This is a genomic window from Streptomyces javensis (assembly GCF_039525925.1).
Taxonomy (GTDB): domain Bacteria; phylum Actinomycetota; class Actinomycetes; order Streptomycetales; family Streptomycetaceae; genus Streptomyces; species Streptomyces asiaticus.
The window spans coordinates 55,832-113,502 of sequence record NZ_BAAAIF010000029.1 but is presented as its reverse complement, the minus strand read 5'-3'; the positions used below and the strand labels follow the sequence as shown (position 1 = coordinate 113,502).

Sequence of the window (57,671 nt, the reverse complement as noted above, 5' to 3'; positions counted from 1 at the left end):
CCGGTGGAGTCCACCGCCGCGGCCGGCGGGCCGGTCCGCTCGGCCTTGCGGGCGTCCTTCGGATGCGGGGTGCCCAGCGAGTGCCATGCCGTCAGCGGGCGGCCGGACTGGAACTGGGTGGCGTGGACGAGGTCCACGCGCGCCGGTTCCCCGGCGCCGCCCGGGCGGTGCCGAAGCCCCACCAGATGGGCATAGCCCTCGGAACTCTGAACGACGGTCAGCCCGGCCAGACGGCCGGACACCTCGATCAACCACGGCCCCGACCACTCCGCCCCGCCGGGGCGGTCCTCGGTCCAGCGGGCGACACCGCCCGTCACCGGTGCGTAGGCCGTGAGCCTGCCGTCCTTGCCGCGGAGCAACCGCAACGCCATGGCCCGCTGCCAACCCTTCCCCGAGCCCTTCCACCTGATCGAACGACGTCCATAGTAATTTGCCTTGACTATGGATGGGGTTGTGGTCGTGGACGCTGCCAATGTGGTCGGCTCGGTTCCGGATGGGTGGTGGCGCGACCGGCGCGGCGCCGCCGAGCGACTCCGCGACCGGCTGGCCGTCCTCGCCGGTGCCGGGCTCCCCGCCCGCCCGGGCGTGCCCGACTGGGCCACCGACCCTCCGGTGGACATCGTGATGGTGGTCGAGGGCGCGGCACGGGGCGTCGAGCCGGTGGCAGGCGTACGGGTGGAGTCCGCGCCGGGCAGCGGCGACGACCACATCGTGGCCGTGGTGGCGGCCCGCGAGGAGGGCCGCCCCTGCCTGGTGGTGACGGCGGACCAGGAGCTGCGGGCCCGGGTCACGGCACTGGGCGCGCAGACGACGGGCCCCCGCTCGGTCCGCCCGAACGGCTCGTCCTAGGGCCGGTCAGGGCCCAGGAGGTGTCCGACGGACGGTGCCTCCTGCGGCGAGCTGTTCCCCTCCCCGCCCCTTCCCACAACCGGGTCTCCACCCAGGCCCCCGGCCGCACCCCAGGTGGCCCGGTCGGGACGCCGACGCGGCGAGAGCCGCTCCGCGCCCCTCAAGGTCCAGGGGCGGAGCGAAACGGACCCTCCACCCCCGCCCCCAGCCGGACGCCGCCGTTGTACGCGGCCGCCCACCCAGACATCCACCGCGTCGGCACGCCAACCGCAACCAGCCGCCGGTGCACGCGTTACCGCACCCCACGTGGCCCGGCCGGTGGGCCGAGTGCGGCGACCATCGGCTCGGCGCCGCCTCCCAGGGGCCAGGGGTGGAGCGAACCCGGAGCCCCGCCACACAGTCCCGCCGGGCGACTCGGATGTGCGCGGGCGTCCCCCGGTCATCCGCCGCGCCGACGCTGACCGCAGGGGCGGCGGTCGGCCCGTCAATCCCCTCCAGGGGCGGAGCCCCTGGTAGCGGGGAGGGGCGGGGCGGGGAAAGCGTCGATACGCGGCTCCACCGCGTGGTCCGCGGGCCCCCTACTCCGTACGCGTCCCCGCCGCGCTCACCCGGCTGTGGCGGCGCCCGTAGAGGACGTAGACGAGGAGGCCGATGACCATCCACACCCCGAACCGCACCCAGGTCTCGGCGGGCAGATTGAGCATCAGCCACAGCGACGCGGCCACCGACAGGATCGGCAGCACCGGCACCCAGGGGGTGCGGAAGGCGCGGGGCAGGTCGGGGCGGGTGCGGCGGAGGATGATGACGCCCAGCGCGACCACGACGAAGGCGAAGAGCGTGCCGATGTTCACCAGGGCCGCCAGCTCGGAGATCGAGGTGAAGCCGGCCACCACGGCGATGACCACGCCCAGCACGATCGTCGAGCGGTACGGCGTGCCGTAGCGCGGGTGCACCCGGGAGAAGACCCTGGGCAGCAGCCCGTCGCGGCTCATCGCGAAGAACACCCGGCTCTGGCCGAGCAGCAGGATCATGGACACGGTGGTCAGCCCGACCGCGGCGCCGAAGCTGATGAGGCCCGCGTAGAACGGATGGCCGGTCGCCTTGAAGGCGTCGGCGAGCGGGGCGTCCACCGACAGCTTGGTGTACTTCTGCATGCCGGTGACCACGATGGACACCGCGACGTACAGCACCGTGCAGATGAGCAGCGAGCCCAGGATGCCGCGGGGCATGTCCCGCTGTGGATTCCGGGTCTCCTCCGCCGCGGTCGCCACGATGTCGAAGCCGATGAAGGCGAAGAAGACCACGGCGGCGCCGGTGAAAATGCCCTGGAGGCCGAAGGTCGTCGGTTCGTAGCCGAACATCAGCTGGATCAGTGGCGCCTTCAGCCCCGAGCCGGAGACCGAGCCCTGGGCCTCGGGGACGAAGGGGTGGTAGTTCTCCGGGTGGATGAAGAAGGCGCCCGCGATGATGACGAGCAGCACCACGATCACCTTGATCGCGACCACCGCGGAGGTGACCCGCGCGGACAGCTTCATGCCGAAGACCAGGATCGCGGTGATCACCAGGACCAGCAGGAAGGCCAGCAGGTCGAAGGAGAAGCCGTGCGCGGCCTCGGGCCCGGACAGGGCGTCGGGCAGCTGCCATCCGGCGTTGTCCAGCAGTGAGCGGATGTACCCCGCCCAGCCCACCGAGACCACGGCACAGGCCAGCGCGAACTCCAGCACCAGGTCCCAGCCGATGATCCAGGCGGGCAGCTCGCCGAGCGAGGCGTACGAGAAGGTGTACGCGGAGCCCGCGACCGGAACCGTCGAGGCGAACTCGGCGTAGCACAGCGCGGCCAGGGCGCAGGCGATACCGGCGGCCACGAAGGACAGCGCGGTGGCCGGCCCCGCCTGCTCCTTGGCGACCGAGCCGGTGAGCACGAAGATGCCGGTGCCGATGATGACGCCGACGCCGAAGACCGTGAGGTCCAGGACGGACAGGGACCGGGTGAGGGTGTGCTCGGGCTCCTCGGTGTCCTGGATGGACTGCTCGATGCTCTTCGTCCGCAGGTAGCGCGGCCGGACTCTGTCTCCGGTGCCTCCGCCTGGTTCCGATACGTTCACCGGTGCCACCTCCACGCCTGCCGTGCGGCTCATGCTTCTGGTTACCGATCGGCGGCGAGGTATGCACGCTCAGGGCCGTCCCCGATTCACCCGATGGGGGCGGGCGGCGCGACGCACGCTGGGCCGGTCGGAGCAGGAAGCGCTCCGACCGGCCCAGGCGGAAGGGGGCGGTGGCTCAGTCGCGCACCGGTTCGGCCGTCGTCGGCCGGGTCACCTCGGCGCCCTGGGAGCCCGCGTCCGCTGGCTCGTGTCCGTAGCGGCCGCCGATCCTGGCGACCAGCCCGGTGACCTGCCGGGCGATGTCCGGCGCGGTCAGTCCGATCTCCGCCATGACCTCCTTACGGGAGGCATGGTCGAGGAAGCGCGGCGGGATGCCGAAGTTGCGCACCGGCATGTCGAAGCCGCCGTCGCTCAGCGCCTGGGCGACGGCCGCGCCGACACCGCCGATCCGGATGTTGTCCTCGACGACGACCACGACCCGGTGGAGGTCGGCGAGCACGGGCAGCTCCTCGTCCACCGGCTTGACCCACCGGGGGTCGACCACAGTGGTCGAAATGCCCTGCTTGTCCAGGAGGTCGGCGATCTCCAGGCACATCGGGGCGAGCGCGCCGACCGAGACCAGCAGTACGTCGGGGCTGTCCCCGGCGGACTCGGACGGCTCCCGCAGTACGTCCATGCCGCCGATCCTGCCGACGGCCGCGACCGCCGGGCCCACCGCGCCCTTGGAGTAGCGCACCACGGTCGGGGCGTCCTCCACCGCCACGGCCTCGCGCAGCTGGGCGCGGACCTGGTCGGCGTCGCGCGGGGCGGCGATCCGCAGACCGGGGACGACCTGGAGCAGCGACATGTCCCACATGCCGTTGTGCGAGGCCCCGTCGGTTCCGGTGATACCGGCGCGATCCAGGACGAAGGTGACGCCGCACTTGTGCAGCGCCACATCCATCAGGACCTGGTCGAAGGCGCGGTTGAGGAACGTGGCGTAGACCGCGAAGACCGGGTGCAGCCCACCGGTGGCCAGGCCCGCCGCCGAGACGGCCGCGTGCTGCTCGGCGATGCCCACGTCGTAGACCCGGTCCGGGAAGCGCTTGGCGAACTCGGTGAGCCCCACCGGGTGCAGCATGGCCGCGGTGATCGCGACGATGTCCTCGCGCTCCTCGCCGAGCTTGACCATCTCCTCGCCGAAGACCGAGGTCCAGTCGGCGCCGGAGGCCGAGATCGGCAGCCCGGTGTCCGGGTGGATCTTGCCGACGGCGTGGAAGCGGTCCGCCTCGTCCTGGAGGGCGGGCTGGTAGCCGCGGCCCTTCTCGGTGAGGCAGTGCACGATGACCGGGCCGCCGAAACGCTTCGCCCGCTGTAGCGCCGACTCCAGCGCCTCGATGTCATGGCCGTCGATCGGGCCGACGTACTTCAGCCCCAGGTCCTCGAACATGCCCTGCGGGGTGATGAAGTCCTTCAGCCCCTTCTTGGCCCCGTGCAGCGTCTCGTACAGCGGCCGGCCGACGACCGGGGTGCGCTCCAGCAGGTCCTTGCCGCGGGCAAGGAAGCGCTCGTAGCCGTCGGTGGTGCGCAGGGTGGCGAGGTGGTTGGCCAGGCCGCCGATGGTCGGGCCGTAGGAGCGCTCGTTGTCGTTGACGACGATGACCAGCGGGCGGTTCTTGGCGGCGGCGATGTTGTTGAGCGCCTCCCAGGCCATACCGCCGGTGAGCGCGCCGTCGCCGATCACGGCGACCACATGGTCCGGCTTGCGCAGCAGCTCATTGGCCTTGGCGAGGCCCTCGGCCCAGCCGAGGACGGTGGAGGCGTGGCTGTTCTCGATGACGTCGTGCTCGGACTCGGCGCGCGAGGGATAACCGGACAAACCACCCTTGCTCTTGAGCTTGGAGAAGTCCTGGCGGCCGGTGAGCAGCTTGTGCACATAGGACTGGTGGCCGGTGTCCAGCAGCACCTTGTCCCGGGGCGAGTCGAAGACCCGGTGCAGGGCGATGGTCAGCTCCACCACGCCGAGATTGGGGCCGAGATGGCCACCGGTCTTGGAGACGGCGTCGACGAGGAAGGAGCGGATCTCCGCGGCCAGCTGGTCCAGCTCCTCCGGAGTGAGCCGGTCCAGATCGCGCGGTCCCGTGATGCGGGTCAGCAGCACCCGTGCCTCCTTGCTTCGAGCGTCTCCATGGAGCTTGCCGTCCGCCCGAGTCTAATGTTCCGCCCTCCGGCGCAGACCTCCCCCCATGCGATCTCCGTCACGCGTGTTCTTTTCAGACAGCTGCCCGGTGCCTTCCATGAAGGCACCGGGCAGCCGGGTGAGCGGACGAGGCGTCCGGGGTCAGCCGCGACCCGCGGACCGCTGAGTCCTGCGCGACACCGAGTCGATGACGACGGCGGCCAGCAGCACCCCACCGGTGATCATGTACTGGACGGAGTTCGCGACGCCCAGCAGGTTCATCCCGGACGAGATCGAGCCGATGACCAGCATGCCGAGCAGCGCCGACCAGACCGAGCCCCGGCCACCGAAGAGGCTGGTGCCGCCGATGACCGCGGCAGCGATGGCCTCCATCAGCAGGTTGCCGGTGCCGGCCTGCTGGCTGGCGGAGCCGATCCGGGAGGCGATCATGATGCCGCCGCACGCGGCCATCAGCCCGGCCAGCGAGTAGACCGAGATCCGGATGGCGACGACGTTGATGCCCGCGCGGCGGGCGGCCTCGACGCTGCCGCCCAGGGCGATCACCTTGCGCCCGTAGGAGGTGCGGCGGACCACGAAGTCCAGGATCACCAGGACCGCCACGAAGATCACCAGGGCGAGCGGCAGACCCTTGTACTCGTTGAGCCGCCAGGCCGCCGCGTAGACGATCACCGCGAGCACGCCCGTACGGACCAGGATCTCGCTCAACGGCCGCGAGGGTATGCCGACCGCCTTGCGGCGCCTGGCGTCCAGGAACTGGGCGAGGAAGAAGCCCGCCGTCGCCACCGTGGCCGCCCCGTACGCGGCGATCAGCTGGCTGAAGTAGTGCGCGGTGAGATCGCGCACGAAGCTGTCGTCCGCGATGCTGATGGTGCCCGTGGTGCCGAGCACCTGGAGCATCAGACCGTTCCAGGCCAGCAGACCGGCCAGGGTCACCACGAAGGCCGGTACACCGATCTTGGCGAAGAAGAAGCCGTGCACCGCGCCGAGGACCGCGCCGCTGGCGAGCGCCGCGAGCACCGCGATCCCCTCGGGCACCCCGTGGTTGACGTTGAGCACCGCCAGGGTCGCCGCGGCCAGACCGCTGAGCGAGCCGACGGACAGATCGATCTCACCGAGCAGCAGCACGAAGACGATCCCGACCGAGATCATGCCGGTGCCACCGAGCAGGATGGAGAGGTCGGAGAGGTTCTTGGGCGAGAGGAAGGCACTGTCCTTCGCCTGGAAGACCGCCCAGATGATGGCGATGCCGACGATGACCGGGACCGCGCCCAGATCACCGCTGCGCATCTTGCGGCCGAACTCCGTCAGATAGCCCCTGAAGCCCTCCTGACGGACCAGCAGCCGGGGGTCGACGACGGTGACCGCGTCCTTGGCGACGGGGTTGGCGTCGGCCGGGCCGCTCGCCTTGTTGGCGCCGTTCGACGGACCGCCGTTGGTCTTGTCCACGTTCGTGGTCACTTCGCGACCTCCCCGCTACGCGCCTTGCGGCGGGTCACGGCGTTGTCCGTGGCGCCGGTGATGGCGGAAATGATCTCTTCCTGAGAGGTGGTCTTCACATCGAAGATGCCGTTGTTGCGGCCCAGCCGCAGCACCGCGACCCGGTCCGCGACGGCCTTGACGTCGGCCATGTTGTGGCTGATGAGGATGACGGCGAGGCCGCGGTCGCGCAGCCGCTCGACCAGGTCCAGGACCTGTGCGGTCTGCTCGACGCCGAGGGCGGCGGTCGGCTCGTCCAGGATCACCAGCTTGGGCTCGCCGAGCATCGAACGGGCGATGGCGACGGTCTGCCGCTGGCCACCCGAGAGCGAGGCGATCGGGATCCGCACACTGGGGATGCGGATCGACAGGGTCTGGAGCAACTCACGGGAGCGCCGCTCCATTTCGACCTCGTCGAGCACCCCGGCGCGCAGGATCTCGCGGCCGAGGAAGAGGTTGCCGACGACGTCGATGTTGTCGCAGAGGGCGAGGTCCTGGTAAACGGTCGCGATGCCCAGCTCCTGGGCGTCGTGCGGCCGGCTGACCTGGACGGGCTTGCCCTGCCACTCGACGACGCCTTCATCGGCGGGGCCGACTCCGGCAATGCTCTTGACGAGGGTCGACTTGCCGGCGCCGTTGTCGCCCACCAGGGCGACGACTTCACCGGCGTGGACCTCCAGATGGATGTCGGTGAGCGCCTGGACGGCGCCGAACCGCTTGGAGATCCCGCGCAACGCCAACACGGGTCCGTTCGGCACGATGGCCATCTCCGTTCCGGGCAGGGGGGTCCCTGCTGTGTGACGGAGGGGAGAGGGTGCTCTCCCCTCGATTGGGGGGTGGGGTCAGGGAGGCGGGCCGTCCGCGGTTACGGACGGCCCTGCTCCGAGATGTGCCGGAGACCGGCCGTTACTTCAGACCGGCCGCTGCGCACGCCGCCTTGAACTTGGCGGTGCAGATCTGGGCGACCGTGTAGTTCCCGTCCTTGACGACGGTGTCCTTGATGTTCTTCTTGGTCAGCGAGATCGGGGTGATCAGCGTCGCCGGGATGTCCTTGGTGGTCGGGCTGTCGACCGTGTTGGACTCGTTGACCTTCTCGCCGCGGCCGAGCGCGATGGCCATCTCGGCGGCGGCGGCGGCCTCGTCAAGGTAGGACTTGTAGACGCTCATGTACTGCTCACCGGTGACGACCCGGCGGACGCCCTCGAGTTCGGCGTCCTGGCCGGTGACCGGGGGCAGCGGGTTGAGGCCGCCGCTCTTGAGCGCGGTGATCGCGCCGCCGGCCATGCTGTCGTTGGCCGAGTAGACGCCGACGATGTTGTCCTTGCCGAGCGAGGAGATGGCGCCCGTCATGGCCTCGTTGGCCTTGTCCGCCAGCCAGCGGTCGATGTCGTAGGACTTGCCGATGTTCACCTTGCCCTTGAGGACGGACAGCGCGCCCTTCTTGAACATGGCGGCGTTGGGGTCGGCCTCCCAGCCGTTGAGCATGACGATCTTGCCGCTCTTGGCCTTGTCGCCCAGCGCCTCGAGCAGCGCCTTGCCCTGGACCTTGCCGACCGTCTCGTTGTCGAACGAGGTGTACGCGGAGACCGGGCCCTCGGCCAGCCGGTCGTAGGCGACGACCGGGATACCGTCCTCGTCGGCCTTCTTGACCGAGCTGGCGATGGACTTGGAATCCACCGAGTCAAGGATGATCGCGTCGACCTTTTTGGTGATCATCGAGTCGACCTGCTGCTGCTGGACCGAGGGGTCCGACTTGGCGTTGACGTAGAGGATCTTGCAGTCCGCGCAGAGTGCCTTGATCTTCTTGGTGATGTACGGCCGGTCGAAGTTCTCGTATCTGGCCGTCTGGTCCTCGGGCAGCAGTAGCCCGATCGTGAGCGGACCAGTCTTCTTCTTGTCGTCCTTCTTGTCGTTGTCGGCTTCCTTCGCCGAGCCACAGGCGGCGAGGGCTACCGTCATCGACATGACAGAAGCGGCAAGAGCGACGCGACGCATCGTTGCGTTCATTTAGGGGTGACCTCCCTGACGAGGCCGCGTCATTGCGGCCGAGGTGGCTGGAAGTCAACTCGGCCGCCCGCATGGCGTCAAGAAGTAAATCCTTAACGAGATGGCAACGGTGCCATTCGTTATCTGAGTGAACGCAGCCGGACAGGCCGGATAGACGGAGCGTGACCGGACAAAGCCGCTCAAGGCAAGCCCCACGGCCCAACAGCCCCCGCCCGGCCGGGGATATGACACAGGCTCTCAGGTGAGGGCCGGAGCCCCCGCCGAGAGCGCCCCGTCCAGCAGCGTCGAGTCGCCCATCTCGCTGAGCACCAGCGCGAGCGCGCCCAGCACCTCGGCCCGGCCGCCGAGCGCCCCCGGCATCACCGACAGCTGATGGGCCGCGCTCGGGATCGCGTACCGCGCGACCGACTCCCGGATCGGCCCCAGCACCAGCTCCCCCGCCTCGGCGAGCTGGCCGCCCAGCACCATCCGGCTCGGGTTGATCAGATTGCAGAGGTTGGCCACCCCGCTGCCGATGTGCCGGCCGACGTCCCCGATCACCCGCCGGCAGCCCGGGTCGCCCTCGCGGGCGAGCTGCACCATGCGCTCCACGGTGAGGTCCGCCCCGTGGCTGGAACGCAGCAGCGGCAGCACATAGCGGGCCGCGGTGAAGGTCTCCAGACACCCGCGGTTGCCGCAGCGGCACACCGGGCCCGACTCGTCCAGGGTGATGTGGCCGATTTCGCCCGCCGTACCGCCGGGGCCGCGGTAGATCTTCCCGCTGATCACCAGCCCCGCGCCGACACCGTCGGCGACCTTGATGTACGCGAGGTCGCCGACCCCGCGGCCGGAGCCCCAGACCAGCTCGCCGAGCGCGCCCAGGTTGGCGTCGTTGTCCACGTGCACCGGCACCCCGAGCCGCTGGGCCAGGTCGTCGCGCGGATTGGTGCCCGCCCAGCCCGGCAGGATCGCGGTCGAGCCCAGCGTGCCGGTCTCCACGTCGATCGGGGCGGGCACGCCGAGGCCGACGCCGACCACCTTGTCCTGGCTCAGTCCGCTGGCCGCGATCAACCTGCTGACCAGCTGCTCGGCCCGGTCCAGGCCCTGGGAGGAGGAGGCGTCCACATCCAGCGGCTCGGCCTCCTCGGCCAGCACCTGATGGGCGAGGTTGCCGATGGCGACACGCAGATGCGTATGGCCGAAATCCACTCCTACGACAATGCCCGCGTCGCCGCTGAGCGAGACGCTGCGTGCCCGGCGGCCACCCGCCGAGGTGGGCGTGACCTCGACCGTTCCGCCGTCCTTGAGCTCGCGCACGATATTGGAGACGGTGGCGGCGGACAGCCCGGTGGACCTGGCGATCTCCGCCTGGGTCAGCGAGCCCGCCATGCGCACCGCACGGACCACCCGCTCGAGATTGGCCCGGTGCAGCGACGACTGCGATCCCGGAGTCTCCACGCCCATCCACTCCCGCCTTCGCGGGCGGCACGACGGCCGCTCCGCCGACCGGACCGCAGCAGTGAGGCCCGGCTGTGTCTCCAACATGTGAACTCTAAGCTGAGCCGCCACGGTTGTCCCACGTCAAGTCCCCGGCCGTGCCGGGACCGCTCGCGGTACCCTGCGCCGCCCACAGCTGCACGGCCCCGTCCTTATCCGATGAACGGAAAGGACGGGGCCGTGAAAAGCCCTCCGCGAGGTGCCGCTATTTGAGCGCGCCCGCGGTCAGACCCGCCTGGACCTGCCGCTGGAAGACGATATAGACGGCGAGTACGGGAAGCATCGCCAGCACCAGACCGGCGAAAAGCGCCGACCAGTCGCCCTTGTACTGCTGGCTGGCCGCGAGCTGCACAAGACCCTGGGTGAGCACCCGCTTGTCCTCATCGGTGTTGAGCACCGTGGGCAGCATGTACTGATTCCACTGCCCGAGGAAGTTGAAGATCCCCACGCTGATCAGCCCGGGCTTCGCCATCGGCAGCATGACCTGGAAGAACGTCCTGGTATGGGACGCCCCGTCGATCAGGGCCGCCTCCGCGACCGAGGACGGCAGCGTCTTGAAGAACGAGGTGAGGAAGAAGACCGTGAACGGCAGCGAATAGGCGATATAGACCAGAATGAGCCCATGAAAGGTGTTGAGCAGGCTCATGTTCTTCATCACGAAGAACAGCGGCACCAGCGCCAGGATGATCGGGAAACTCATCCCGCCGACGAACATGAAATAGATGAACCGTTTTCCCGGGAATTCGAAGCGGGCCAGGATGTACGCCGCCATCGAGCCCAGCAGCATCGTCCCGATCAGGGAGCAGCCCACCACCAGGATCGTATTGAGGAAGAAGTCGCCGATGTTCGACTTGCTCCAGGCCCTGGTCCAGTTGTCGAAGTGCAGGGCGGAGGGCAGCCCCCAGGGCGAGGTGAAGATCTGCTTGTCGGTCTTGAGGGAGCTCATCACCGCCCACAGCAGCGGCAGCGTGACCAGGAGTCCCCAGACCACCAGGATGCCGTGCGAGAAGACGTTGAGGACCTTGCCCTCGCTGCCGATCCGGCCCTCGGGGGTGAAGCCCGGCGGCGGCTGCTTGGCGACGGGCCCGGTGGCCGGTGCCTCGTCCTCCTTGGTGACGCCCGGGAGCTCCGAGGGCTCTGCGTGCGAGGTCACTGTGGTACCCCCAGATCGGCGGTCGGGCGGCGGTGGCCGGGTGCGGTCGGTGTGATCGGCATCAGTACTCCAGCCGTTCGCGCCGGCCGAGCCTGGTCACGATGACCGCGAAAATCAGGGTGACGATGAGCATCGCGACGCCGATCGTGGTGGCCCGTCCGGCCTGCCCGTCGTGGAAGGTCTTGGTGTAGACGTAGTAGCCCATGACCTGGGTGGAGTCGGCGGGGCCGCCCGGCCCCACGGTCATGATCTGCACCACGGCGAACGCGTCGAGGGCGATGATGCCCATGTAGATCCAGCCGGTCTGGACCGTGTCCCACAGCAGCGGCAGGGTGATCCTGAAGAAGGTCTTGACCCGGTTGGCCCCGTCGAGCAGCGCCGCCTCGTAGAAGTCCCTCGGGATGGAGCTCATCCCGGCGGAGAAGAGGACGACGTAGAAGCCGACGTTGCTCCAGACCATCACCGCCATCAGGCACCACAGCGCCAGCTTCGGATCGGCCAGCCACTGCTGCTGGAGCGAGTCCAGGCCGACTCCGTCGAGGAAGGAGTTGATCGCGCCGTTGCGCGGGTTGTAGGTGAACTGGAACAGCAGGGCGACGATCGCGATCGACAGCACCTGCGGGAAGAAGTAGATCACCTTGTACAGGCTCGAGCCACGCACCCCGGAAATCGCCGCGTTCTTACGGCCCCGGCCACCCACATTGAGCATGAAGGCGAAGAAGAGCCCGAGGCCGAGCGTCACCAGCGGCACCACCAGCAGCAGCAGGACATTGTGCCCGACCGCTTTCCAGAAGAGGTCGTCGTGCAGCAGCCAGTTGTAGTTCTTGAACCCGACCATCTTGAAGTCGGAGCTCAGACCCGTCCAGTCCGTGAAGGAGTAGTAGATGGCCTGGACGAACGGCGAGATCACGAAGACCGCGTAAAGGATCACCGGCAGGGCCAGGAACCCCGCGATGAACCGGTACTTCCCATGCTGCATTTCTACCGACCTCGGTCTTCCCCTACGGATAATGCCGCCGGCGACGCGTGGACCCGCATCAGACGTGCTTGTACTTCTTGACGGCGTCGTCCTTGGCCGTGTCATCGGCGAACTTCTGGCACTTCTTGATCGTCTCGGCGGGGGTCATCCGGCCGGCCATCATCTCGCCGAGCGCGCCGACGCCGATCTGCTGCTTCTGAAGCGTCACGTACCAGTCCTGGAGCCGCGGGTTGACCACGTTCTTGCCCGCCTTGGTCAGCGCCTCCTGCGCCGACGCCAGGCCCGGCGGCAGGCTGAGCCCGTCGGTGCCGCCGTTGAGGGAGGAGAGCGAGGAGACCTGCTTGATGAAGTTCTTGGTGGACTTCTCACCGAGCATGATCCGCAGCAGCTCCATGCCGCCCTCGGGGTTCTTCGCCGACTTCGGGACGATGAAGGGCTCACCGCCGGAGGCCCACAGGGTGCCGAACGGCAGCTTGTCGCTCTTGTCCAGGCTGGAGGGCGCGGCCACCGCCATCTGGAAGTCCTTCGGGGTGGTCTTCTTCGCCTCGTTCTCCACCCAGGAGCCGTTCGGGATGAACAGCGCCTTGCCCTGGTTCCACGCGGTCTGGGACTCGATGTGGGTCAGGCCCGGGGTGCCCTTGAGGATGTAGCCCTTCTTGTAGAGCTCGTAGTACGCCTCGAAGGCGGCCTTGACGGCCGGGTGCTTCCAGGCGTTGGGCTCCAGGTTGTCGATCGAGTCCAGGACCTCCCGGCCGCCGATCTTGGCGATGAAGGGGTAGAGGCTGAACGGCAGGTAGTAGGGGAACTTGCCGGGGTAGGTCCAGCCCGCGATGCCCTTCTTCTTGGCCTTCTCGCAGACCTTGAGCATGTCGTCCCAGGTCTCGGGGTACTCCACGTCGAGCTTGGCGAGGTTGCTCTTGGAGTACCAGACGCCGTAGACGGTGTAGGCGTAGTAGAGGATCCACACCGGCTTGCCGTCGAACTGGCCCATCTCCACGACACCGGGCCGCAGCGTCTCGCGGACCGTCTTGTTCGGGTCGTCGAGGGAGGGCGCGTCCAGCAGCGGGGTGAGGTCGGTCAGCTGGTTCTTGGCGACCAGGGTGCCCATGTCCATCTGCTCGGCGCCGGAGTTGTCGACGAGGTCCGGCGGGGTGCCGCCGTTGAACCGCGGCTGGAGCACCGTCTGGATCTTCTGGGTGGCGGCGTGCTTGACCTTGCCCTTGGTCTTCGGGAACGCCGCGGCGTACTCCGCCTCGGCGTCCTTGGCGTACTGCTGGCCGAAGCCGCCGTCGAAGATGACGACGTCGAGCGCGGCGCTCTCATTGACCGCGAGCGGGTTCTTGGCGCTCTTCTTGCCCTTGTCGACCTTCTTGGAGTCGTCGTCACCGCCACTGGCACAGGCGGACAGCGCGCTCATCGCCGGCACGGTGATCAATCCGAGCGCCGCCGAGCGCTTGATCAGATCGCGACGGCCGACATCTGAGGTGGATCCCATGCTCAAGTCCTCGCCTTCGTCAGGACTCAGGCGGTGTAACGGTCTCCCGTACATACTCGCCTCCGGCGAGGGGCCCGACACCGCGGGTCAGTTGAAGCGTCAAGCGGAGTATTGCTGGGTGTACGCCGGGGAGAGCGGATGACCCGCCGAGGCCCTCCGATATGGGCCGCGGTGCGGCCTTCCCCCTGGGGCGACAGGTATAGTCCACTGGGCCTCATATGGGCAAGATCGAGAGGTCATCGGGTACCAGTCTTTCCCGAGTTGAGACCTGTCCGACATACCGTAAGGGGAGACTTGCCGCGCGGCACGCCGCCGTGCGCGCTCCCCGAAAGGCGGTTCCCGTGTCCCGGAAGCAGCTCACCCTCGCCACCAGCATTGTCGTGACCGCGACACTCGCGGTCACCGCGGGGTGCGGCTCCGACAGAGGGGGCTCGTCGGCCGGGGACAGCAAGGGCGGCGCGGCGATCGGCAAGGGCATGGCCCAGCTGCCGGTGGAGCCCACCCAGGCGCCGACCGAGGAGCCCACCGACGACCCCTACGACGATCCGTATGACGAGCCGTCGGACTCCCCCACCGGCGGCTCAGGACTGGTCACCCCGGACGCCAAGATGGGCACCTGCGGCTGGGGTTCGAACGGCAAGCCCTACGCCAATGTGAAGATCAGCAATTCCGGCTCCAGCACGGCCTACTACTCGCTGCTGGTCGGCTTCGTCGACAGCTCCGAGGAGGTCGTGACCACCGGGGTGGAGTCCGACGCGGCCGTGGCGGGCGGCTCGGAGAAGACCATCAAGGTCGACGGGATCAAGGCGGACAGCTCCCACACCGCGAAGAAGTGCCGGCTGTCGCTGGCCACCAAGTCCGACAGCGAGGGCTGACGACACGCCAGGAGCAACCCAGTGGGCGGGCGGAATCGCCCCCATGGACGCGGGCCGTACCACCGATGGCGGTACGGCCCGCGGCGTACCACCCGCCGCACGGGCGCCCATTGAGCGCTGTCCGCATCCTTGACACCACCCTCCCCCTGCCTCCCTACTTATCTCTGCCCGAACCAGTGGACAACGTTGTCAGACTCGTTGAGAGGCTGAGTATGCGACAGAGACGACCCCAGAGACGATGGCGTGGGATCGGACGGTCGGCCGCCCTGGTGGCGGCCGTCCTGCTGGCGGTGACGGCCCAGGGCGGTGCGGTCGCCGCCCCCGCCGGCCCGGACTCCGCGCACCATGCCGACCGCACCTTCGCCTCGTCCTTCGAGTCGGGCGATCCCCAGCCCGACTGGCGGAACACGGTCGAGACCGGCCCCGACGGCAAGAAGAAGGCGTCGGGAGTCGACGGAGGCTACTCCTCCGGCATCCCCGGCAATGTCACCGACAAGGTCACCGAGGTCCGCGCGAGCGACGAGAACACCGACGGCGGGGAGATCAAGGAGAACCTCGTCGACGGCGAGGCCACCAGCAAGTGGCTGGCCTTCGACACCACCGCCTGGCTCGAGTTCGACCTGAGCGAGCCGGTGGAGGCCGTCCGCTACGCCCTCACCTCCGCCAACGACGCCCCCGGCCGGGACCCCAAGGACTGGACCCTCAAGGGCTCGGCCAACGGCTCCGACTGGACGACGCTGGACACCCGTAAGGACGAGACATTCTCCTCGCGCCAGCAGACGCGGGAGTTCTCCTTCGACAATTCCACGCCCTTCAAGCACTTCCGGCTGGAGATCACCCGCAACGCCGGGGACGACATCGTCCAGCTCGCGGAGGTGCAGCTGGCAGGCGGCGACACCACTCCGCCCGCGGCCTCCGACATGCAGACCCAGATCGACCGCGGCCCGACCGGCTCCCCCACCGCCAAGGCCAACGCGGGCTTCACCGGCACCCGTGCGCTGCGCTACGCGGGCACCCACAAGCCGGACGGCCGGGCGTACTCGTACAACAAGGTCTTCGACGTCGACACGGCCGTCACCCGGGACACCCGGCTGTCCTACCGGATCTTCCCCTCGATGACCGAGACGGACCTGAACTACCCGGCCACCCATGTCTCCGTCGACCTCGCCTTCACCGACGGCACCTACCTCAGCGAGCTGCCCGGAGCGGTCGACCAGCACGGCGCCCGGATGAGCCCGCAGGGCCAGGCCGCCTCCAAGACGCTCTACGTCAACCAGTGGAACCACAAGGAGTCGCGGATCGGCGCGGTCGCCGCGGGCAAGACGGTCGACCGGATCCTCGTGGCCTACGACTCCCCCAAGGGCCCCGCGCAGTTCCGCGGCTGGGTGGACGACATCTCCATCGCCCCCAAGGCGCCCGAGAAGCCGCTGGCGCACCTCTCGGACTACGCCCTGACCACCCGCGGCACCAACTCCAGCGGCAGCTTCTCGCGCGGCAACAACTTCCCGGCCACCGCCGTCCCCAACGGCTTCAACTTCTGGACGCCGGTGACCAACGCGGGCTCCACCGACTGGCTCTACCAGTACGCCCGCGCCAACAACGCCGACAACCTCCCCACCATCCAGGCGTTCAGCGCCAGCCATGAGCCCAGCCCCTGGATGGGCGACCGGCAGACCTTCCAGGTGATGCCGTCCGGCGCGGCCGGCACCCCGGACGCCGGGCGCACCGCCCGCGCGCTCCCCTTCCGCCATGAGAAGGAGACCGCCCGTCCCTACTACTACGGGGTGACCTTCGAGAACGGCCTCACGGCGGAGATGGCGCCCACCGACCACGCCGCGGCCATGCGCTTCACCTATCCGGGCGAGGACGCGAGCGTCATCTTCGACAACGTCAACAACAACGGCGGGCTGACCCTCGACGCCGAGCACGGCGTCGTCTCTGGCTACTCCGACGTCAAGAGCGGACTGTCCACCGGCGCCAGCCGGATGTTCGTCTACGGCGTCTTCGACTCCCCGGTGAGCGCGAGCGGCAAGCTGGACGGGGGCGGCGGCAAGGATGTCACGGGCTACTTCCGCTTCAAGCCGGGGAAGGACCGTACGGTCACCCTCCGGCTCGCCACCTCGCTGATAGGCGTCGACCAGGCGAAGGCCAACCTCGACCGGGAGCTGCCCGCGTCGCGGTCGTTCGGGCAGGTCAAGCGGGCCGCCCAGGCGGAGTGGGACAACATCCTGGGCCGGGTCGAGGTCGAGGGCGCGGACCGCGGCCAGCTCACCTCGCTCTACTCCAGCCTCTACCGGCTGTACCTCTATCCCAATTCCGCTTTCGAGCACACGGGCACGGCGGCGAAGCCCCGCAACCAGTACGCGAGCGCCTTCTCGCCGGCCACCGGGGAGAACACCCCGACCCACACCGGTGCGAAGATCGTCGACGGCGAGGTGTACGTCAACAACGGCTTCTGGGACACCTACCGCACCACCTGGCCCGCCTACTCCCTGCTCACCCCGAAGCGGGCGGGCACGATGGTCGACGGCTTCGTGCAGCAGTACAAGGACGGCGGCTGGATATCCCGCTGGTCCTCGCCGGGCTACGCCGATCTGATGACCGGCACCAGCTCGGACGTGGCCTTCGCGGACGCCTATCTGAAGGGCGTGCGGTTCGACGCCGAGGCCGCGTACGAGGCGGCGCTGAAGAACGCCACCGCCGTGCCGCCCACGTCGGGCGTCGGCCGGAAGGGCATGTCCACCTCGCCGTTCCTGGGCTACACCAGCACCGAGACCCATGAGGGGCTGTCCTGGGCGCTGGAGGGCTATCTCAACGACTTCGGCCTCGCCAACATGGGCAAGGCGCTCTACGCGAAAACGAAGAAGGCCCGCTACAAGGAGGAGTCCGAGTACTTCCTGCACCGCGCGCAGGGCTATGTCTCGCTCTTCGACGACAAGGCGGGCTTCTTCCAGGGCAAGGACGCGAACGGCAAGTGGCGCGTGGACTCGGAGAAGTACGACCCGAGGATCTGGGGCTACGACTACACCGAGACCAACGGCTGGGGCTACGCCTTCACCGCGCCCCAGGACAGCCGGGGCCTGGCCAACCTCTACGGCGGCCGGGCGGGCCTGGCGAAGAAGCTGGACACCTACTTCTCCACACCGGAGACCGCCTCGCCGGAGTTCGCCGGTTCCTACGGCGGCGTCATCCACGAGATGACCGAGGCGCGGGACGTCCGCATGGGCATGTACGGCCACAGCAACCAGGTGGCCCACCATGTGGCGTACATGTACGACGCGGCGGGGCAGCCGTGGAAGACCCAGGAGAAGGTGCGCGAGGTGCTCTCCCGCCTCTACACCGGCAGCGAGATCGGCCAGGGCTACCACGGCGACGAGGACAACGGCGAGCAGTCCGCCTGGTACCTCTTCAGCTCGCTGGGCTTCTATCCGCTGGTGATGGGCGGCTCGGAGTACGCGATCGGATCGCCGCAGTTCACCAAGGTCACGGTGCATCTGGAGAACGGCCGCGACCTCGTCGTCAAGGCCCCGCGCAACAGTGCGCGGAACGTGTACGTCCAGGGTCTGAAGGTCAATGGCAAGGCGTGGAACTCCACCGCGCTGCCGCACTCGGTGATCGCCAAGGGCGGCACCCTGGAGTTCGCGATGGGCCCGAAGCCGTCGGCCTGGGGCACGGGGAAGAACGCCGCGCCGTCCTCCATCACCAAGGACGACAAGGTGCCCACCCCGCGCCACGACCTGACGGTGCCGAGCGGCGGTACGGCGCTGCTGGACAACACCTCGGGCACCGAGGCGACCTTCGAGTCGGTGGACCTCCCGGTCAAGGAGCCGGGCCGCGCCGTGCAGTACACCCTGACCTCGTCGGACCACGGCAAGGCCCCGACGGGCTGGGTGCTCCAGGGCTCGCCCGACGGCGAGAAGTGGCGGGACCTGGACCGAAGGTCGGGAGAGACCTTCACCTGGGACAAGCAGACCCGCGTCTTCTCGGTGCGGACGCCCGGTACGTACGAGCACTACCGCCTGGTGCCGGACGACAAGTCGACACTGGCGGAGGTCGAACTCCTCGGCTGAGCGGTTGAGTGGGCCGGGTCCGTATCCGCGGACCCGGCCTGCCCGGCCCTGGAGGCGCCTCACGCGCGGCGAGCCTGCGCAACCCGTTACGGTGAGCCCATGCCATATGCCCCCGCGCTCCTCGTCATCGACATGCAGAACGCCCTGGCGGCGATCTCGTACCGGGCCGCCGAGACCGTCGCCGTGATCGCGGGGCTCCGCGAACGTGCCAAGGCGGCGGGCGTGCCGGTCGTGACGATTCAGCACCAGGGCGGTGAGTTGGAGGCGGGTACCGAGGGCTGGCAGATCGTGCCCGAGCTCAGGCCCTCCGCCGACGAGGTGATCGTCCACAAGACCAGTGCGGACGGCTTTCTCCACACGGAGCTCGACAAGACCCTGAAGGCGCTGGGCGTCACGGAGGTGGTCGTCACCGGGTTCGCGACCGAGATCTGCGTGGACACCACGGCCCGGCAGGCGCTGAGCCACCAGTACGACGTGGTGCTGGTCGCCGACGGGCACACCACATCGGAGCGGCCCGACACCGGCGAATTCGCCTCGCCGGAACGGTCGATCGCCCACCACAACGCGATTTTCCGGCACATCGACTTTCCGGGGCGCCGCGTCCGCGCGGTGCCCGCAGCCGAAGTGGACTTCACTGCCCCTTAGGGCCGGTACCGCGGGAGCCGGGCCATGCGGGGCGTACGTACGATGCCGCGCCCCTTCGCGGAGTGGGCGCTACGCCATATCGCGGCCTTCGCATGACCACGAATGCCAGGATGGGCGGATGGCTACCGTCCTGGCATTCCACGCGCACCCCGACGACGAGGCCCTGCTGACGGGCGGCACGCTCGCCCGGCTGGCCGACGAGGGACACCGGGTGGTGCTCGTGGTCGCCACGGACGGCCTCATGGACGCGGCCCCGGAGAACGGCGAACCGCTCCGGATGCGCGAACTGCGGACAAGCGCGGCCATACTCGGCGTCGACCGCGTCGTCCACCTCGGCTACGCGGACAGCGGCCATGGCCCGCTCTTCTACCCCGACCCGCCGGACCGCACCCGCTTCGCGCGGGCGGACACGGAGGAGGCGGCGGAACGGCTGGCGGCGATCCTGTACGAAGAGGACGCGGCGATGCTGCTCACGTACGACGCCAACGGCGGCTACGGCCACCGCGACCACATCAAGGTCCACGAGGTCGGCCGCCGAGCCGCCGAACTGGCCCGGACGCCGAGGATCCTCGAGGCGACGATCCCCCGCGACACCGTCGAACGCCTGCTACGCCTCGTACGACTCCTGCGCATCCCCCTGCGCCATGACCCGGCCGAGCTGACCACCCGCTTCAGCGCCCGCTCGGCCATCACCCACCGCTACGACGTCCGCCGCTACGCCCGCCAGAAGCAGGCGGCCGTGGCCGCCCACCACTCCCAGGTGGACGGCGCGGGTCGCATGAACCCCGTCATGCGGAGGATGATCCGGCTTCCCGCCCCGCTCTTCGGACTGCTGCTGGGCCGGGAGTGGTACATCGACGTCTCCCCCTCCCGGCCCTCTCAGTGCTAACCGTCGGCGAACAGATCCTCGGTGCGGGAGGCGGTCACGGCACGGTCCAGCCAGGTGTCGAGGAGGTCCAGATCCTTGCACGACCCCACGCGCTCGCGGGTCTCGGCAGTGACCTCGAGCCCCCGAGCGTTGAGGACCCGCAAGACGCTCTCGGCGCGGACCTCCACCTGGGTTTCGGCCCGGGTTTCGGCCCGCACTTCGGCGAAGGCCCGCTGTTTCGTGCCGGGGTGTTTCCGAGTCCGAAGTGGACTGAAGAACTGACCATGCGTCGAACGCTAGTGACACGAGGGCAAGCGCCTGTGGCACTTGCCCTCGTATCACTCGATCGTAGGTCGCTATCCCTCGCGTTGACTCGGTCAGCCGCGGGCGACCGCGAAGACGTGGAGATCCGCGTTGTCGGGCAGCGTGACGCTCTTGACCGTCTTGCCCTCGGGGGCGCGGAACGCCTTCGTGGCGAAGATGTAGGCGTCCACCACGTCCTTGTCGCCGCCGCTGATGTTGCGGTACGGGGTTCTGGCGACGGTCACGTTGCCGTACTGGACCGTTCCGCCGCCGCCTCCCACCGTCCAGTCGGTGAAGGACAGGTCCGCCTCGTCCGAGCTGCCGTCGGTGTAGGTGACCTTGGCCGTGGCCTTCTGGTTGCCGTTGACCGCGCTGCCGATGAAGGAGAGCGCGGTGGACTCGGGCAGGGCGATGGTCTGGCCGGTGGCGGAGGCGTTGTCGGGGCGGGCGGACGGGGAGGCGGGCCAGGTGTAGTCCAGGCCCTGGGTGGTGCCCTTGGCGCCCGGCTCGAGGCCGGCCGCGGCGAGGGCCTGGCGGGAGTAGCTCCAGCCGCCGCCGTCGTAGTCGCCCTCGTCGTGCTCACCGGCGTCCTCGGTCGCGCCGACGTTGTTGTACGCGGCCAGCAGCGAGCCGGGAGCGGCCACGGTCAGTGTGATCGGCTGGACGACCTCGGTGCCCTCACTGGTCACCGTCACCTTCGCGTCGTAGAACCCCTCGGCCGTGTCCTTCCCCGCGCGCAGGGAGATCTCCGCCGTGCCGTCCGGGCCCACCGTCCCGGAGGCGGGTGCGGCGGTGATCCCGTCGGGGGCGTCGGTGGTGAAGCGCACCTCGGGGCGGTCGCCCTCGCTGACCGGGACGGCGGCCACCTTCACGGTCAGGCTGTCGCCCGGGGCGAGCGTGCCCGTGGTGGGCCCGACCCCGATCTGGTACGGCTGCTCGCCCTCGCGGAAGGAGGGCGGGGCGTCGGACGGGGCCGAGCCCCAGGTGCGGTCGGGGGCGTCGGACAGGGTGTAGTCCAGCGTTCCGCCGTGCGTCACGAAGGACTCCGGCAGCCAGGGGCGGTCGCTCGCCCGCCCGTTCACCTTCAGCGCCTGGACGTACGGCGCGCCGGGCGCGGCCTGCGGGGCGCGGATGGAGATGTCCCGGCCGCCGCGGTCGATCTCGATCCGCGGGAAGAGGGGCGAGGCCAGGACCAGTTCGGCGCGGGAGGGCACCTGGGGGTACATGCCGAGCGCCGAGAAGACGTACCACGACGACATCTCGCCGAGGTCGTCGTTGCCGGGGATGCCGTCGGACTTCGTGGTCCACAGCTGACGCATCGCGGCGCGCACGGTCTCCTGCGTCTTGTACGGCTGTCCGGCGTAGGCGTAGAGATAGGGCACGTTGATCGACGGCTCGTTGTCCAGCTCGGACTTCTCGCCGCCCTTGCCGGTGAGCGCCCAGCCCCCATCGGCGTCGTGGAAGAAGGTGTCCAGACGCTTCACCGCGGCGTCCTTACCGCCCATGGCGGCGAAGAGACCCGCGGGGTTGTGCGGGACCATCCAGGTGTACTGGGCGCTGGTGCCCTCGACGAACCCGTTGCCGGTGGCCGGGGTGAAGCCGGTGACCCAGCTGCCGTCGGCCTTACGGTTGGCGGCGTAGCCGCCGGTCTCCGGGTCGGCGGCGGCGTTGAAGTTGTTCTGCCACCACTGGGCGCGACGCGCGAAGGTCTCGGCGGTGTCCTTACGGCCGGCGGCCCGCGCCAGCTGGGAGACGGCGAAGTCCGCGCCGGACATCTCGAGCGTCTCGGCCGCGCCGCCCCAGGCGTTGGAGACGGACGGCATGTAGTGCAGCTTCAGGTACTTGTCCAGGGAGGGCCGCTGGCCGACCGACATGATGGGCTTGCCCGCCGGGCTGAGATCCTTCCCGGTCGGCTCGGTGGCCGCCTTGACGAGCGAGTCGAGGGCGGCGTCGAGGTCGAAGTCACCGCCGCCGAAGGCCCGGATCCCGGCGAGGGCGGCGGCCGACGGGTCGCCGTTCATCACATGCGTCCCCGAGGCGCCCTGGAGCCAGCGGTCCCAGACGCCGCCGTTCTGCTGGGCGAGGTTCAGCAGGGACTGGGCGATGTCGGAGCCCTTGTCCGGCTCCAGCAGGGTGAGCAGCTGGAGCTGGGAGCGGTAGACGTCCCAGCCGGAGAAGGTGCCGTACTGGGCCCGGTGGCCCCGGCTCACCCGGTGCACCTCGCCGTCGCTGCCCCGGTAGCGGCCGTCGGCGTCGCTGATGACATTGGGGTGCAGCAGCGAGTGGTAGAGCGCGGAGTAGAAGGTGGTGCGGTCCGCGTCCGCGCCGCCGCCGACCCGGATGGCCGACAACTGTCGCCGCCAGGCGTCGTACGCGGCGCTCCGCACCTGGTCGAAGCCGCGCCGCGGCGGGTTCTCGGCGGCGAGGTTGGCCCGGGCGCCCTGGCCGCTGACGTAGCTGATGCCGACCTTGACGCCCACCCGGCGGGTGCCCGGAGCGAATTGGAGATAGCCGCCGGAGCCCTTTCCGGCCACCGGGCGGCCGTCGCTGCCATAGCCGCCCGAGCCGCCCTCGGCGCTGGTGGTGCCGGGCCGCAGGGTGCCGTCCCGCCAGGTGCCCTGGGCGGTGAACGCGGTGTCGAACGTGGCGGTGAAGTGCAGCGTGTAGTAGCTGCGGCGCCCCTCGGGGTCGAGATAGCCGCAGAAGTTGCCGCTGGTGACCGAGCCGGAGACGGTGCGGTGCGCCGGGTCGATGGTGAGGTCGGCGTCCGAGCTGCCGACCTCGGAGGAGGAGGTGCGGATCAGCAGGGAGGCGGTCTTGTCCGCGGGGTAGGTGAAGCGGGCCGAGCCGGTGCGGGCGGTGGCGGTCAGCTCCGCACCGGCGCCGGAGGCGAGGGAGACCTTGTAGCGGCCGGGTTCGGCGGTCTCGTCGGAGTGGCTGAAGTCGGACGCGTAGACCTGGTCCTTGGTGTCGGCGGCGGGTGACGAGGTGACCTCGCCGACGTGGGGGAAGAAGGGGATGTCGCCCGCGCCGCCCGCACAGCCGGTGCCGGACATATGGGTGAGGCTGAAACCGCGGACGCGGGTGGCGTCGTAGTGGTAGCCGCCGGGCGCGGCGGTCCGGGTGGCGTCGCCGCGGGTGTTCTCCGGACTCCACGACAGCATGCCGAAGGGCGCGACGGCACCGGGGAAGGTGTTGCCGCCGGCCGAGCTGCCGATGAGTGGATCGACGTACGCCGCCGGGTCCTTGACCAGCGTCGGCGGCGGGGCGGCCGACGCGGGCACGGTGGCCGCGGTGGCGAGGAGCCCCGCGGTCAGGGCCGCGGCCGCCAGGGCGGCCAGGGGTCTTGAGGGCATTGCGGTCCCACCTTGTTCGGAAGGGCCGCGATCGCCGGGTCGAGCAAGCCGTGGGGACCGTACCGCACGGGGGCCGTCGGCCGTAAGAGTGCGGAGACGGTCTTGACAGGGACACCCGGTTGGCGGCGTACTGATCGTTACAGTCAGCCTGACAACGTTGTCGCGTTCGCCGGTCGAGCAAGCCGCCACCGCGTACCGGCAATCGCTCGTCGGACGCGCCATCATGGGCGCATGATCCTCCGCCAGCTACGTGACACCGACGAGGACGCCGAGGCGGCATGGGAGGTGGTGGCCGCCGCCTTCGGGGACTCCGCCGCCCTCGCGGGCAAGGACGGATGGCCGCCTGGGTACGTGGCCGAGGTCCATGAGCGGCACCGCCACCTCGCCCGCACCGACCCGGGCGGCTGCTGGCTCGCCCTGGACGAGGCCGGGATGCCGCTCGGCGTGACGCTGTCGGCCCGGCGCGAGGGCACCTGGGGGCTCTCGATGTTCGCGGTGCTGCCGCGGGCCCAGCGGCAGGGCGTCGGACGGGAGTTGCTGGCCGCGGCGCTGCTGTACGGACGCGGGTGTCTGCGCGGCATCATCTGCGGATCGGAGGACCCGCGCGCGGCGAGCACCTACCGGCGCGCGGGGTTCGCGCTGCATCCGGCGATGCGGCTGCGCGGCACGGTCGGACCGGAGACCAAGGAGCGGCTGTCACCACCGGACGGCGCGGTGCACGAGGGCGTGGCCCGCCACCGGGATCTGCTGGACTCGGTGGACCGCCGCACCCGGGGCGGCGCGCACGGCGCCGACCACGAACTGCTGCTCACCCAGCGGCGGTTGCTGGTGGTGGACGACCTCGCGGGCAGCGGCTACTGCTACGTCGGCGAGGACGGCAAGGTCGAGATGCTGGCCGCGACCTCGCGGCGGCTGGCGAAGCGGCTGCTGACGGCGGCCCTGTTGTGTCTTCCGGAGGGCGCCGAAGCGCGGGTGCCGGGGCTGACGGCCGAGCAGCAGTGGGCGGTGGACGTGGGGATCGAGGCCGGGCTCGAGTTGTCCACGAGCGGCTATGTGTGTCTGCGGGGTATGCCGCCGCCGATGCCGTACATCCCGTCCGGGACGTTTCTCTGACCGCGGGGCATCCGGGTACGCGGACGGGCCGCACCCCGGGCGGGGGTGCGGCCCGTCGTCGCGGCCGTGAGCCGCTGAGCCGTTGAGCTGCTGAGCCGTTGAGCCGTTGAGCCGTGCTTACTTGCGGATCAGCGAGCGCAGCACGTACTGCATGATGCCGCCGTTGCGGTAGTAGTCCGCCTCGCCGGGGGTGTCGATGCGCACCTTGGCGTCGAACTCCACCTCGCCCGCCTTGACCTTCATGGTCTCCGGGATGCCGCCCTCGTTGAGCGCGGTGACGCCGGTGATCTCGAAGGTCTCCTCGCCGGTCAGGCCCAGCGACTCCGCCGAGGCGCCCTCGGGGAACTGGAGCGGCAGGACGCCCATGCCGATGAGGTTCGAGCGGTGGATGCGCTCGTACGACTCGGCGATGACGGCCTTGACGCCGAGCAGCGCGGTGCCCTTGGCCGCCCAGTCGCGGGACGAGCCGGAGCCGTACTCCTTGCCCGCCAGGATGACCAGCGGGACGCCGGCCGCCTGGTAGTTCTGCGAGGCGTCGTAGATGAAGGAGACCGGCCCGCCGTCCTGGGTGAAGTCGCGGGTGAAGCCGCCCTCGGTACCGGGCGCGATCTGGTTGCGCAGCCGGATGTTGGCGAAGGTGCCGCGGATCATGACCTCGTGGTTGCCCCGGCGGGAGCCGTAGGAGTTGAAGTCACGCCGCTCGACACCGTGCTCGGTGAGGTACTTGCCGGCCGGGGTGTCGGCCTTGATCGCACCGGCCGGGGAGATGTGGTCGGTGGTGACCGAGTCGCCCAGCTTGGCCAGCACCCGGGCGCCGGCGATGTCCTCGACGGGGGCCGGGTCCATCGTCAGGCCCTCGAAGTACGGGGGCTTGCGGACGTAGGTGGACTCCGGGTCCCACTCGAAGGTGTTGCCGGTCGGCACCGGGAGCGACTGCCACTGGGCGTCACCGGCGAAGACGTCGGCGTAGCTGGTGTTGAACATCTCCTGGCCGATCGCGGAGGCCACGACCTCCTCGACCTCCTTCTCGGAGGGCCAGATGTCCGTCAGGTGGACCGGGTTGCCGTCCTGGTCGATGCCGAGGGCGTCCTTGGTGATGTCCACCTTCATGGAGCCCGCGATGGCGTAGGCGACGACCAGCGGCGGGGACGCCAGGTAGTTCATCTTGACGTCGGGGTTGATCCGGCCCTCGAAGTTGCGGTTGCCGGAGAGGACCGAGGTGACGGCCAGGTCGGCGTCGTTGACGGCCTTGGAGACCTCCTCCGGCAGCGGGCCGGAGTTGCCGATGCAGGTGGTGCAGCCGTAGCCGACGAGGTTGAAGCCCAGCTTGTCGAGGTACGGGGTGAGCCCGGCGCGGTCGTAGTAGTCCATGACGACCTTGGACCCGGGGGCCAGGGTGGTCTTGACCCACGGCTTGCGGGTGAGGCCCTTCTCGACGGCCTTCTTGGCCACCAGGGCGGCCGCGACCATCACATACGGGTTGGAGGTGTTGGTGCAGGAGGTGATCGCGGCGACGGTGACGGCGCCGTGGTCGATCTCGTACTGCGAGCCGTCGGGGGCGATCACCGGGGTCGGCTTGGTGGGCACGCCGTTGGATACGGCCGGGGCGTCGGAGGCCGGGAAGGACTCGACACCCGCCTCGTCCAGGTCGGCCACGGGGGCGTAGGCGCGGACGTCCTGGGCGAACTTCTCGGCGGCCTCGGCCAGGATGATGCGGTCCTGCGGGCGCTTGGGGCCGGCGATCGACGGGACGACCGTCGCCAGGTCCAGCTCCAGCTTCTCGGAGAAGTCCGGCTCGGCGGCCGGGTCCAGCCAGAGGCCCTGCTCCTTGGCGTACGCCTCGACCAGCGCGAGCTGCTGCTCGCTGCGGCCGGTGAGCTTCAGGTAGTTGATGGTCTCGCCGTCGATCGGGAAGATCGCGGCGGTGGAGCCGAACTCCGGCGACATGTTGCCGATGGTGGCGCGGTTGGCCAGCGGGATGGAGGCCACGCCCTCGCCGTAGAACTCGACGAACTTGCCGACGACGCCGTGCTTGCGCAGCATCTCGGTGATCGTCAGCACCAGGTCGGTGGCGGTGGTGCCGGTCGGCAGCGAGCCGGTGAGCTTGAAGCCGACGACGCGCGGGATCAGCATGGAGACCGGCTGGCCCAGCATCGCGGCCTCGGCCTCGATGCCGCCGACGCCCCAGCCGAGCACACCGAGGCCGTTGACCATGGTGGTGTGGGAGTCGGTGCCGACCAGGGTGTCCGGGTACGCCTGGCCGCCCCGGACCATGACGGTACGGGCCAGGTGCTCGATGTTGACCTGGTGGACGATGCCGGTGCCGGGCGGGACGACCTTGAACTCGTCGAAGGCGGTCTGGCCCCAGCGGAGGAACTGGTAGCGCTCCTTGTTGCGGCCGTACTCCAGCTCCACGTTCTGGGTGAAGGCGTCCGGGGTGCCGAAGCGGTCGGCGATCACGGAGTGGTCGATGACCAGCTCGGCCGGGGCCAGCGGGTTGATCTTCGCCGGGTCGCCGCCGAGCTCCTTGACGGCCTCACGCATGGTGGCGAGGTCGACCACGCAGGGCACACCCGTGAAGTCCTGCATGATCACGCGGGCCGGCGTGAACTGGATCTCCTGGCTGGGCTGGGCCTGCGAGTCCCAGCCGCCCAGGGCGCGGATGTGGTCGGCGGTGATGTTCGCGCCGTCCTCGGTGCGGAGCAGGTTCTCCAGCAGCACCTTGAGGCTGTAAGGGAGCCGGGCCGACCCCTCGACCTTGTCCAGCCTGAAGATCTCGTACGATTCGTCGCCCACCTGCAAGCTGCTGCGGGCGTCGAAGCTGTTCGCCGACACGACAGTCTCCTTCATGCATGATTTCGCGCGTACCACCGCAATGCTGCCGTCACATGCCCGCGCCGATCCGCTAAGGTATGGCTAAGTTAGGTAAGCCTTACCGGCGCGGGGCGGCAGTGCGCTGCCAGCAGATATCTCGATGTCGAGATAACTCTAGTACATCGCCCCCGCACGGTCATGCCCTGCCCGGGTGCGCCCACCGATGTGCACCGGTGTTCCCCCGTCTTCACCGGTAAGGGTGATCGCCGACTGAGCCGCCCCCGCCACCGCGATACTGCTGCCATGGACCCGCATCTGCTCCGCACGTTCATCTCCGTGGCCCGCTGCGGATCCTTCTCCGACGCCGCCCATGAGCTGGGATTCACCCCCGCGGCGGTCTCCGAGCACATCGCGTCCCTGGAAGCGGATCTGCGGACGCCGCTGCTGACCCGGCGGCCGGTCATGCTCACCAGCGCGGGCGCCCGGCTGCTGGAACACGCCGGTCCGCTGTTGCTCCGTCTGGACGCGGCGCGGGCCGACGTCGAGCGGCTGTCGGGGGCGGGCGCCGCCCGGCTGGTGGTGGGTGCCTCACCGCTGGCGATGACCCCGAGGATCGCCGCGGCCCTGGACCGGGTGCGGCAGGCGCATCCGGCCGCCAGGGCCTCCCTGCGGATCCTCGGCCGCCGCGAGATCCCGGCCGCGGTGGCGTCCGGGACCCTGGACCTGGGGCTGGTCGACGGCCCGGCCACCCCCGCCGACGCGCTGCCGCTGCCCGAGGTGGGCCCGCTCACCGCGGTCACGGTCGCGGAGGCCCCGCTGGTGGTCGCCCTGCCCACCGGCCACCCGCTGGCCCGCCGCCTCGGCCTGCGGCTGGCCGACCTCGCCGACGCGGAGTGGCTGGACGCCCCGGACGCCGCGATGCCGCTGGAGCAGCTGCGCGCGGTCAGCCGGACCGACGGCTTCCGTACCTCGCTGACGTACGAGGGCACCGATGTCCGCGGCCTCCTCGCCCTCACCGCCGCGGGCCACGGCCTGGCCCTCCTCCCCCACCCCGCCACCAAGGGCACCCCTGGCATCGTCACGTCCCCCCTGATCGCCCCCCGCCTCCTCCACCGCACCGAACTCCTGCACGGCCCGGCGGTCGACGGCCCGGCCCGGACGCTGGCGGCGGTGGTGACGGGGGACCGTCACCGGTACGGGTGACTACCGGTCCGGAACCCCGCACACCGCGTATGGACCGCGATAGACCTCGCGTTCCGACACCCGGTGGAGGACCGATGAGCACACGACCACCCGCGTACCCGGCCGACGATCCCGAGACCGCGCTCAAGTACGCGGTCCAGCGCATCCGGGGCTTCGATCGCGTACAGGTGATCGAGGGGTTCATCGAACCGCTGTCGCCGGCTTGGGATCACGAGGGCACGATCGCCAAGGTCCGGGAGCGCATCGCACCCAAGGTGAGCGCCCTGGGCTGTATGGCGGGATCAGGCGACCTGGACCTCCCCGGCACCCCCAACTGGTTTGTGCCGGACCTCGCCGTCGTCCCCCGGGAGCTGGCCAAGGACGCCGGTGCCCTGCTCCCCGACCAGACCCTACTGATCGTCGAGGTGACCTCCGACTCGAACGGGGACACCGACCGTATCGGAGCTGGAGACCTCCGAGTTCTGACGGACCTCAGCCGTCCGCGAGGCGGGTTCTGACGAGGGTCAGGACCTCCTCGTCGGAGAGGCCCAGGGCGCGGGCCTGGTCCACCAGGCCCTGGACGCCCTCCAGGAGCCGGGCGCGGGCCGTGGGCTGGGCGCCGGTGACGACCGCGCCGCGGCCTCGGCGGAGTTCGATCAGGCCCTCCTCGCGGAGCCGTTGGTAGCCGCGCAGGGCCGTGTGGACGTTGACGCCGAGGGATTCACCGAGCGCGCGGGCGGCGGGGAGGCGTTCGCCGGGGCGCACGGTGCCGTCGGCGATCGCGCCGCGTACGGAGGCGGCGATCTGGTCGGCCAGCGGGACCGCGGAGCCGGGGTCGACGCGGAAGAGCATCTCAGCCGCGCTCCCCCGCCGCGGGGCGGTCCCGCTCGATCAGGGCGTTGAGCAGGGCGGCGGCGGTGGCGGCGTCGTCCACCGTCACCGCGAACTCCCGGCCCGTGGCGAGCGTCAGGAACAGCGCGTCGCCGGAGCGGAACACCAGGGCGCTGCCGCCGCCGCGGACCCGGTAGCCCCAGCCGCCGAGGCTCAGCGCGGCGGCCTCGCGGCTGGTGGCGCGTTCGATCCGGTCCAGCGGTATCCGCATCCGGGGGCGCGGGGCGAACCATGAGGCGACGGCGAGGCCCCGGTGGTCGACGGTCACCCGGCAGCGGGCCAGTGCGGTGGAGACCAGCCCGGCGACGATCAGCAACGCCCCCGTCGCCGAGCCCACGGCGACCAGCACGGCGCCCGGCAGCGCGGTCCCCGCCCCCACGGCGAGCAGCACGGGCGATCCGACGGAGCGCGTCCAGGTGGCCACTTCGCCCTTGGCCAGCGGGAGCCGGGGCGCGGCGGCCCGCTTCCCGGATCCGGCCGCGGACGCCGCGTCCCGGCTCGCGAGCAGCACGCCCAGCGTGCCCATCACGGCCGCGACGGCGAGGGCGATGCCCAGTTGCCACAGGGGCAGGGAGACCCGGGAGGCGCGGGTGGCGTCGGCGTTGGCGTCGGCGTTGGCGAAGAGCAGGGACGCGAAGGCGTAGCCCAGCAGGCCGGACATGCCGTAGCCGAGGGCGACCGCGAACCGCTGGGCGGCGAGGCCCTTGGTCAGGCGGAGGGTGGGTACGAGGGTGAGGAGGCCGGAGCCGATGAGGACGGCGGTGACCACCGAGAGGAACGCACCCGTACCGGTGAATCCGTCGGCCTTCCCGTCCGCGCCGAAATGCGTGGCGAGCGGATCCGGCAGCCGGTCGCGCAGCCCGGCGAAAGTCGCCACGACCACGGCCCACGCCAGCACAAAGGGCAGAACGACGATGAGCGCGCGCCGTCGGACGGGACGCATATCGACCCCCTCGCTTCACCACGAGTTTCCCCGATTGTTTGCATACTAATAGAACAATGCCGACTGGTGAGACACCACTCCTTCCGCCGCCCCCGTCGCGTGCGCATCTCATATGTGAGATAGCCTCTTCTGTATGACTGACGACTACCTCTCGCGTATCGGCAAGCTCATCCGTGACGCCCGTCAACACCGGGGCTGGACCCAGTCCCAGCTCGCGGAGGCACTCGGCACAAGCCAGAGTGCGGTCAACCGCATTGAGCGGGGAAACCAGAACATCAGTCTTGAGATGATCGCCAGGATCGGCGAGGCCCTGGACAGCGAGATCGTCTCCCTCGGCTACGCGGGCCCGATGCACCTCCGGGTGGTCGGCGGCCGCCGGCTGTCCGGGGCCATCGACGTCAAGACGAGCAAGAACGCGTGTGTGGCGCTGCTGTGCGCCACGCTCCTCAACGCGGGCCGTACGACGCTGCGGAGGGTCGCCAGGATCGAGGAGGTCTACCGCATCCTCGAGGTCCTGGGCAGCATCGGCGTCCGCACCCGCTGGATCAACGACGGCGCCGATCTGGAGATCGTGCCGCCCGCCGAACTGGACCTCGAGGCCATGGACACCGAGGCCGCGCGCCGGACGCGCAGCGTCATCATGTTCCTCGGCCCGCTGCTGCACCGGATGGACCGCTTCCGGATTCCCTACGCGGGCGGTTGCGACCTCGGCACCCGCACCGTGCAGCCGCATATGACCGCGCTGCGCCACTTCGGTCTCGAAGTGACCGCCACCGACGGGATGTACCACTCCCACGTCGACCGCTCGGTCGCCCCCACCCGCGCCATCGTGCTGACCGAACGCGGCGACACCGTCACCGAGAACGCACTGCTGGCGGCCGCCCGGCACGACGGTGTCACGGTGATCCGCAACGCCTCGTCCAACTACATGGTCCAGGACCTCTGCTTCTTCCTGGAGGAGTTGGGCGTCAAGGTCGAGGGCGTGGGCACCACCACGCTGACCGTCCACGGCGTGGCACGCATCGACCGCGATGTCGACTACTCGCCCTCCGAGGACCCGGTCGAGGCGATGAGCCTGCTGGCCGCCGCCGTCATCACCGAGTCGGAGCTGACGATCCGCCGGGTGCCGGTGGAGTTCCTGGAGATCGAGCTGGCCGTCCTGGAGGAGATGGGGCTGGACCACGAGCGCTCCCGGGAGTACGCGGCGGACAACGGCCGCACCCGGCTGGTCGACCTCACCGTGCGCCCGTCCAAGTTGCAGGCCCCCATCGACAAGATCCACCCGATGCCGTTCCCCGGCGTCAACATCGACAACGTGCCCTTCTTCGCGGCGATCGCGGCCGTCGCCCAGGGTTCGACGCTGATCCACGACTGGGTCTACGACAACCGCGCGATCTACCTCACCGAGCTCAACCGCCTCGGCGCCCACGTCAAACTCCTCGACCCGCACCGCGTCCTGGTCGAGGGCCCGACCCGCTGGCGCTCCGCCGAGATGATGTGCCCGCCCGCCCTGCGGCCCGCCGTGGTCGTCCTGCTGGCGATGATGGCCGCGCCGGGCACCTCCGTACTGCGCAACGTGTACGTCATCAACCGCGGCTACGAGGACCTCGCGGAGCGGCTGAACTCGATCGGCGCCCAGATCGAGACCTTCCGCGACATCTGAGAACCCCTTCGGGGGCAGGCCGCCGCACCCCATCGAGGCCCGCACGCATGCGGGGCTCGATGGGGTGCTGCCGTTGGGCCGTCACGATCCTCGGTGCGACGGAAGCGGCGAGCCCGGCCGTGGTACGCGACGGCGACACGCTGACCACCTTCTTCCGCGGACCGGGCGGCGCCCTCGTCCAGCACGACGGCGGCGGCGGGCCCCGGACGAAGGACCTCGGCGGCCCGGCGCACGGGAGGATCCTCGGGCAGCCCGCCGCCCACGCCTCGGCGGACGGACGGATAGACGTCTTCGTGCGCGGCGCCGACTCCCGGACGTACCGGCGGGTCTTCGCGCACGGGCGCTGGGGCGGCTGGCAGGACCTCGGCGGGAGGCTGACCGACGCCCCCTCGGTGGCGTTTACCGACGGAACGCACTGGACGCTGACCGCGCGCGGCGCCGACGGGCGGATCACCCAGCGGGGGCCGTCGTCCGGCTGGTCGTCGCTCGGCACGCCGGGCGACCGGCCCACGTACGGCAAGCCGTCGGCCGTCGTGGACGCCCGGGGGCGGGTCCATGTGGCCGTCCGGACCTCGGCGGACGAGGTGTGGACGCGGTCGCGCGACGCCTCCGGGCAGTGGTCGGAGTGGAGTTCGCTCGGCGGGACGGTGGGCGGCAGCCCGACGCTGGTCGCCGCGGGCGACGCGGTGGTGCTGTACGCGCGGGCCGGTGACTACACCCTCTGGCAGCGGCGGTACGAGACCGGCGGCTGGCAGGGGTGGACCAAGCGGCAGGAGTTCCCCGGCGCCGCGTTCGACGGTGCGCTCGGGGCGGTCGCGGGTCCGGACGGCGCGGTCGACGCCGTGTACCGCGGGGTCGACGGCTCCGTACACCGAACCCAGCTCAAATAAATTAGGAATTATTATTGACGTGGTGCGAGCGCCACGCGAACCTGGATCCGCCGCGAGCGCGCCCCGGCCCCGTCAGCGGGGCCGGGCCCCGTCGAGTGGATCCACAAGGAGCACTTCATGACGTACGCACACCCCAGCCGACGGCTGTTCCTCGCCGGCCTCGGTGCCGCCGGGAGCACGGCGCCTACGCCCCCTGGCTCGCGGTCCAGGACGCCGCGGACCCGGGCGACGCCCCCGCCTATGGCATGGCCCTGGAGTGGCCCGGCAACTGGCATCTCACCGCGGAGGCCGAACCCGGCGGCGCCGTGCGGATACGCGCGGGCCGCGTACCGCACGAGGGGCGGGTGCGCCTGGCGCCCGGCGACACCCTCACCACGCCACGGCTGGCCTGCGCCTTCAGCGCCGAGGGGCTTGACGGGCTGTCCCGCGTCTGGCACCGCTTTGAGCGCCGGCTGGCCGGCGAGCGGCTGCACCGCCCCCGCAAGGTCCTCTACAACTCCTGGGAGGCCACCACGTTCGACGTCGACGCGGCGGACCAGCTGGAGCTGGCGAAGGCGGCGGCGGACATCGGGGCCGAGCTGTTCGTCGTCGACGACGGATGGTTCACCGGCCGCGCCGACGACACCGGCGGACTGGGCGACTGGTACCCCGACCCGGTGGCGTTCCCGCGGGGCTTCGGGCGGTTCATCGAGGACGTCCGCGCCCTGGGGCTCGACTTCGGCCTGTGGATCGAGCCGGAGGCCGTCAGCCCCGGCAGCGCGCTGTACGCCGAACACCCGGACTGGGTGTACCGGATCGACGGCCGCCCGGCCCGGCTGGTGCGCCACCAGCTCCTGCTCGACCTGGGCCGGACCGATGTCCAGGACTTCGTCATCGCCACCCTGGACCGGCTGCTGACCGGCCATGACATCAGCTACCTCAAGTGGGACATGAACCGGCCGCCGACCGAGCGCGGCCGCCCCGGCGCCGGTCCCGCCGACCGCCTCGACCTGGACGCCCAGCACGTCGCGGGCTATCTGCGCGTCCTGGACCGGCTGCGCACCGCCCACCCCGGGGTCACCGTCGAGGGGTGCGCGGGCGGCGGCGCGCGCGTCGACCACGCGACGATCGCCCGCACCGATGTCGTCTGGCCCAGCGACAACACCGCGCCGCTGGACCGGCTGGCCGTGCAGTACGGCTTCCTGCACGCCCACGCCCCGCATGTGATGAGCTCCTGGGTCACCGACGCCCCCGGTGTCTTCGACCCCCGGCCCCGCAGCCTCGCCTTCCGCTTCGTCACCGCCATGTGCGGAGTCCTCGGCATCGGCGCCGACCTGCGCCACTGGGACGCCGGGCGGCGCGCCGAGGCCGCCCGCTGGATCGCCCGCTACAAGGAGGTGCGCGATGTCATCCACCTCGGCGAGGCCCGGCTCCTGGGCAGTCCGCTGGACGCCACCTGCGGGGTGCAGTACGACGGTCCCGACGGACGCACCGTCGTCGCCGCGCTCGGCACCGGCCGCCTGGACGGCGCCCCGCTCGTCCCCGGGCGTCCGGCCCGGCTCCGGCTGCGCGGCCTCGACCCGGCCGCCCGCTACCGGGACGCCGCGTCGGCGACCACCTACAGCGGCGCCCATCTGCTGCACTACGGGCTGCCGTTCGCCTGGAGCGCCGAGCACGACGCGGAACTGGTGGTCCTGACCCGGCAGTGAATCCCTTGCCCCGCCCGAAGTCCAGCGAAGGAGCCCGACCCCCGATGGAACAGCCCCGCCGCCACGGTGACCGCTTCACCGACCGCACGGCCGTGGTCACCGGAGCCGCCTCCGGCATCGGCGCCGCCACCGCCGAACGCCTCGCCCAGGAGGGCGCCGCCGTCGTGCTCGCCGACGTCGCCGGGGAGCGCGGCACGGCGGTCGCCGAGCGGATCGGCGGGGACGGCGGCCGCGCCCGCTTCGTGACCGCCGACGTCTCCACGGAGGAGGGGTGGCGGCGGATCGCGGCCGCCGCCCGCGACTTCGGCCCCGTCGACGTGCTCGTCAGCAACGCCTACACCGTCGACGTCACCCCCGCCCACGAGACGTCCCTGGAGTCCTGGCAGCGGCAGCTCGCCGTCAACCTCACCGGCGCCTTCCTCGGCTTCCGGGCCGTCCTGGACGATCTGCGCGCCCGCCGCGGAGCCGTCGTCCTGACCTCGTCCGTCCACGCCCACAAGGGCATCCCCGGCCACCCCGCCTACGCGGCCTCCAAGGGGGCGCTGCTGTCCCTGTGCGGGCAGCTCGCCGTGGAGTACGGCCCCGAGGTGCGGGTCAACGCGGTGCTGCCCGGCCCGATCCTGACGGCGGCCTGGGACCGGGTCTCCGCCGAGGACCGCGCGCGCAGCGTCGCCGAAACCGCGGCCGGGCGGTTCGGCACCCCGGAGGAGGTGGCCGCGGCCATCGCCTTCCTCGCCTCCCACGAGTCCTCGTACATCACCGGTGCGAGTCTTCTCGTGGACGGCGGCTGGAGCGTCGTCAAGTCCTCCGCATGACCACCGCGATCAGCTCGCACCAGAAAGGCAGTACGACATGACGCCCTACGCCCGCCGCGGCGTGCACGGCCAGACCGTGGAGGCCCTCGCCCGCCGCGTGCTGAGCGGCGACCTCCCCGAGGGATCCACCCTGGACCTGGTCGCCCTCCAGAGCGAACTGGATGTCAGCCTCACCGCACTGCGCGAGTCGCTGAAGGTGCTGGCCGCCAAGGGGATGGTCGACGCCCGGCAGAAGCGCGGCACCTTCGTGCGGAGCCGTTCGGACTGGAACCTGCTCGACGCCGACGTGCTGCGCTGGCAGTTCGAGAGCGACCGCACCACCGACGCGGACAGCGCGCTGCTGCGCAACCTCGCCGAGGTGCGCGGCATCATCGAGCCCGCGGCCGTACGGCTGGCTGCCGAGCGGCGCACCGACGCCGACCTCGCCGCCCTGGACGCCGCCGTGGACGCGATGGGGCAGGGCGGCTCCGACGCCGCCCACGCCGTCGAGGCCGACCTCGCCTTCCACCGTGCGCTGCTCGCCGCCACCCACAACGAACTCCTCGAACGCATGGAGATGGTGATCGAGTCGGGCCTCGCCTACCGCGATCGCATCGTGCACAGCTCCCCGCACAGCGAGGACCCGGTCCCCGCCCACCGCGCCGTCCTGGACGCCGTACGCGACCAGGATCCGCGGGCCGCCGAGGCCGCCATGCGGGCCCTGCTCGACCAGGCCGGCCGCGACCTGGACCGGATCGGCGGCTCCCCCGATCCCGGCGGCTCCCCCGACGACATGGAAAGGCCCACCGGTCAGTGAAGATCACCCGTATCGAGACCTTCCTCGTACCGCCGCGCTGGCTGTTCTGCCGCGTCGAGACCGACGACGGCGTGGTCGGCTGGGGCGAACCCGTGGTCGAGGGGCGCGCCGAGGTGGTCCGCACCGCCGTCGACGTCCTCGCCGGCCATCTCATCGGCCAGGATCCGCTGCGCATCCAGGACCACTGGCAGGTGCTCACCAAGGGCGGCTTCTACCGCGGCGGACCCGTCCTGTCCAGCGCCGTCGCCGGGCTCGACCAGGCCCTGTGGGACATCGCGGGCAAGACCTACGGCGCCCCCGTGCACGCCCTGCTGGGCGGCCCCGTACGCGATCGTGTCCGGGTGTACGCCTGGGTCGGCGGCGACGAGCCCGCCGAGCTGTCCGAGCAGATAGCCGCGCAGGTCGAGGCGGGCTTCACGGCGGTGAAGATGAACGGCGCCGGGGCGACCTCCCCGATGCCCACCGCGGCCGAGACCGCCGCGGTCGTGGACCGCTTGGCCGCGGCCAGGGAGGCGCTCGGCCCGGACCGCGACGTGGCCGTCGACTTCCACGGCCGCTTCACCGCCGCCGCGGCCCGCCGTGTCCTGCCCGAACTGGCCGCCCTCCACCCGCTGTTCGTGGAGGAGCCGGTCGTCCCCGAGCACGGCCATCTGCTCCCCGGCCTGGTGGCCGCGAGCCCGGTGCCCCTCGCCACCGGTGAACGGCTCTACGGGCGTACGGAGTTCCTGCCGGTCCTCGCCGCGGGCATCGCCGTCGCACAGCCCGACCTGTCCCACGCGGGCGGCATCTCCGAGGTCCACCGCATCGCCTCGCTCGCCGAGGCCTACGGCGCCCAGCTCGCCCCGCACTGCCCGCTCGGCCCCATCGCGCTGGCGGCCAGCCTCCAGGTCGCGTTCGCGACGCCGAACTTCCTGATCCAGGAGCAGAGCCGCGGCATCCACTACAACAAGGACGCCGATCTGCTGTCCTACCTCCTCGACCCCGAGCCGTTCCGCTTCGTGGCGGGCCATGCGCCGCGCCGCGACGCCCCGGGCCTCGGCATCACCATCGACGAGGCGGCCGTGCGCGCGGCCGACCGCACCGGGCACGCCTGGCGCAACCCGGTCTGGCGCCACCCCGACGGCTCGTTCGCGGAGTGGTGACGGCGTGCTGGAGATCGTCACCGACCCCGCGCACGGCGGCCGCTGGACCTCGCTCCGCGCGGATGGACACGAGTGGCTGTGGCACCGCCCGGCCCCGGAGCGGCAGCGGGTGGCACCCGGGGACGCCTTCGTGGACGCGGGCGGTCTCGAGGAGTGCGTCCCCACCGTCCGCGGCGCCCCCGACCACGGCGACGCCTGGTCGCGTCCGTGGCGGCGCGAGGGGGACGCGGACACCGTGCGCTGCGACCGGTTCGCGCTGACGCGCACGATCCGCGGCACCGCCGACGGCGCCGAGGCCGACTACGTCCTCGACGCCGACCCGGGCTTCCGCTTCCTCTGGGCCGCCCACGCCCTGCTCGACCTGACCCCGCGGGCGACCCTGCGGCTGCGCGAGGGGGCGCGCACCCGGGTCTTCCCGGAGGCCGCTCCGCTGCTGGACCGGCCGTGGCCGACCGGGGCGCCGTGGCTCGAGGGCGACTGGCCCGCACCGCTGGGCCCGGCCCTCGACCGGTTCGGACCGGACGACGGCACCGCGGTCGGCGCGGTCGTGGACACCCCGCGCGCTTGCGTCCACGACGGCGCGCGGTGCCTGGCCCTCGCGCTCGAGGCCGACGGGCAGCCGCTGTCCGTCGCCGTATGGCGCAACCTCGGCGGCTTCCCCGCCGGAAACCCCTACCGCAGCACAGGGGTCGAGCCGATGCTCGGCCGCGCCTTCGACCTCGCCGACGCGGGTCCCGCCGACGCCGCGCGGGTCCCCGCCTCGGGCGAGGTCCGCTGGCGGCTCACGCTCACCGCGACCTGCCGCTGCGCCTGAACCCGCCCCATTCGCTGAGAGGAGTTCCCCCGTGGACCTGCGAGCCGCCCTGGCCGCCCATCGGCTGGTCGCCATCGTGCGCGGCAGCGACCCCGAGGCCGCGCTGCGCACCGTACTGACCCTGGCCGACGAAGGCATCGAACTCATCGAGGTGTCGCTGACCACCGAGGACGCCCTGACCGTCATCGAGCGGGCCCGCAAGGCCCTCGGCCCCGGCCGCCCCCTCGGCGCGGGCACCGTGCTCACCGCCGACGACGCCCGCGCCGCCCACCGGGCGGGCGCCGGCTTCGCCGTCACCCCCGGTCTGGGCGAGGGGATGTCCACCGCGCGCGAGTTGGGCCTCCCGGCGCTGGCCGGGGTCATGACCCCGACCGAGGTCATCAGCGCACGCGCGCTCGGCGCCGAGGGGCTGAAGATCTTCCCGGCCGCCCAGGCGGGCGGGCCCGGCTATCTCAAGGCGCTGCGCGGGCCGTTCCCGCACGAGGTGTTCGTACCGGTCGGCGGCGTCGACGAGGCGGCGGCCCGCGCCTATCTGGCCGCCGGGGCGACCGCGGTCGGCATCGGCTCGCCCCTCATCGGCGACGCCGCCCACGGCGGCGGTCAGGACGCCCTGCGCGACCGCGCCCGCCCCTTCCGCGCCGCGGTCCGGGAGGCCACCTCATGACCGGGGACCCGCGCGCGACCCGCCCCGACCGCCTCGGTCTGGGCGAGGGCATCCGCTGGACCGGTGGGGCCCTGGTACTCGTCGACATCCTCGAGGGCCGCCTGCTGACGGCCCCCCAGGACCCCGCCGCGCCCTTGCGGAAGCTGGCCGAGCTGCCCGTCCCGCTGGGCGCGGTGGCCCCCGTGGCGGGTCGGCCCGGCGCCTGGATCGCCGCCGCGGGCACCGGTATCTGTCTGCTCGGGCCGGACTCCACCGCCACCTGGCTGGCGCGGCCCGAGGCGGATGCCCGGCCCGCCCGGCGCATGAACGACGGCACCGCCGACCCGTCCGGCAGGTTCTGGGCGGGCAGCATGGGCTACGACGCCGACGAGGACGCGGGCTCCCTCTACCGGGTGGACCACGACGGCACGGTGGTACGGGTGCTGGCGGACATCACCGTTCCGAACGGGCCCGCGTTCACGGCCGACGGACGCACCATGTATCTGGCCGACAGCGCCCGCGGGGTCGTCCGCCGTTACCCGGTCGACCCGGCGACGGGCGCGCTCGGCTCACCGACGACGTATCTCACGGTCGACGAGGGCAGCCCGGACGGGATGGCCGTCGACGACGAGGGCGCGGTGTGGATGGCGGTCTGGGGGACGGGGACGGTGCGCCGTCACCTGCCGGACGGCACGTTGGAACGCACCGTGCGGCTGCCCGCGAGCCAGCCCGCCGGGGTGTGTCTCCAGGGTGATGTCCTGCACATCACGACGGCCACGGTGGGCCTCGCGGCGCCCGGCCCGTACGACGGCGCCCTGTTCTCGGTCCGGGTGGCGGTGCCGGGGCCACCGGCGGCGGCGTACCGTCCGGCGGCCGGGCCGAGCGGGGACCGACCGATCGGGGACCGACCGATCGGGGGTCTGGGGTGAGCGGGTCGCGTGCCGCGGGCGCCGAGCGGGCCGGGCGAGGTCCGCTACGGCTCCGCGGCGCCCCGAATGGGCGCGGGGCCGTGTCGATGTGCGGCTCCGCCGCGGCTGTGTCGATATGCGGCTCCGCCGCGTGGGCGACCAGCCACGACGGCGCCGCGGACGGCCGACCACGCATCGCGGACTTCCAGCGGAGCGCTCAGCCGAGCGCGGCCAACCGGGGGGAGCGGCCGGTCGCTGGTGGCGAGGAAGCGCGGACCGCCGCGCCCTGGCCTCCCGCCGACACCACCGTGGTCTGCGTCGGCGAGACGATGGCCGCGCTCGCGCCCGAACCGCCCGAGTCGCTGGACACCGGTGAGAGTCTGCGGCTCTCCGTGGCGGGCGCGGAGTCCAATGTGGCGATGTACCTCGCGGACCTGGGCGTTTCCGCCGTGTGGCTCTCGGCCCTCGGCGACGACCCGTTCGGCCGTCGGGTGCGTGCCGCCGTCGCCGCGGCGAACGTCGACGTCTCGGGCGTACGGTCCGATCCGCACCGGCCGACCGGCCTGCTGGTGAAGGAGCCGGGACCCGCGGGCACCCGTGTCCACTACTACCGGCGCGGTTCGGCGGCCTCGGCGCTGGGCCCCGACATCCTGGACGATCCACGGCTCGGGTCGGCGGCGCTCGTCCACCTCACGGGGGTGACACCCGCGCTCTCGCCGTCCTGCCGCGCCCTGGTGGAACGGGCGCTCGCGACCCCTCCGGCCGAACGCCGCCACGCCATCAGCTTCGACGTCAACCACCGGCCCGCACTGTGGCCGGACGGCACGGCCGCCACGGTCCTGCGCGACCTGGCCGACCGCGCCGACATCGTCTTCGTCGGCCTCGACGAGGCGCGGCACCTGTGGGGCGCGGACCTCGACGCGGACGGGGTACGCGAGCTGCTGCCGCGTCCGCGGCTCCTCGTCGTCAAGGACGGCGGACGGGAGGCGACCGCCTTGGACGGCGACGGGCGGGTGGTCACGGTGCCGGTTCCGCGCACGGAGGTGGTGGAGCCGGTCGGCGCGGGTGACGCCTTCGCCGCCGGTTTCCTGGCGGGGCTGCTGCGCGGCGGGGGCCTGACGTCGGCGCTGCGGCTCGGCCACATCACGGCCGCGTCCGCGCTCGGGGTGACCGGCGATCACGGTCCGCTGCCGGACGCCGCCACGGTCGAGCGGTTGCTCGGGCTCACGGAACGGGCGTGGGCGGCGCGCGCCTGAAGCCCTCGCCGGAGCCCCCTGCCGGACTACCGGCGCCGCCCATTTGCCTCGTATGGCGTGAATGCGCCTTTCGGTCCCTAGGTCCCGCCAAGAGTGGCCCACAGCCTCTTCCGGAACTATCGTCCGCTTCATACCGTCAAGGGCTGCGGTACTCCGCTTCACGCCGACCGACTGGACGCCTTCCGTGCCCGATCCCTCCCACGCCGCCACCTGGCGCTTCGCCCTGCCGCACACGACGGCCGCCGTACCGCTGGCGCGTGCGCTGATCCGGAACACGCTGGCCGACATCGGGGCGCCCGTGGACGGGGACACGGCGGAGCTGCTGACGGCCGAGCTGGTGGCCAACGCGGTGCGGCACACGACCGGCGACGAGCCGATAGAGCTGGTGGTGGAGCTGGTGCCGACCGGGGGCTGGCAGGTCGAGGTGCACGACCAGGACCCGAATCCGCCCGGTGGACTGGACTCGCTGGGCCGCCCCGAGGGGCCCAAGAGACCCGATGGCCTCGCCGAGGGCGGACGCGGTCTGCTGCTGATCCGCACCCTCAGCGCCGACGCGGGCTACCGGCCGACCCCCTACGGCAAGGCCGTCTGGTTCGTCCTCCCGCCCGCGGAGGACTGAGGGCCGCCCACCGACGGCCGAGAGCCGCCCGCCGAGGGCTACCCCGAGGGCTACCGGGCGCCGAGCGTCGCGACCAGCACCGCCTTGATCGTGTGCATCCGGTTCTCCGCCTCGTCGAAGACGACGGAGTACTCGGACTCGAAGACCTCGTCCGTGACCTCCAGCTCGGTCAGCCCGTGCCGCTCGTGGATCTCCCGGCCGACGTCGGTGCCCAGGTCGTGGAAGGCCGGCAGGCAGTGCAGGAACTTCACGGCGTCGTTGCCCGTGGCGCGCAGCACGTCCATCGTCACCGCGTACGGCCCGAGCAGCGCTATCCGCTCGTCCCAGACCTCCTTGGGCTCGCCCATGGACACCCACACATCGGTGGCGACGAAGTCCGCGCCGCGCACGCCCTCCTCGACGTTCTCGGTGAGCGAGATCCGGGCGCCGGAGGCGGCGGCCAGCTGCCGGGCCAGCTCCACGATGGTGTTGTCGGGCCACAGCAGGCTGGGCGCGACGATCCGGACGTCCATGCCCAGCAGGGCGCCGGTGACGAGGTAGGAGTTGCCCATGTTGTACCGGGCGTCGCCGAGGTAGGCGTAGGCGACCTGGCCCAGCGGCTTGTCGCTGTGCTCGGTCATGGTCAGCACGTCGGCGAGCATCTGGGTGGGGTGCCACTCGTCGGTGAGGCCGTTGTACACGGGCACCCCGGCGTGGGCGGCCAGCTCCTCGACGACGCCCTGGCCATGGCCCCGGTACTCGATCGCGTCGTACATCCGGCCGAGCACCCGCGCGGTGTCCCGCACCGACTCCTTGTGACCGATCTGGGAGCCGACCGGATCGAGATAGGTCGTCGAGGCGCCCTGGTCGGCGGCCGCGACCTCGAAGGCGCAGCGGGTGCGGGTGGAGGTCTTCTCGAAGATCAGGGCGATGTTCCGGCCGCGCAGCCGCCGCTCCTCGGTCCCCGCGCGCTTGGCCGCCTTCAGCTCGGCGGCCAGGTCGATCAGGCGGCGGAACTCGTCGGCGGTGAAGTCCAGCTCCTTGAGGAAGTGGCGGCCGGTGAGGTCAATCGCCATAAGGGTGGCTCCTAGGTCACGGCGAACATGTGCGGATCAGCGGCTACGGCGGGGTGCCGCGGCCCGGAACCATGGAAGCATATACGATCCTCTGCATATATACGGAGACGGGTGGGTGAATCCTGGCCTCACACGGCTCGAGGGTGAATCCTGGCCTCACGGCTCGAGGGTGGATCCTGGCCCCGCGGTTCACGGGCGGAACTTCGGCCCTACGGCTCCACCGGGTCCCGCTCGACCGGACAGCTCATGCACCGCGGCCCGCCCCGGCCCCGGCCCAGCTCACTGCCCGGGATGTCGATGACCTCGATCCCGCGCTTGCGCAGAAAGGTGTTGGTCGTCGCGTTCCGCTCGTAGGCGACCACCACGCCCGGCTCGACCGCGAGCACATTGCAGCCGTCGTCCCACTGCTCGCGCTCGGCCGCGTGGACGTCCTGGGTGGCGGTGAGCACACGGATGGAGTCCAGGCCGAGGGCCGCGGCTATCGCGCGGTGCATATGCTCCGGCGGATGGTCGGTGACCTTGAGGTCCTGGCTGCCCGCGCCCGGCTCGATGGTGTACGAGCGGAGCATCCCCAGCCCCGCGTACTGGGTGAAGGTGTCCCCGTCCACCATGGTCATCACGGTGTCCAGGTGCATGAAGGCCCGTCCCTTGGGCATGTCGAGCGCCACGATCGTCCGGGCCGAACCGGCCTCGAAGAGCCGGTGGGCGATCATCTCCACCGCCTGCGGGGTGGTCCGCTCACTCATCCCGATCAGCACCGCGCCCTTCCCGAGCACCAGCACATCGCCGCCCTCGATGGTCGAGGGGTACGCGGCCTGGCCCTCCGACCAGACGTGGAAGTCCTCCTTCGCGAAGAGCGGGTGATGGCGGTAGACGGCCTCGTAGTGCACCGTCTCGTGCCAGCGGGCGGGCCAGCGCATCGCGTTGATCGACACCCCGTCGTACACCCATGCGGAGGCGTCCCGGGTGAAGAGGTGGTTCGGCAGCGGATTGACCAGGAAGTCATCGGGCTCCATGGCGTGGAAGCGGACGGAGACCGGCTCCGGGTACCGCGCCAGGTACTCCCGCTTGGTCATGCCGCCGATCAGCGCCTCGGTCAGCTCCGGAGCGGTCAGCTCGTCGAAGGCGGCGCGCAGGTGGTCGGTGGCCAGCGGCCCGTACTCCTTCTCGTCGAAGACCCGGTCCAGCACCAGCGCCCGCGCGTCCGGCAGGGTCAGGCTCTCGGTGAGCAGGTCCCCGAAGAGATGCACCTCGACCCCGCGGTCCCGCAGCACATCGGCGAAGCCGTCGTGCTCCTGGCGGGCACGGCGCACCCACAGGACGTCGTCGAAGAGCAGGGCGTCCTTGTTGGTGGGGGTGAGCCGTTTGAGCTCCAGGTCGGGGCGGTGCAGTATGACGCGGCGCAGCCGCCCGGCCTCGGAGTCGACATGGAATCCCATGACCCCATCTTCGCCGCTCGCGGCCCATTGTGAACGCTCCGCGCCACGGATCTCCCGATCTCCCGCGCGGACCGCCGACCGCCTTCGGCGCGGGGTGGTGGGGAATCCCGCGCGCCGCGCGGGAAGCGCGGTCCGCCACGGGTGGTGAGCGGGCGCCGGTCGCTCCCCCTGGGTTGCGCCGCCAAGGCTCGGTGGGCCGAGCGGCAGGGATACGCGCGCCGCGCGGGAGGCGCCACGCGGTCCGCCGCGGGCGGGAAGCAAGCGTCCGGTCGACCACCGTGGTGCCGCCGCGAGGGCGGAAGACCGCCAGGAGCCCGGTGCGCCGGGCGACGGGAATACGTGCCGCGTGGGAAGCGCCCTCGCCGGGGCCCACCAACGGGCCCCGGCGAGGGCGTGACGAGGGCGGGCCCCGGGTCGGCCACGGCGAGGGCGGGACCCGGGTCCGGTCCGGGCCGAGCCGAGCCGGGCCAGGCCAGGTCGGTCCGAGCCAGGTCGGTCCGAGCCAGGCCAGTCCGAGCCAGGCCAGTCCGAGCCAGGCCAGTCCGAGCCAGGCCAGTCCGAGCCAGGCCAGTCCGAGCCAGGCCGGTCCGAGCCGGGCCGGTCCGAGCCGGGCCAGGCCGGTCCGGTCTGGGCCAGGCCGGTCCGAGCCGGGACGGGACGGGGCGGGACGGGCCAGGCGGCCTCGTTGAAGTCCGGTGCGGCTCGGTCGCACCCGAAGGGGGCGGAGCCCGAGTCCGGGCCGGGCTGAGCCGAGCAGGGCCGGGACGGGCCAGGCCGAGCCGAGCCAGGCCAGGCCGAGCCGAGCCAGGCCGGTCCGGTCTGGGCCAGGCCGGTCCGGTCTGGGCCAGGCCGGTCCGAGCCGGGACGGGGCGGGGCGGGCCGGGCCGGGCCGAGCCGGGACGGACCGGTCCCGGGCCAGGCCGAGCCGAGCCGGGACGGGACGGACCTGGGCCAGGCCGGAGTGGGCCGGGCGGCCTCGTGAAGTCTGGTGCGGCTCGGTCGCGCTCCGAAGGGGCGCGGGGCCGTGTCGATGTGCGGTTCCGCCGCGTGGGCAACCAGCCACGGCGCGGCCGCGGATGAACGACCGCGCCTCGCGCCACTTCCTGCGGAGCGCTCAGCCGGCCGCGATCACCACGATCAGTACCAGCGCCACCGCGATGAATCCCAGCAGCGCGGAGACCCACAGCTGGCCGGGCTTCAGATCGATACGGCTGCCGTCCTCGGCGCCCCCGCGCCGCCGGCCCCGCCGTGCCGCGCGCCGGTCGGCGCGGGCCGCCGCCTCCTGGTGCTCCAGGGACTCCTCGGCCACGCCGCCGAACAGCGCCTTCCACCCCTTCTCGCCGAATCCCGTGCTCTGCCGGGTGCCGACGATGCGGCGCACCACCTCGCGGCCCGCGCCGTCCCCGGCCGTCCACAGGCCGGGCAGGACACAGGCCATCAGCTCCGGCACCGCGCCGCGCCGCGCGTACGGGCGGACCAGCCCCTCGTACAGCATCAGCGCGTTGCGCACCCGCAGCCTGCGGTCGGGGTCCGGGGCCGGTACGCCCGCGCCGCCCGGGGCGCGGTGTGGCGGGTCGAGATAGAGCTGGGCGAGCAGCACCTTCTCGCAGACCGCGTCCGCCAGTTCCGGACCGCGCTCGGGCGCGCGGCGCACCAGCTCGACCACGACGCGGGTGGCCCGCTCGGCGGGCAGCCCCTCGTCGAGCGCGCTCAGCAGCAGGCCGTCGTCGGCCTCCCGCAGCGCCGCGGACAGGGCGTCCCCGCCGTGGCGCAGCGCCTCGCGCAGCATCCGCGCCCCGGTGACCGAGATCCGGCGCGCCCCCGCGCTCGCCGGCCTCTCGTGGGCATGGCCGTGGCCCTGGCCCTGGCCCTGGCCCTGGGTGGTCTCGTGGGTGATCTCCGTGCCTGTCGGGTCCTCTGTCTCTTTCACCATCGACGTTCTCCTCACAGTGCCTCCAGCACCTCCCGTATCCGCGTGGCCGCCCCGGCGTCGAGCGGCTCGTCGCCGTCCTGCGCCAGCCGGGGCAGGAAGTCGCACAACACGGCCAGCTGCCGCCCGTCCCCCGCCGCCCGCCGGATCCAGCCGACCAGCGCGTCCTCCGCGGCCCCCGCCGATCTGGCCCAGGTCAGCGCGGCCCGCAGCAGCTCGGCCAGCCGTGGCCCGCACTCCGGACGGGCCGCGAGCAGCGCCGTGGCCAGCGGCCAGGCGGCGTACGGCTCCAGCTCCGGCACCTCGCCAAGACTCCACAGATGCGAGGTGCGGGTGGTGACCGCGCGCAGCGTCGCGAGCAGCGCCAGGTCCCGGCGGGCCCGCCGGGTGTCGCGCAGCCAGTGGGTGAGCGCGGCCAGTACGGTCTCCGGCTCGGCCCCGGCCAGCAGCCGCACCACGCTGTAGGAGGTGGTGCGGCCGTCGTCGGCGCGGGCGAGCCGGCCGAGTTCCTCCAGGGACGCCGCGACCGAGCCCGCCGCCAGACCGTAGCCGTGGGCGAGCGCGGCGGTCTCGCGCTCCCGTTCGTCGTCGCCGCGGGCCCATGCGTGCAGCAGCCCGTGCACGGCGGAGCGCACCTCCGGGGCGCGGGACGCCTCGGCGAGCGCGGTGGCCGCGGCCATCCGCTGCACCGGGCTGTCGGTGCGGGCCAGCGGCAGCGCCAGCTCGACCAGGCCGTAGAGGTAGTCGCGGGCGCACAGCACGCCCGCGGCGACCGCCGCGCGCACCCACACCTGGGGGCGCAGGTCGTCGCACAGCGCGCGCAGCCAACGGGCCATCGGGCCGCGGAGGTTGTGGTGGCCGTCCCAGGACTCGTGGAGCACGGCGGGCGCCAGCCGCCGCCCCTCGAACCACACCGCGCGCACGGGCACCGAGGCGTCCCCGAGGTCCTCCACCCCCTCGCCGTGGACCGCGCGCGCCGTGGCGAGGCAGGCCCCGGGGCGGGCGGAGAACAGCGGACGGCCGGGCGCGTACTGCGGATCGAGCGTGACGGCCAGTTCCCAGGCCAGCAGCTCGGCGGCCTCCGCCACGACGCTGTGCGCCGAGCCGTCGAAGACGGCGAGCGCGATCCGCAGCGCGGCGGCGCGCAGCGCGGGGAGCGCGGCGGGCAGGGTGCCGGGGTGCCCGGCCTCGAGGAACCACTCCCGGGCCTGGTGCGGGGCGAACGACCGGCAGTGCTCCAGCAGCCGCTCGTCGGACAGCCGGCCCTCGGCGTGCGCGGCCAGATGCCCGGCCAGCCGGGCGGCCTCGCCGGGCCGCGGCTCGTCCAGGCCGAGCGCCTCGGTCAGCTCGGGGCGCCGGGCGGTGGCCCGCGCCGTCTCCAGCAGTCCGGTGGGGCGGTCGGCGAGCAGCGCGGTGAGGTGGCGGTCGAGGACGTCGGCGGCGGCCGGGGGCCGGTACGCCATGGCGTGGCGGCGGCCGCGCAGCAGCCGGTCGGCGGCCGGGCCGCCCGCGACCAGCACCACGCAGAACGCCTCGTGCTCGGCGAAGTGGGCGCGCAGCCGGTCCAGCAGGGGTTCGACCGTGGATTCGGCCTGGTGGGCGGGGAGTTCGAGGAGATAGCCGTGGCCGCGCTCGGTCTTCTCGACGCCGGACGCCCCGTCCGGGCCGGCGTATCCGAGCCGGGAGACCCCGCCGCCGGTCAGCTCGGCCAGGTCGGTGAGGAGGGCGAGCCCGGTCCAGGCGCGGCCGGTGCCGGGTTCGCCGCACAGCGCCAGCAGGTGGGTGCGGCGCAGCTGGTCGCGCAGCGCGGCATGTTCGGGGACGGCCCGGTGGAGCCGGCGCAGCCGGGCCAGTTCCTCGCGCGGTACCGGGCCTTCGGGCAGCGGGTTCGGCGCCGGGTCGGCGCACATCCGGGCGGGGCCGTAGGCGATGTGCAGATGGGCACGCGCCTCGCGCGCCGTACGGGCGCCGCCCGGCTGGCCCGTCCCGTCCAACGGGCCGCCCTGGGGGATGTCCAGCCGTCGTCCCCGCGACTGTGCCGGGGCGCTCACCTCTTCCGGTGTGCTCGCGTCTTCCGGTGCGCTCATCGCCCGCCGTCCTTCATGCCGTGGCCCCCGTCTCGCGATGTGGTGGTGGCGGGGTGCCGGTGAATGCCGGAAGCGGGCGGCGGGGCTCGTCCCCCGGCCCACCCCGCCGCCCTTCTCCGGTGCGGGGCGCTCATACCGTGTCCGGCAGGCCGTTCACCGGACAGCGGCCGGGCCGTGCGCACCCCCGTCGCCCACGGTCCCGCGCCCTGTGCCAACTCCAGGGTCGCCGGGGAACGGCGGGACGGCTGTAGCCGTTTACACAGTCGCGTCACAACGCGGGGGAGTGCGCGCCCGCGCTCGGAGCGGGGCTCTCAGTCGCGGGGGCGCGCCGGGATCTGCTCCCCCGTCGCGCGGCCCTCGGCCAGCAGCCGCAGCAGTCCGATGTCCATCACCTCGAAGCGGCGCGAGGCGGTCCGGACCACGCCCTGGCCGCGCAGCAGCCGTAGCGCCTTGGCGACCGCTTCCCGGGTCGAGCCCACGGCCGCCGCGATGTCGTGCTGGGGCATCTGGAGGTCGATGGTGATGGTGCCGTCGGCGCCGGAGCGGCCGGTGCGCTCGGCGAGTTCCACGAGCCGGGCCGCCAGCCGCTGGAGCACCTTCTCGGAGGCGAGTGACCGCCGCTCCCCGTCGGAGCTGCGCAGCCGGGAGCTGAACTGACGCATGATCAGTACGGTCGCGACGGGACGCGCGGCCAGATACGCCCGGAACCGGTCGCCGGAGACCAGCACCGCCTCCATCCGGCCGAGCGCGGTGACGGTGGCGCTGCGCGAGCCGTGGTCCACCGCTGCCTGGTCGCCCACGACCTCGCCCGCCCCGCGCAGCGCCAGGATCAGCCGCACCCCGCGCTCGGTCTCCACCGAGACGGTGGCCCACCCGGAGGTGATCGCCACGACGAAGGTCGTACGGTCGTGCTCGCGCAGCACGACCTCGCCGGGGGCGTAGGCGCGGGGGGTGCCGAGGGCGAGCAGTGCGCGGCGGTCCTCGGCGGGGAGCGCGTGCAGGAAGGGCCGTCCGTCCTCGAAGAGACTCATCCGCCCTCCCCGCTCAGCTCGTCGTCGTCATTGCCTGCGGAGAACCCAGGGGCCGCTCAGCACGCTAGGCAGGTGGCACGGGCACGTCAATGGTGCCGTACCGGGTCCGTGCCGGATCCATGGTCCTCGCCGGGGCCGCTACGCATCTCCCCGGGGTCGGTGCGAACGCGCGTGCGCAAGGCGGCGCCCGCGGCGGCCGCGAGTGCGGCGGTCACCGCCGTGAAGACCCACCCGGCGCGCAGCGCGTCAAGACCCGGCCGTGCGGCACCGCCGATGATCACGACCAGCGCCGCGACGCCCAGGGCAGAGCCGCCCTGCCGGGACATCATCAGCACCCCCGAGCCGAGGGAGAGCTGACGGGCCGGGAGCAGTCCGGCGGCCGCGAACATCACCGGCTGGTACAGCCCCGCGCCGAGCCCGGTGAGCACCAGCCCGGGCATGAACTCCACGGCGTAGCGCGCACCGTCGCCGCCCGCGAGGAGCAGCCACCACAGCGGCCCCGCGGCGAAGCACAGCCCGCCGACGATCGCCGCGGTCCGCTCCCCCAGCGCCCGTACGATCCGCCCCGACAGCATCGACACCACCAGGACGGTGAGCGGCCAGGGCGTGACGGCGACGCCCGCATCGGCCGGGGACCAGCCCCACACCTCGGTGGACAGCAGGGTCGCGGCGAGGAGCGCGGAGGCGTAGGCGAGGAAGTAGCTGAGCAGACCGAGCGCGGCGGCGGTGAAGGCACGGGTCCGGAACAGCGCGGGGTCCACCACCGGATCCGGATGGCGGCGTACGTGTGCCACCGCCAGCGCACCCAGGACCAGGCCCGCGGCGAGGAAGCCGAGGGTGGTCGGGGCGCCGTAGCCCCAGTCGGCGGCCTCGACGCAGGCGGTGGTGAGGGAGCCGGTGCCGAGGAGGACCAGCAGCGTGCCCAGCGGATCGAGGCGGCGGCGCGCACCGCGTACGGGTCCGGTGCGCGGCAGCAGCCGCAGCCCGGCCACCCAGGCCAGCAGCACCACGGGCGGGTTGACGAGGAAGATCCAGCGCCAGTCGGAGGCGGCCAGCAGTCCGCCCGCCACCGGCCCCGAGCTCGCCGCGACCGCGCTCACCGCCGTCCAGACACCGACCGCCGTGGCCCGTTCGCGCGGCGGGAAGGCGGGCAGGGCGAGCGAGAGGGAGGTGGGCACCAGGACGGCCGCCGCCACGCCCTGCACCACGCGCGCCACGATCAGCGTGCCGAGCCCGGGGGCGGCCCCGCAGGCGAGGGAGGCGAGCCCGAACAGCGCGATGCCGGTCAGGAACGAGCGCCGCCCGCCGATCGCGTCGGCCAGCCGCCCGGCCGGGACCAGCAGCGCCGCGAGCACGATGGTGTAGGCGTTGAGCACCCAGGACAGCTCGGCGGTGGAGGCCGAGCGGAAGTCCGCGCCGATCGCCGGGAAGGCGATATTGACCGCGATCATGTCGAGCACGGCGAGGAACTGGGCCGCCGACGCGACGGCGAGGATCAGCCAGCGGCGGCGGCTGGGGGCCGCGTCGGGGGTGTCGGCCGTATCCGGGGCGTCGGGGGCGGGGGCCGTAGCGGGGGTGTCGGCCGTATCCGGGGCGGGGGCCGCGTCGGGGGCGGGGGCCGCGTCGGGGGCGGGGGCGGGCACACCGCTCCCCTGGGCCTTCGAGGAAGGGGTCGTCATGCCCGTCCAGCATCGGCCCCGGGGCACGCCGGAACGAGTGGCAGGAGTGACAGCATGCGCTACATTTCTGCCATGCGGTCCATCGCCCTCGCCGTCACCCCGGGCATGCCGATCTTCGATCTGGCGGTGCCCTGCCATGTCTTCGGCTCCGATCGCCCCGGACTCCCCGACCCCTGGTACGAGCTGCGGGTCTGTGCGATCGGGCCGGGCGGTGAGGGGGCCGGTGCGCCGGTCGCCGCCCGCTCGTGGTTCGCCGCCCACACCCCGCACGGCACCGAGGAGCTGATCGCGGCGGACACCGTGATCGTCCCGGCCTCGGCCGATGTGCGCGGCGATCCGCCCCAGGAGCTGATCGACGCGCTGCGCGAGGCCCATCGGCGCGGCGCCCGCATCGTGTCGCTGTGCTCGGGCGCGTTCACCCTCGCCGCGACCGGACTGCTCGACGGCCGTACGGCGGCCACCCACTGGATGTACGCGGCGCTGTTCGCCGAGCGCTATCCGGCCGTACGGCTCGACCCGTCCGTGCTCTACGTCGACCACGGCGATGTGCTGACCGGGGCGGGGTCCACGGCGTGCATCGACGTCTGTCTGCATCTGGTGCGCGAGGACTACGGTACCGAGGCGGCCAACACCCTGGCCCGGCAGCTCGTCGCGCCCGCCCACCGGCCGGGCGGCCAGGCCCAGTACATCGAGGCACCGCTGCCTGAGCGCACCGACGACTCGCTCGCCCCGCTGCTGCACTGGGCCGCCGAGCGGCTGCACGAGCCGCTGACCGTGGCCGACCTGGCCCGCCGCGCCCACACCAGCCCGCGCACCCTGGTCCGCCGCTTCCACGCCGCCACGGGCACGACGCCGCTGCGCTGGCTCCAGGGCCAGCGGATCGCGCGCGCCCGGGAGTTGCTGGAGGGCGGCGATCTGCCGGTGGACCGGATCGCGGAACTGTGCGGACTGGGTACGGCGGCGAACCTGCGCCGCCACTTCACCCGGGCGGTCGGGGTGCCCCCACACGACTACCGCCGCGCCTTCCGCGCCCGGGAGTCGCGGACCCCCTCGGCCGTCTGACGCCGGGTGCCGGCGGATCGTTACGCCTGCGGCGGGCCGCTTCCCTCCCCGCCCCTTCCCGACACCAGGGGGCTCCGCCCCTGGGCCCCGGAAGTATCGGGGCGGAGCTCCCCACGCGGCGGAGCCGCATATCGTCAGGTGTCGGGAAGGGGCGGGGAGGGGAAAGATCCGCCAGGCACCCCTAGCCCGTCCCCCACGCCCCCGGGCCGGGGCCGGGGGCGTGAGGCGTGGGTGTCCGCGCCGCGGGCCGGGCCCGGGCCGCTGGGGTCTGTCGTGAAAGGGGGCGTCCGGCCGTTACAGGCGTGGGTCCACCGGCTCCGACTCGAGCGCGAGCACCGCGAAGACCGCCTCGTGGACGCGCCACAGGGGCTCGCCCTCCGCCAGCCGGTCCAGCGCCTCCAGGCCGAGCGCGTACTCGCGCAGGGCGAGTGAGCGCTTGTGGCCCAGATGACGCTCGCGCAGCCGTGCCAGGTTCTCCGGGCGGGTGTACTCCGGGCCGTAGATGATGCGCAGATACTCGCGGCCCCGGCACTTCACGCCCGGCTGGACCAGTCGGCCGTCGCCCTTGCGGACGAAGCCCTGGAGCGGCTTGACCACCATGCCCTCGCCGCCCGCGGCCGTCAGATCCAGCCACCACCGCACGCCCTCGGCGACCGACGCCTCGTCCTCGGTGTCGACGATCAGTCGCCGGGTGGGGGCCAGCAGCCGGGCGCCGTCGGCGGCCGGCTTCTCCGCCTCGATCATCCGGTCGATCAGGGCGAGCTGCTGGTCGTGCGGAAGCGCGGTGGCGAGGTTGCGGCCCTGGGCCGCCAGGATCTGGAACGGCGCCATCCGGATACCGTTCAGCCCGTCGACCGGCCAGCAGTAGCGCCGGTAGGCATCGGTGAACGCGGCCGCGTCCGACGCCCGTTCACGCTGCTTGTCCAGCAGCGCGGACACCTCGACACCGCGCGCCTCCGCGCCCTCCAGCGCCGCCAGGACGCCGGGGAGGACGGCGCGCGAGGCGGCGCCCACCGCCGCGTACTGGTGGCGCAGCAGCCCCTCGGCCTTGAGCGACCACGGCATCAACTCGGCGTCCAGCAGCAGCCAGTCGGTGTCCAGCTCCTGCCACAGCCCGGCCCGGTCGAGGCAGTTGCCCAGCCCGCGCAGCACGGTCTCCGTGAGCTGGACGTCGTCGAAGAACGGCCGTCCGGTACGGGTGTGGATCGCGCCGGAGACGCCGTCCGGCGTGCCGAACCGCTCCCGAGCGATATCCGCGTCACGGCACACCAGCGCCACCGCGCGCGAGCCCATGTGCTTCTCCTCGCAGATCACCTGGCGCACCCCGTCCGCGCGGTAGGCGGCGAACGCCTCCGCCGGATGCTCGAGGAAGCCGCCGTCGGCGGCTCCGCCGCCGGTCCCCTCCTTGGAGGTGGCGGTCGGCGCCATGGTGGGCGGGAGATAGCCGAGCAGCCGGGGGTCGACCGCGAAACGGCTCATGACCTCCAGCGCCGCCGCCGCGTTCTCCTCCTTGACCGCGATCCGGCCCATATGGCGGGTCTCGACGATACGGCGGCCCCGTACGTCGCCCAGGTCGAGCGGACGCCCGTCGGCGCCCCCGGGGGCCTCGGTGGTCAGCGGCTTGACCGGTTCGTACCAGACCCGCTCGGCCGGGACGTCCACCAGCTCGCGCTCCGGCCAGCGCAGCGCGGTCATCCGGCCGCCGAAGACACAGCCGGTGTCCAGACAGATGGTGTTGTTGAGCCAGGAGGCGCGGGGGGTGGGGGTGTGGCCGTAGACCACGGCGGCGCGGCCACGGTAGTCCTCGGCCCACGGATAGCGCACGGGCAGCCCGAACTCGTCGGTCTCCCCGGTCGTCTCCCCGTACAGGGCATGCGAACGGACCCGGCCGGAGGTGCGGCCGTGGTACTTCTCGGGCAGCCCGGCGTGACACACCACCAGCGACCCGCCGTCCAGTACGTAGTGGCTGACCAGCGACTCGATGAAGTCCCGCACCCGGTCGACGAAGGCCGGGTCCGCACGGTGCTCCCGGTCCAGCTGCTCCACGGTCTCGGCGAGGCCATGGGTGACCCGGACCTTGCGGCCCTTGAGGTAGCGGGCGAGCTTGTTCTCGTGGTTGCCGGGCACGCACAGGGCCGCGCCGGAGGCGACCATGCCCATCACCAGGCGCAGCACCCCGGGACTGTCGGGGCCGCGGTCGACGAGGTCGCCGACGAAGACCGCCGTACGGCCCTCGGGGTGGGTGGCGTCGACCGGGCGGCCGAGGTCGTCGCGGCGCAGGGCGTAGCCCAGCTTGCCCAGCAGGGTCTCCAGCTCGGAGCGGCAGCCGTGGATGTCGCCGATGATGTCGAACGGGCCGCTGAGATGGCGCAGATCGTTGTAGCGGCGCTCGGTGGCGACCTGCGCGGCCTCGACCTCCTCGGCGCCGCGCAGGACGTGCACCTTGCGGAACCCCTCGCGCTCCAGGGACTTCAGCGAGCGGCGCAGCTCACGGCGCTGGCGGGGGATGACATGGCCGGGCATCCCGGCGCGGTCGGGGCGCTCGGCGTTGCGCCGGGCGCACTCGCCCTCGGGGACGTCGAGGACGATCGCCACGGGCAGGACGTCGTGCTCACGCGCGAGCCCGATCAGGCTGCGGCGGGACTCGCTGCGGACGTTGGTGGCGTCGATGACCGTCAGCCGTCCGGCCGCCAGCCGCTTGCCCACGATGTAGTGGAGCACGTCGAAGGCGTCGGGGGTGGCGCTCTGGTCGTTCTCGTCGTCGGCGACCAGCCCGCGGCAGACGTCGGAGGAGACGATCTGGGTGGGCAGGAAGTGGGCCCGGGCGAAGGTGGACTTGCCGGAGCCGGTGGTGCCGACGAGCACCACGAGCGACAGGTCGGGCACGCCGATGGTGCGCTTCTCCTCGGTCATGCTGCTGCCTCCTTCGTGGTGGTCATCGTGGTCGTCGTGGTCATCGTGGTCATCGTGGTCGCGGCGGCGGTCGCACCGGTCGCGGCGGCGGTGGGAGCCGTGCGTGTCACGGTGGCCGCGGCAGTCGTATCGGTCGCGGCGGCCGCGGCGGTGCGGTCGCCGCTCCGGCTGTCCGTGCCGCCGTCGCCGCCCTTGGCGACCACGCGGAAGAGCGCCAGCTGGGTGGGCGGGCCGACCTCGGGGTCCTCGGGGCCGACGGGGCGGAACTCCACCGCGTAGCCATGCCGTTCGGCGACCTCCCCCGCCCAGGTCCGGAACTCCTCGCGCGTCCACTCGAAGCGGTGGTCGCCGTGGCGCATCCGCCCGGCGGGCAGGGTCTCCCAGCGCACGTTGTACTCCACGTTGGGCGTGGTCACCACGACGGCCTTGGGCCGTGCGGCGCCGAACACCACATGCTCAAGGGCGGGCAGCCGGGGCTGATCCACATGCTCGATCACCTCGCTGAGCACCGCCGCGTCATATCCGGCGAGCCGGGAGTCGGTGTAGGTGAGCGCGCCCTGGGTCAGCTTCAGCCGCGCCGACTGCCGCTCGGCCGCGCCCGTGTCGTAGCCGGGGCGGTCCAGCCGCAGCCTCCGCGCCGCCTCGTTGAGCGCGCGCATCGACACATCGACGCCCACGATCTCGGTGAACCGCGCCTCCTTCAGCAGCGCGCCCAGCAACTGCCCCTGGCCGCAGCCCAGATCGAGCACCCGGGCCGCCCCGACCCCGCGCAGGGCGTCGAGTATCGCCTCCCGCCGCCGGACCGCCAGTGGTACGGGCCGCTCCTCGGAACCCTCCTCGTCCCCGTCCTCCTCCATCAGCTCGGCCGCCGCCGGTTCGCCGACGGCGTTGTCGATCTCCTCCGCCGCGGTGTCGTCGGCCTCGGCGAGCCGCGCCAGCTCCAGCCGCTCCAGCGCGCTGCGCGTCAGCGACCAGCGGCGGGCCAGATAGCGGTTGGTGATCAGCCGCTGCTCGGGGTGGCTCTCCAGCCAGCCCTCACCGGAGCGCAGCAGCTTGTCGACCTCGTCCGGGGCGACCCAGTAGTGCTTGGCGTCGTCGAGCACGGGCAGCAGCACATAGAGATGGCGCAGGGCGTCGGCCAGCCGCAGCTCGCCCTCCAGCGCCAGCCGTACGTACCGCGACTCGCCCCATGCCGGGAACTCCTCGTCCAGCGCCACCGGCTCGGCCGTCACCGCCCAGCCCAGCGGCTCGAAGAGCTGCTCGACCAGGGCGGCACCGCCGCGCGCGGGCAGCGCGGGCACCTCGATCCGCAGCGGCAGCGCCCGCTCCGGCAGCTCGGGCCGGGCCTTGCACTGGCCCCGCAGAGCGCTGGAGAAGACCGCGCTCAGCGCGACGGCCAGCAGGGAGGAGGCGGCGTACGGGCGGTCGTTGACGTACTGCGCGAGCGCGGAGTCGGGAGCGCCGCCCCGGCCCTTGCCGCGACCCCGCCGCACCAGCGCCACGGGGTCCACTTCCAACAGCAGCGCCGCGGTGCAGCGTTCGGCGGTCGCCTCGGGGTAGAGGACATGCGCGGTGCCGTAGGAGGTCGAGAACCGCTGCGCCTTGTCGGGATGCTTGTGCAGCAGAAACCCGAGGTCGGTCGCGGGGCGCTGGGCTGTGCCGGTGGTGGTTATCGTCAAGAACACCCGTCCGAGTATCGCCCGGCGGCCCTCCCTCACCTAATGGTTTCTCACCAGGGCGGCTCGCGCAGTACCTAGCGGTTTCCCACCACGGCCACGGCAGCCGACTCGACACCTACCGGGTGTCCGCGGGCCACGCGGGGGATCCGCACACCGTGGCCTTCCCCTCCCCGCCCCTTCCCGAAGTATCGGTATGCGTCTCCACCGCGTTGTAGGACTCAGCCCCGGATCCCGGGGACCAGGGGCGGGCCCCTTGCCACGCGGCGGCCCCGCATCCCGATACCGCGGAACGGGGCGGAGCCCCGCACCGAGTACCCGCCCCGGGGCCCAGGGCAGAGCCCCACACCCACGGGCCCGTCCCGGGGCCTGGGGCGGAGCCCAGGTCCGGGCTCTGGCGGAGGCCCACTCGGGGCTCTGGGGCGCAGCCCCGCACACAGGGCCGCCCGGGAGTCTGGGGCGGAGCCCCGGTCCGGGCTCTGGGGCGAAGGTCCGCACCCAGGGGCCTCCCGGGGGTCTGGGGCCAAAGCCCGCGCCCAGCGCCCGCTCCGGGGCCTGGGGCGCAGTCCCGGTCCGCACCCAGGGGCCGCCCCGTGGCCTGGGGCGCAGTCCCGGTCCGCACCCAGCACCCGCCCCGGGGCCTGGGGCAGAGCCCCGCTCGGGGCTTTGGGGCAGAGCTCCACACCCAGGGGCCCGCCCCGGGGCTCGGGGCGGAGCCCCGGGCCGGGCTCTGGGCGGAGGCCCGGACCTGGGGGCCGCCCGGGGGTCTGGGGCAGAGCCCCGCTC

General features: G+C 72.2%; 42 protein-coding genes and 1 pseudogene (1 of these 43 cut by a window edge). 20 read left to right on the top strand and 23 right to left on the bottom strand.

What is annotated here, in order from left to right:
- On the bottom strand, window positions 1–371 hold the 5' portion of the coding sequence (locus ABD329_RS25085; protein WP_198282323.1) for a PLL family lectin. 685 nt of this gene lie to the left of the window's left edge; only the first 371 of its 1,056 coding nucleotides appear in the window; the start codon lies at window positions 369–371; its stop codon lies beyond the left edge, outside the window.
- A gap of 70 nt (window positions 372–441) precedes the next feature.
- Here ABD329_RS25085 and ABD329_RS25080 point away from each other — a divergent pair, with 70 nt between their 5' ends.
- Window positions 442–849 (top strand): NTP pyrophosphohydrolase, encoded by a 408-nt coding sequence (locus tag ABD329_RS25080; protein WP_198282324.1) that lies wholly within the window; start codon window positions 442–444, stop codon window positions 847–849.
- Window positions 850–1,427: 578 nt separating this feature from the next.
- On the opposite strand, the gene ABD329_RS25075 is transcribed toward ABD329_RS25080, so the two are convergent.
- From ABD329_RS25075 to ngcE, 9 genes are all read right to left on the bottom strand, one after another.
- Window positions 1,428–2,954, bottom strand: coding sequence for an amino acid permease (locus ABD329_RS25075; RefSeq protein ID WP_425574377.1), 1,527 nt, complete (start codon window positions 2,952–2,954; stop codon window positions 1,428–1,430).
- A gap of 175 nt (window positions 2,955–3,129) precedes the next feature.
- Entirely contained in the window at window positions 3,130–5,094 is a 1,965-nt protein-coding gene (dxs, locus tag ABD329_RS25070) for a 1-deoxy-D-xylulose-5-phosphate synthase (protein ID WP_198276169.1), read from the bottom strand.
- Between the two features lie 180 nt (window positions 5,095–5,274).
- On the bottom strand, window positions 5,275–6,591 hold the full coding sequence (locus tag ABD329_RS25065) for a sugar ABC transporter permease (RefSeq protein ID WP_198276168.1): 1,317 nt from the start codon (window positions 6,589–6,591) through the stop codon (window positions 5,275–5,277).
- Window positions 6,588–7,376, bottom strand: a complete 789-nt coding sequence (locus tag ABD329_RS25060) for an ATP-binding cassette domain-containing protein (protein ID WP_044569228.1) — start codon at window positions 7,374–7,376, stop codon at window positions 6,588–6,590. Before ABD329_RS25060 ends, ABD329_RS25065 begins: the two co-directional genes overlap by 4 nt.
- A 139-nt stretch (window positions 7,377–7,515) precedes the next feature.
- Window positions 7,516–8,616 carry a substrate-binding domain-containing protein gene (locus tag ABD329_RS25055; protein ID WP_198276167.1) on the bottom strand — a complete coding sequence of 367 codons (1,101 nt, stop codon included), beginning with the start codon at window positions 8,614–8,616 and terminating at the stop codon, window positions 7,516–7,518.
- A 237-nt stretch (window positions 8,617–8,853) separates the two neighbouring features.
- The gene (locus ABD329_RS25050) at window positions 8,854–10,053 is read right to left on the bottom strand and encodes an ROK family transcriptional regulator (RefSeq protein WP_198276166.1); all 1,200 of its coding nucleotides are present in this window, start codon (window positions 10,051–10,053) and stop codon (window positions 8,854–8,856) included.
- 244 nt (window positions 10,054–10,297) lie between these two features.
- Entirely contained in the window at window positions 10,298–11,131 is an 834-nt protein-coding gene (locus ABD329_RS25045; protein WP_309142663.1) for a carbohydrate ABC transporter permease, read from the bottom strand.
- 175 nt (window positions 11,132–11,306) lie between these two features.
- A complete protein-coding gene (locus ABD329_RS25040; protein ID WP_198276164.1) occupies window positions 11,307–12,224 on the bottom strand; it encodes a carbohydrate ABC transporter permease in 918 nt (305 codons plus the stop codon).
- A gap of 58 nt (window positions 12,225–12,282) precedes the next feature.
- Window positions 12,283–13,719 (bottom strand): N-acetylglucosamine/diacetylchitobiose ABC transporter substrate-binding protein, encoded by a 1,437-nt coding sequence (gene ngcE, locus ABD329_RS25035; RefSeq protein ID WP_198276163.1) that lies wholly within the window; start codon window positions 13,717–13,719, stop codon window positions 12,283–12,285.
- A gap of 341 nt (window positions 13,720–14,060) precedes the next feature.
- Between ngcE and ABD329_RS25030 the strand changes: the two genes are divergently transcribed.
- The 4 genes from ABD329_RS25030 (at window position 14,061) to ABD329_RS25015 (ending at window position 20,198) form a co-directional block, all read left to right on the top strand.
- The gene (locus tag ABD329_RS25030; protein ID WP_198276162.1) at window positions 14,061–14,594 is read left to right on the top strand and encodes a hypothetical protein; all 534 of its coding nucleotides are present in this window, start codon (window positions 14,061–14,063) and stop codon (window positions 14,592–14,594) included.
- Window positions 14,595–14,806: 212 nt separating this feature from the next.
- The gene (locus tag ABD329_RS25025; RefSeq protein WP_198276161.1) at window positions 14,807–18,664 is read left to right on the top strand and encodes a GH92 family glycosyl hydrolase; all 3,858 of its coding nucleotides are present in this window, start codon (window positions 14,807–14,809) and stop codon (window positions 18,662–18,664) included.
- A gap of 99 nt (window positions 18,665–18,763) precedes the next feature.
- Window positions 18,764–19,309 (top strand): isochorismatase family protein, encoded by a 546-nt coding sequence (locus tag ABD329_RS25020; RefSeq protein WP_198276160.1) that lies wholly within the window; start codon window positions 18,764–18,766, stop codon window positions 19,307–19,309.
- Between the two features lie 118 nt (window positions 19,310–19,427).
- The gene (locus ABD329_RS25015) at window positions 19,428–20,198 is read left to right on the top strand and encodes a PIG-L deacetylase family protein (protein ID WP_198276159.1); all 771 of its coding nucleotides are present in this window, start codon (window positions 19,428–19,430) and stop codon (window positions 20,196–20,198) included.
- Here ABD329_RS25015 and ABD329_RS25010 read toward each other — a convergent pair.
- Together ABD329_RS25010 and ABD329_RS25005 are read right to left on the bottom strand one after the other, a co-directional pair.
- Window positions 20,195–20,395 carry a hypothetical protein gene (locus tag ABD329_RS25010; protein WP_198276158.1) on the bottom strand — a complete coding sequence of 67 codons (201 nt, stop codon included), beginning with the start codon at window positions 20,393–20,395 and terminating at the stop codon, window positions 20,195–20,197. The two genes, ABD329_RS25015 and ABD329_RS25010, sit on opposite strands and share 4 nt — an antisense overlap.
- A gap of 159 nt (window positions 20,396–20,554) precedes the next feature.
- Window positions 20,555–23,836: a GH92 family glycosyl hydrolase gene (locus tag ABD329_RS25005; RefSeq protein WP_198276157.1), complete on the bottom strand. Its 3,282-nt coding sequence runs from the start codon at window positions 23,834–23,836 to the stop codon at window positions 20,555–20,557.
- A gap of 231 nt (window positions 23,837–24,067) precedes the next feature.
- Here ABD329_RS25005 and ABD329_RS25000 point away from each other — a divergent pair, with 231 nt between their 5' ends.
- Window positions 24,068–24,949, top strand: a complete 882-nt coding sequence (locus tag ABD329_RS25000; protein ID WP_198276156.1) for a GNAT family N-acetyltransferase — start codon at window positions 24,068–24,070, stop codon at window positions 24,947–24,949.
- A 117-nt stretch (window positions 24,950–25,066) separates the two neighbouring features.
- On the opposite strand, the gene acnA is transcribed toward ABD329_RS25000, so the two are convergent.
- On the bottom strand, window positions 25,067–27,784 hold the full coding sequence (gene acnA / locus ABD329_RS24995) for an aconitate hydratase AcnA (protein ID WP_309142662.1): 2,718 nt from the start codon (window positions 27,782–27,784) through the stop codon (window positions 25,067–25,069).
- A 282-nt stretch (window positions 27,785–28,066) separates the two neighbouring features.
- Between acnA and ABD329_RS24990 the strand changes: the two genes are divergently transcribed.
- Window positions 28,067–28,966, top strand: a complete 900-nt coding sequence (locus ABD329_RS24990; protein WP_344316934.1) for a LysR family transcriptional regulator — start codon at window positions 28,067–28,069, stop codon at window positions 28,964–28,966.
- Between the two features lie 74 nt (window positions 28,967–29,040).
- Window positions 29,041–29,463, top strand: coding sequence for a Uma2 family endonuclease (locus tag ABD329_RS24985; RefSeq protein WP_344316933.1), 423 nt, complete (start codon window positions 29,041–29,043; stop codon window positions 29,461–29,463).
- On the opposite strand, the gene ABD329_RS24980 is transcribed toward ABD329_RS24985, so the two are convergent.
- Window positions 29,438–29,797 (bottom strand): GntR family transcriptional regulator, encoded by a 360-nt coding sequence (locus tag ABD329_RS24980; protein ID WP_344316932.1) that lies wholly within the window; start codon window positions 29,795–29,797, stop codon window positions 29,438–29,440. The genes ABD329_RS24985 and ABD329_RS24980 overlap by 26 nt on opposite strands.
- A 1-nt stretch (window position 29,798) precedes the next feature.
- The gene (locus ABD329_RS24975) at window positions 29,799–30,779 is read right to left on the bottom strand and encodes an SdpI family protein (RefSeq protein WP_344316930.1); all 981 of its coding nucleotides are present in this window, start codon (window positions 30,777–30,779) and stop codon (window positions 29,799–29,801) included.
- 133 nt (window positions 30,780–30,912) lie between these two features.
- Between ABD329_RS24975 and ABD329_RS24970 the strand changes: the two genes are divergently transcribed.
- The 11 genes and pseudogenes from ABD329_RS24970 to ABD329_RS24920 all read left to right on the top strand — a co-directional run bounded on the left by ABD329_RS24970 (window position 30,913) and on the right by ABD329_RS24920 (window position 42,013).
- Window positions 30,913–32,442, top strand: coding sequence for a helix-turn-helix domain-containing protein (locus ABD329_RS24970; protein WP_344316929.1), 1,530 nt, complete (start codon window positions 30,913–30,915; stop codon window positions 32,440–32,442).
- Window positions 32,443–32,501: 59 nt separating this feature from the next.
- On the top strand, window positions 32,502–33,332 hold the full coding sequence (locus ABD329_RS24965) for a DUF8189 domain-containing protein (protein ID WP_344316928.1): 831 nt from the start codon (window positions 32,502–32,504) through the stop codon (window positions 33,330–33,332).
- 182 nt (window positions 33,333–33,514) lie between these two features.
- A pseudogene (locus ABD329_RS24960) lies at window positions 33,515–35,020 on the top strand (alpha-galactosidase); the annotation flags it as partial.
- Window positions 35,021–35,064: 44 nt separating this feature from the next.
- Window positions 35,065–35,835, top strand: a complete 771-nt coding sequence (locus ABD329_RS24955) for an SDR family NAD(P)-dependent oxidoreductase (RefSeq protein ID WP_344316927.1) — start codon at window positions 35,065–35,067, stop codon at window positions 35,833–35,835.
- 37 nt (window positions 35,836–35,872) lie between these two features.
- On the top strand, window positions 35,873–36,631 hold the full coding sequence (locus tag ABD329_RS24950; protein WP_344316926.1) for a FadR/GntR family transcriptional regulator: 759 nt from the start codon (window positions 35,873–35,875) through the stop codon (window positions 36,629–36,631).
- Window positions 36,628–37,773: a galactonate dehydratase gene (dgoD, locus tag ABD329_RS24945; RefSeq protein WP_344316925.1), complete on the top strand. Its 1,146-nt coding sequence runs from the start codon at window positions 36,628–36,630 to the stop codon at window positions 37,771–37,773. Before ABD329_RS24950 ends, dgoD begins: the two co-directional genes overlap by 4 nt.
- A 4-nt stretch (window positions 37,774–37,777) precedes the next feature.
- Window positions 37,778–38,587: an aldose epimerase family protein gene (locus ABD329_RS24940; RefSeq protein WP_344316924.1), complete on the top strand. Its 810-nt coding sequence runs from the start codon at window positions 37,778–37,780 to the stop codon at window positions 38,585–38,587.
- 31 nt (window positions 38,588–38,618) lie between these two features.
- Window positions 38,619–39,251, top strand: coding sequence for a bifunctional 4-hydroxy-2-oxoglutarate aldolase/2-dehydro-3-deoxy-phosphogluconate aldolase (locus ABD329_RS24935; protein ID WP_344316923.1), 633 nt, complete (start codon window positions 38,619–38,621; stop codon window positions 39,249–39,251).
- Complete coding sequence (locus ABD329_RS24930) at window positions 39,248–40,159, top strand: SMP-30/gluconolactonase/LRE family protein (RefSeq protein ID WP_344316922.1); 912 nt, start codon at window positions 39,248–39,250, stop codon at window positions 40,157–40,159. The genes ABD329_RS24935 and ABD329_RS24930 overlap by 4 nt, the downstream gene beginning before the upstream one ends.
- Window positions 40,160–40,239: 80 nt before the next feature.
- Window positions 40,240–41,394: a sugar kinase gene (locus ABD329_RS24925; protein ID WP_344316921.1), complete on the top strand. Its 1,155-nt coding sequence runs from the start codon at window positions 40,240–40,242 to the stop codon at window positions 41,392–41,394.
- Between the two features lie 184 nt (window positions 41,395–41,578).
- Window positions 41,579–42,013 carry an ATP-binding protein gene (locus ABD329_RS24920; RefSeq protein ID WP_344316920.1) on the top strand — a complete coding sequence of 145 codons (435 nt, stop codon included), beginning with the start codon at window positions 41,579–41,581 and terminating at the stop codon, window positions 42,011–42,013.
- A gap of 50 nt (window positions 42,014–42,063) precedes the next feature.
- Here ABD329_RS24920 and argF read toward each other — a convergent pair whose 3' ends face one another.
- The 6 genes from argF to ABD329_RS24890 form a co-directional block, all read right to left on the bottom strand.
- Window positions 42,064–43,068, bottom strand: a complete 1,005-nt coding sequence (gene argF / locus ABD329_RS24915; RefSeq protein WP_344316919.1) for an ornithine carbamoyltransferase — start codon at window positions 43,066–43,068, stop codon at window positions 42,064–42,066.
- 209 nt (window positions 43,069–43,277) lie between these two features.
- Entirely contained in the window at window positions 43,278–44,507 is a 1,230-nt protein-coding gene (locus ABD329_RS24910; protein WP_344316918.1) for an arginine deiminase, read from the bottom strand.
- A gap of 1,114 nt (window positions 44,508–45,621) precedes the next feature.
- Window positions 45,622–46,440, bottom strand: a complete 819-nt coding sequence (locus ABD329_RS24905; RefSeq protein ID WP_198281083.1) for a hypothetical protein — start codon at window positions 46,438–46,440, stop codon at window positions 45,622–45,624.
- A gap of 11 nt (window positions 46,441–46,451) precedes the next feature.
- On the bottom strand, window positions 46,452–48,524 hold the full coding sequence (locus ABD329_RS24900) for a hypothetical protein (RefSeq protein WP_344316917.1): 2,073 nt from the start codon (window positions 48,522–48,524) through the stop codon (window positions 46,452–46,454).
- Window positions 48,525–48,835: 311 nt separating this feature from the next.
- Window positions 48,836–49,555 carry a Crp/Fnr family transcriptional regulator gene (locus tag ABD329_RS24895; RefSeq protein ID WP_198281085.1) on the bottom strand — a complete coding sequence of 240 codons (720 nt, stop codon included), beginning with the start codon at window positions 49,553–49,555 and terminating at the stop codon, window positions 48,836–48,838.
- Between the two features lie 86 nt (window positions 49,556–49,641).
- A complete protein-coding gene (locus ABD329_RS24890; RefSeq protein WP_344316916.1) occupies window positions 49,642–51,234 on the bottom strand; it encodes an MFS transporter in 1,593 nt (530 codons plus the stop codon).
- A gap of 54 nt (window positions 51,235–51,288) precedes the next feature.
- On the opposite strand from ABD329_RS24890, the gene ABD329_RS24885 reads away from it, so the two are divergent.
- Complete coding sequence (locus ABD329_RS24885; RefSeq protein WP_246619019.1) at window positions 51,289–52,296, top strand: GlxA family transcriptional regulator; 1,008 nt, start codon at window positions 51,289–51,291, stop codon at window positions 52,294–52,296.
- 294 nt (window positions 52,297–52,590) lie between these two features.
- On the opposite strand, the gene ABD329_RS24880 is transcribed toward ABD329_RS24885, so the two are convergent.
- On the bottom strand, window positions 52,591–55,209 hold the full coding sequence (locus ABD329_RS24880; RefSeq protein ID WP_198280974.1) for a polynucleotide kinase-phosphatase: 2,619 nt from the start codon (window positions 55,207–55,209) through the stop codon (window positions 52,591–52,593).
- The gene (locus tag ABD329_RS24875; protein ID WP_198280975.1) at window positions 55,206–56,894 is read right to left on the bottom strand and encodes a 3' terminal RNA ribose 2'-O-methyltransferase Hen1; all 1,689 of its coding nucleotides are present in this window, start codon (window positions 56,892–56,894) and stop codon (window positions 55,206–55,208) included. Before ABD329_RS24875 ends, ABD329_RS24880 begins: the two co-directional genes overlap by 4 nt.
- Window positions 56,895–57,671: the final 777 nt, after the last annotated feature.

Coding starts and splice junctions, on each gene's coding strand:
- ABD329_RS25080 (WP_198282324.1), top strand. CDS start 442: ATGGATGGGGTTGTGGTCGTGGACGCTGCCAATGTGGTCGGCTCGGTT.
- ABD329_RS25060 (WP_044569228.1), bottom strand. CDS start 7,376: ATGGCCATCGTGCCGAACGGACCCGTGTTGGCGTTGCGCGGGATCTCC.
- ABD329_RS25055 (WP_198276167.1), bottom strand. CDS start 8,616: ATGAACGCAACGATGCGTCGCGTCGCTCTTGCCGCTTCTGTCATGTCG.
- ABD329_RS25040 (WP_198276164.1), bottom strand. CDS start 12,224: ATGCAGCATGGGAAGTACCGGTTCATCGCGGGGTTCCTGGCCCTGCCG.
- ngcE (WP_198276163.1), bottom strand. CDS start 13,719: ATGGGATCCACCTCAGATGTCGGCCGTCGCGATCTGATCAAGCGCTCG.
- ABD329_RS25025 (WP_198276161.1), top strand. CDS start 14,807: ATGCGACAGAGACGACCCCAGAGACGATGGCGTGGGATCGGACGGTCG.
- ABD329_RS25020 (WP_198276160.1), top strand. CDS start 18,764: ATGCCATATGCCCCCGCGCTCCTCGTCATCGACATGCAGAACGCCCTG.
- ABD329_RS25015 (WP_198276159.1), top strand. CDS start 19,428: ATGGCTACCGTCCTGGCATTCCACGCGCACCCCGACGACGAGGCCCTG.
- ABD329_RS25005 (WP_198276157.1), bottom strand. CDS start 23,836: ATGCCCTCAAGACCCCTGGCCGCCCTGGCGGCCGCGGCCCTGACCGCG.
- ABD329_RS25000 (WP_198276156.1), top strand. CDS start 24,068: ATGATCCTCCGCCAGCTACGTGACACCGACGAGGACGCCGAGGCGGCA.
- ABD329_RS24990 (WP_344316934.1), top strand. CDS start 28,067: ATGGACCCGCATCTGCTCCGCACGTTCATCTCCGTGGCCCGCTGCGGA.
- ABD329_RS24985 (WP_344316933.1), top strand. CDS start 29,041: ATGAGCACACGACCACCCGCGTACCCGGCCGACGATCCCGAGACCGCG.
- ABD329_RS24980 (WP_344316932.1), bottom strand. CDS start 29,797: ATGCTCTTCCGCGTCGACCCCGGCTCCGCGGTCCCGCTGGCCGACCAG.
- ABD329_RS24975 (WP_344316930.1), bottom strand. CDS start 30,779: ATGCGTCCCGTCCGACGGCGCGCGCTCATCGTCGTTCTGCCCTTTGTG.
- ABD329_RS24970 (WP_344316929.1), top strand. CDS start 30,913: ATGACTGACGACTACCTCTCGCGTATCGGCAAGCTCATCCGTGACGCC.
- ABD329_RS24965 (WP_344316928.1), top strand. CDS start 32,502: ATGGGGTGCTGCCGTTGGGCCGTCACGATCCTCGGTGCGACGGAAGCG.
- ABD329_RS24955 (WP_344316927.1), top strand. CDS start 35,065: ATGGAACAGCCCCGCCGCCACGGTGACCGCTTCACCGACCGCACGGCC.
- ABD329_RS24950 (WP_344316926.1), top strand. CDS start 35,873: ATGACGCCCTACGCCCGCCGCGGCGTGCACGGCCAGACCGTGGAGGCC.
- ABD329_RS24930 (WP_344316922.1), top strand. CDS start 39,248: ATGACCGGGGACCCGCGCGCGACCCGCCCCGACCGCCTCGGTCTGGGC.
- argF (WP_344316919.1), bottom strand. CDS start 43,068: ATGGCGATTGACCTCACCGGCCGCCACTTCCTCAAGGAGCTGGACTTC.
- ABD329_RS24910 (WP_344316918.1), bottom strand. CDS start 44,507: ATGGGATTCCATGTCGACTCCGAGGCCGGGCGGCTGCGCCGCGTCATA.
- ABD329_RS24905 (WP_198281083.1), bottom strand. CDS start 46,440: ATGGTGAAAGAGACAGAGGACCCGACAGGCACGGAGATCACCCACGAG.
- ABD329_RS24900 (WP_344316917.1), bottom strand. CDS start 48,524: ATGAGCGCACCGGAAGACGCGAGCACACCGGAAGAGGTGAGCGCCCCG.
- ABD329_RS24895 (WP_198281085.1), bottom strand. CDS start 49,555: ATGAGTCTCTTCGAGGACGGACGGCCCTTCCTGCACGCGCTCCCCGCC.
- ABD329_RS24890 (WP_344316916.1), bottom strand. CDS start 51,234: ATGACGACCCCTTCCTCGAAGGCCCAGGGGAGCGGTGTGCCCGCCCCC.
- ABD329_RS24885 (WP_246619019.1), top strand. CDS start 51,289: ATGCGCTACATTTCTGCCATGCGGTCCATCGCCCTCGCCGTCACCCCG.
- ABD329_RS24880 (WP_198280974.1), bottom strand. CDS start 55,209: ATGACCGAGGAGAAGCGCACCATCGGCGTGCCCGACCTGTCGCTCGTG.